Origin of the sequence: Hymenobacter antarcticus, assembly GCF_039539545.1 — a bacterium.
GTDB lineage: Bacteria > Bacteroidota > Bacteroidia > Cytophagales > Hymenobacteraceae > Hymenobacter > Hymenobacter antarcticus.
In genome coordinates this window covers 1-56,115 of the sequence record NZ_BAABDI010000031.1, presented here as the reverse complement: position 1 = coordinate 56,115, position 56,115 = coordinate 1, and the positions used below count along the sequence as shown (strand labels likewise).

Sequence of the window (56,115 nt, the reverse complement as noted above, 5' to 3'; positions counted from 1 at the left end):
AAAGCCCTGAGCAACTACACCAAAGCCCTGCTGGCCGCCGCCGGTGTGCCCGCCTACGTAGCCCTGGTGGGGGCCGGTCCCGACCGCCCCGACCTGCGCGCCGACTTCCCCAGCTCGCAGTTCAACCACGCCATTCTGTGCGCGCCGATGCAGCGGGATGGCAAACCCGACACCCTCTGGCTGGAGTGCACCAGCCAGACCGAAGCCTTTGGCTACATGGGCAGCTTCACCGGCAACCGCCATGCCCTGCTGCTCACGCCCCAGGGCGGAAAGCTGGTGGCCACCCCCCGCTACGGAGCCGCCGAAAACCGCCAGGAACGCCGCCTCGACCTCTTTCTGGATGCCACCGGCGGGGCTACGGCCACGGCCCGCACCGTGCGCACCGGCCAGGAGCAGGACCTCTACGCCTCGCTGCTGCACGAGCTGAGCCCGGCTGAGCAGAAAAAGTATGCCACCGACCACCTCAGGCTGCCCACGTTCACCCTCACGAAATACAACCTGGCCGCCGCGGCCGCCGGCGCTACTCCGACGGTAGTCGAAACCATGGCCCTGGCCCTGCCGGGCTTTGCCATGCCCAGCGGCAAGCGGGTGTTCGTGAGCCCCAACCTACTCAGCCGCCTGCCCGCATTGCCCACGCAGGTAGGCGAGCGCCAGACGGGCCTGTGGCTGCCCCGCGCCAGCCTGCAGGCCGATACCGTGCGCCTGCACTTCCCGGCCGGCTTCAAGCCCGAGAACCTGCCCGCACCGGTGCAGTTCAGCACCGCCTACGGCACCTACGCCAGCCAGTACACGGCCCTGCCCGATGGCACGGTGCAGTACATCCGCCGCCTCGAGCTAAAGCGCGGCTCCCTACCCAAAACCGCCTACGCCGGCTACCTGGATTTCCGCCGCAAAATCAGCATCGCCGACAAGGCCCAGGTGGTCCTGCTGAAAACGGAAAGTTAAACCGTCCTTGCGAGGCTAGAATTTCACCCGCAGCTGCGCTTTCACCTCGCTGCGCAACGCGCCCTGAATAGACTCCAGCCCCGACCCGACGATGTCCTGGTGGCGGTAGCGGGTTTCGGCATAGCGCAGCCAGAGGGTGAGGCTGCGGTTGAGGCGGATTTCGGCCAGGCCGTAGACGCGCGTGCCCTGGCCGTAGAGCGCGGGCACCGACACGGCCAGCAGCACGTCTTGCTCGAACACGTACTGCCGGGAGTCGTAGTCGTCGGCGTCGAACAGGGCGTAGCGGGCGGTTAGCTTCAGGGCGCGGTTTAGCTGGTAGCCCACGTCCTGCGACAGCACGTAGCCGCTGCGCCAGGGCCGGCCCAGGTCGTCGCGCAGGCGTGAGGCCTGCAGGCGGGTGCGCAGGTCCAGCTGGGGTGTAATAGCAGTGTTATAGTACAGCAGCAGGCTTTGGCGCAGCTGCTCGCCGGGCAGCGGCAGGGCCCGCCGGGGGGCATCGGCGGGCAGGTCGCGGGGCTTGAGGCGCTGGCGCAGCTGCACGTAGAGCAGGCTGGTTTTGGTGGGCGAGTAGGCCAGGCGCACCAGGGCATCGTGGCCGTCGGTGGGGGCGCCGGCGCGGTAGCGCAGCCACGGAAAGCGGAACTGGTCGTAATAGGCCGAGATTTCCCAGCGGGCCACGGGCCGCACTTTCAGGCCGATATACACGCCGGTTTCGTTGATGTTGCGGGTGTTTTCGCTGAACGCGTTGCCGTAGAGGGTGTGGAAATTGGGGTCGTAGTGCCGCACCAGCAGGGCCGCGTCCACGGTGGGACCCAGGCTGGCCAGCAGGCCATTCACGGTGCCCAGGCCGCCGCCGGTGGTGCGGGCCGTTTCGCCAAACAGCAGCAGGTTGCGCCACACGTAGCTGTAGTTCAGGCTCAGGGCCAGGTTTTGCTTACCGCTGAACTCGAACTTGTTGTAGGGCTCGGGGCGCTTGAGGATGGCCGTGCCGTAGTGCGTGAATACGCCGGTGGCCCCGATGGCCAGGTTGCCGTTGGCACTGGTGTAGGTGGCGTTGCCGCCGCCCACGGTTTCGGCCAGCCGGTGGCGATTGGCCAGCTCCGAGGCCGTGCGGTGGAAGCCGGTGTAGAGCAGGCCCGAGGTAAACTCACTGAACTGCGCCAGCGAATCGAGGCTTTGCTGGAGGTTGGCATCCACGTTTTTGTGCGATACGAAGGCCGTGGCCTGCACCTTCGGGGCAACCTGGTAGGTGAGCGCGCCACCGCGAAAAAACGTGTTTTCAAGCAGCGACGTGTACGCCCGGATGCCCACCGACGAGCGCCGCAGCGTGGTAATCGTTTCCGCGCCCTTGCCCACCCCAAAGCCCGACGACAGCAGCAGGCCCTGCCCAAACTGCAGCTGGTAGTCGCCCAGGGCCAACGCTTTCAGCCGTCCCCGCTCCTGCACCAGCAGGTGCGCCGACACGTAATCGGCCCCGAACTGGCCGTTGCCGGGGTTCCAAATCAGCTGCTCGCCGGCATCTTTTTCCAGCGAAAAGCCCACGCTGAAATCCTTGGTGTGGCTCACCCGGTAGCGAATCAGCATTTTATCGGCCGAGCCGAGGTAGCGCGTGGTGGGCTGCCCCTGGTAGATGGTGGGCGGCGTGTAGCCCTGGCGCTGTTGCAGCACCCGCTCGTAGCGCAGGTACAGGGCGTTGTTTTCTTCGCGGGCGATGCGCTGCCAGAGGCTGCCGCGGCTGGCGTTGGCGTTGCTGCTGAGCACGCTCACGAAGGGCAGAACGCGGTTAATCGTCCGCAGGTCGTAGCCTTCCATGCTTTGCAGCTCATACACGCTCAGCAGGTCGCCGTTGGCCTCGCGGTGGCGCAGCAGGGTGGTTATCTGGTTTTCGTTGAGCAGCAGCAGACCGCGCAGCTCTTCGCGGGTAGCCGTGTTCAGGTTAATGGGCGTTTGGTAGTATTGAAGCAGCGTTTCGTAGAGGTCTTCAAACGGCACATCGTCCGACTGAATCTCGGCGAATAATTCCTGCGTGAGCCGGTCGAGGTCGGGCGCCCGCCGCACGTAATCCTGGCCGGCGGCTGGATTAATTAAAAATTGAGAATTAAAAATTAAAAATAGCGCCAGGACTATTCTACGCCCAGGCCACCGTTTGCCAGGACGCAATTCGGCCAAGTTGTTGTTCCGGCATCTATTCAACACAAGGGGGTAATTAATCTTCATCGCGAATTTTTAATTTTTAATTCTCAATTTTTAATTAAGAATTAATTCCCCCAGGCTTTGCTAATGCTCAAATGCTGGCTGAACCCCAGCGCCTGCTGAAACGAGGCGGCATAATCAATCTGAAAACTCCCGGTCAACAGACCAAAGCCGGCGCTGGCCTGCTTGGTGAGGGTGGCCAGGCCCAGCCGCGCGGCCAAAATGGGCACCGGCCGGTATTCCAGCCCGGCCTTGAAATTGGCGTCGCGCTCCACGTCCTTTTCGGTTTCGACCAGCAGCGTGACCTGGCCGCTGGGCCGGTAGGCCAGGCCGGCCTTGAGCACGGTGGGCACCCGCTCGTCCTGGTAGCTGGCCAGCCGGGTCTGGCTGAGGTTGTAGAGCGACGCCCCGAAGCTGAGCCGCTGGGGCACTACTTCGATTTGGCCGCCCAGGGTACCCAGCAGCACGCGCCGGCTGCCCAGGCCCTCAATGCTCACTTGCAGCATATCGACCCGCCCGCCCAGGCTGATTTGCCCAAAGCGGTAGCCGTAGCCGGCCCCCACGCGGGTTTCGTTGTAGAGCTGCCCGCCGAAGCGCTGGGCTTCGAAGGCCACCACGCCGTTGCGGGCCCAGGTGCGGGCGGCGGCAGGAGCAGTCGTTGCCCCGTCGGCGGCACCCGCGCCTGGCTCCGCTGCCCGGCCCAGCGGCAGCGCCACCGTGAGCGAGCCCACGTTCAGGGCCGGGCTGAAATAGCGGTTTTCGGCGTAGAAGCCCACCGTTGGTCGTTGAATTTCGGCCAGGCCGGCCACGTTGTTACCCATGCTCCACACCTCGCCGGCCAGCGCCACCGAGGCATTGCCGAGCGCGGCGGCACGGGCTCCGCGCACGCCGGGCCCGTTGCCCTGCGCCCAGGCCGAGGCCGCCGACCCCAGACTCAAGACGACTATAAAAAACCCGGAAATAGAAAAATATCGAGGTAGACAGTGTTGCATGGCGGGAAGGTAGCGCCTTGACGGCAAATGCCTGAGTTGCGCGGCGAAATTATTTTACGGGCCTTTATGGTTAGGCATTCCGGCCCTCCTGCCGAACTTGCCGCCCTATGCCCCGCTCCTTCTCCGCCGCGCCCCGCCGCGAAACCCTCGCCTACCAGAATCAGTCGCTCAGCTACACCCTCGTGTTTCGGTCGCGGCGCACCATCGGCTTCGCCGTGCGGCCCGATGGCAGCGTGCACATTAGCGCGCCCGCCGGCACCTCAGCCGAATGGGTGGCCCAGCAGGTGCTGAAAAAAGCCGATTGGATTCTCAAGCATCAGCAGGCCTTTGCCAACCGCCCGGCCCCCGCGCCCAGCCGCTACTACGAGGCCGGCAGCACCCATTATTACCAAGGCCAGCCTTACCAATTGCGCTTTGCCGAAGCCCGCCGGCCCGCTGTCACCGTCGAGGCCGCCGCGCTGGTGCTGGCCACGCCTGCCCCCCTCGCTCCGGCCCACGCCGAGGCGCTGCTCTACGCCTGGTATGCTCACCAGGCCCGGTCGCTCTTCACTGAGTCGCTGGCGCGGGTGTGGCCACGCTTCGCCGAATTCAACCTGACCCGGCCCACGCTGGCCGTGCGCCAGATGCGCACCCGCTGGGGCAGCTGCACCCCGCGCACGGCCCGCATTCGCCTCAGCCCAGAGCTGGTGCGCGCCCGCCCCGAGTGCCTCGACTACGTGCTGCTACACGAGTGCTGCCACCTGCTGGTGGGCGACCATTCCAAGGCGTTCTATGACCTGCAGACCCGCCTCATGCCCGATTGGGAGCAGTGGAAAGCGGAGCTGAACGCACTGCCCAAATAAGGGTCATTCTAGCTACGGTGACTACCCTCTTACCTTCACCCCATGATATCCCGGCTGTTTCGCGCCTTCTTTCTCGGCCTGGTGTGGTTCTACCGCCACTTCATTTCGCCGCTCACCGCGCCCAGCTGCCGGTACACGCCCACCTGCTCGGCCTATGCCGCCCAGGCCATCGGCAAATACGGGCCGTGGCGCGGGGGGTGGCTGGCGGTGCGGCGCATTGCCAGCTGCAACCCCTGGGGCGGCCACGGCCACGACCCCGTACCGTAGGCGGCGGGCTCCGTATAGCAAGCCTTCACCCGTTTGCTCTACATAAATGCGCTTTATTCCGCTTTTGCCAACTGCGTTGGCGCTGCTGCTTACTACCGCCTGCTCGCAGGCTCAGTCCGAGTCCGACAACGCTGCTGCTACCGAAGCGTCCTCCGGCAAGTCAAAATCCAAAAAGAAAGGCAAGGACAAGAACGTCTCCCTCGAAAGCCGCATGATTGATGCCGCCGTGCCCGGCCTGCGCCGCGTAGGCAGCCTCGATGGCGTATCCGAAAGCTCCGGCCTGGCCCCCGGCCCGCAGCCCGATACCTATTATAGCTTCGGCGACAACGGCAACCCGCCCACGCTCTACCAGGTGGACGGCACCGGCCGCGTGACCAACGAAGTAAGTATCAATGCCAAAAACCGGGATTGGGAGAGCCTGAGCCGCGACCCGCAGGGCACCTACTTCATCGGCGACTGCGGCAACAACGTTTCCGACCGGCGCAACCTGCGCATCCTGCGCGTGAACCCGGCTAGCCCGCAGCAGGTGGGCACCATCGCCTTCACCTACCCCGACCAGTCGGAATTTCCACCCAAAAAGAAGGAGCGCAACTTCGATTGCGAGGCCTCGCTCTGGCACGATGGCAAGGTGTGGCTCTTCACCAAAGACCAGCAGGAGCGCGCCAGCAACGTGTACACCGTGCCCGACCTGCCGGGCACCTACACCGCCCAGCGAATCACCAGCCTCGCCATTCCCGGCCAGGTAACCGATGCCGCCCTTAGCCCCGATGGCCGCCAGCTCGTGCTGCTGGGCCGCGGCGAGCTGTTCATCCTCGCGGGTAATTCCTGGGCCGACATTCTCAAAGCCACGCCCCGGCGCATAGACCTTGCCGGCACGGGCCAGACCGAAGGCGTGGAATTCAAGACGCCGCAAACGCTGCTTATCAGCACCGAGCAAGGCGGGCTGTTTGAGTACACGCTGCCGCAGTAGGTTGTGTTTGGCGGAAGAAAAAACGTCATGCTGAGCTTGTCGAAGCCTCTCTACCACAGCAGTAAACCAAATTACTTGTGCAGTAGAGATGCTTTGACAAGCTCAGCATGACGTCCTTCTGTTCCCGACTGTCTCTGTGTTATTTATGCGGCTGATTCAGGCTGGGCCTGGCGTTGGCAACTGGCTGCGGGTCGCCTTCTTTGCCCAGGTCGCGCGGGGCGTAGCCGTGGGGGTTTTCGGGGTCTTTGCCCGCCCGCCACAGCACCCAGATACCGATAAATATCAGCGGGATGCTCAGTAGCTGACCCTGGTTGAACAGATTACCGTCTTCGAAGGACACCTGGTTTTCTTTCAGGTATTCGCCCAGAAAACGCTGGGTGAAAAGCAACACCACAAACAGCCCGAACAGCTGTCCACGCGGGGTGCGCTCCCGGGTGCGGTTCCACATCGAGTAGAGCAGGATGAGCAGGAAAATGCAGAACAGCGCCTCATAAATCTGGGTGGGGTGGCGCGGCACGGCCACGCCCTGAATCAGGTGTTCGGTATCACGCGGGAAGATGAAAGCCCACGGCACGTTGGTGGGTTTGCCCACAATCTCGGAGTTCATCAGGTTGCCGGTGCGGATACAGGCCCCGCCCAGCGCCACCACAATCACAATACGGTCGAGTACCCACAGGTAATCGAACTTGTTGTTGCGCGCAAACAGCCAGCAGGCAAATAGAATACCGATGGTGGCCCCGTGGCTGGCCAGGCCGCCCTGCCAGATTTTGAACACCACCAGCGGGTCGGCCATCAGGGCATCAAAATCATAAAACAGCATGTGGCCCAGCCGGGCTCCCACGATGGTGCCAATCAGCATATAAATCGTAATCACATCGACCCACTGCGGCGACACCCGCTCCGAGCGGTAGATGTGGGCGAGTACGAAAGTGCCCAGCACAAATGGCAGCATAAAGAACAGCCCGTACCAGCGCAGCGTGACCGGCCCGATGTGGGCGATGATGGGATTAACGTTCCAGTAAATGGCGGCGAGGAAAGGCAGCATTGCGGCGCAAAAATGATTGATGGTTTCAAAGGTACAGGTGCCCAGCCCCTCGGGCTGCTCCTGAGCGGTTGGTATAGCGCAGAAAAAGGGCGGTGCAAGTGGCTGGTGTCAGCGCTGGAGTGGCGGCAGTGGCTGGCCGCTGGGACAGGTTTCGCAGTGGTTTGCTTCCGCGGCCGGGCGCAGCGCCGCACCGTCTCCGCTCAGCGCCATCACCAGCGCTCCGAGTAGTACGGCGTAGGCCGGCCGGCGCAGCCACCCCGGCAGCAGCTGGCTTTTGGCCGCTGCACTGGCGGCAAGACGAGCCTGCACCCTGGTATAGAAGAAGGGACGTGGCCGAGCTTTGGGCTGGTCGCGCAGCTGGCGCATCAAGTCATCCCATTCTTCGTCGGGAGTGGAACGAATGGGCGAATCAGACATGGCAAGCGTGGGATTGAAGGTGTTTGCGGAGCGTTTGGCGGGCCCGGAACAGCAGCGACTCCACGGCGGGCACGGTGGTGTTGAGCACCGCCGCGATTTCCCCGTAGCTGAGTTCCTGCTCGTGGCGCAGGGTGAAAGCCACCTGCTGTTGGTCGGGTAAGCGGGCAATGTGGTCCAGTACCAGCCGCAGCTGCTGCTGCCCTTCGAGTAACGCCAGCGGATGGGCGTAGTCGGGCACTTCGTGCAGCACGTCATTGTCGAAACCCAGCAAGCTGGTGAAATAGGCGAAGCGCTTTTTAGCGCGAGCCTTCTGGCGGTTTTTCAGAGCCCGCGACGTAGCCAGCCGGTACAGCCAGGTGCTAAGGGCCGCATCGCCCCGAAACCGGCTAATGGTCTGATAAACTTCCACAAAGACCTCCTGAGCAACATCTTCCGCCTCTTCGGGAGACCGCAGCAAGGCCAGCACTGTCCGGTAGATACGGTCCTGGTAGCGCTCGACTAAGGTGCGAAAGGCGGCCTCGCTACCCGTTTGCAGCTGCATCACCAAATCGGCTTCAGCCGCGGTAGCACTAGTCAATCGAGCACAAACCGGAGGGTCGTCGGCCAGAAGCAGCGGAAGCGAGTAAGCCACAAGAACCAATACTGTAGAATTCGGGGAAATGTCCGCTTAGCCCCGGGCCTGCGCCGCGGCTACCAAGGTTGCGAAGGCTTAGGCACTATCTACTCAAAAAACTTGCGCTTCCTTTCCTGCTTGTTCTTCAACTACTTGATAATCATACTTATTTTATTCAAACCAAGTTGCTTCTACCAACCCTACCCCAGCACTCCAGTAGCTTCGGCTGAATATAACCTACTGTTATGCAGGGTCTTTGTTCAAGCGCCGCTGGAGGTGTAGCGCGGACTTTGTAGTCCGCGCCCCCGCGCCCTTACAACCACTAACCGGAGCAGACTCGCGGACTACAAAGTCCGCGCTACAACCTGCTGCGTAACAGTAGTTACAACGCAGCCAGCTCTTCTCCAAACCCACCGCTGAGAATGGGAAACCGCAGCCAGGAGCGCGGGTCCACGTTGTAGTCGTCGAGGTGAAAGCTGGGGGCGTAGCGCTCACGCTTCCACTGGTTGCGGCTCCAGAGGCTGTAGAAGCGGCGCACGAAGGCCTTGAGCTGCTCGTGGTCGAAGCCGGTTTCTTCGCCATCGAGCTTGGCCAGCACCTGGCTGGGGCTGAGGCGGTCGTAGAACGCCAGCCGTTCGATGCGGTTGAGCAGCACGTAAGGCATCAGGTCGCGCTCGTCGGTCTGCTTATCGGCCAGGGGGCGCAGCTCGGCGGTGGGCTGCAGGGCGTTCACGTGGCGTAGGGCCGGATAGCCGAGCGTGGTTTCGGCCCAGCGCAGCCACTTTTTCACGAAGTCCTTGTCGACGCCCGCGATGGGTGAGATGCTGCCGGCCGTGTCGCCGTCCATAGTGCAGTAGCCCACGCTGGCTTCCGAGCGGTTGGACGTGGTGATGAGCAGGCAGTTCTGCACGTTGGCCAGCAGCCAGATGCCGGGAGCCCGCACCCGCGCCTGGATGTTTTGCAGGGCCAAATCGTCGGTTTGCCAGGTCAAATCGCGGCCCAGCGCCCCCTGGATTTTACCCACGTAGCCCGCCACCTCCTCGTCAATGTCCCAGTTGTGAAACCGCGCGCCAATACTTTCGGCCAGTTCCTGGGCTGAGTTGTAGGTGTCATCGGAAGAATTGACCGTGCCCTGATAAGCGCAGGTGAGCAGCTGCCGCACCAGTTCTTGGTTTTCAGTTAAAAGTTGAGAGTTAAAAGTTAAAATTTCCGACAGTGCGGATGCTTCAGCATTGGCTTTTAACTCTTCACTTTTAACTTTCAACTCTTTTGCAAAGCAGCCGCTGCGCCGCTTGAATTCCTCCACGCCCAGCTCCGCCACGCCCAGCCGCACCATTTCGGCCACGCCCACGGCGCAGAAGCAGGAGTCGGCTCCACCGCTCAGGCTCAGCACGAAGCCCCGGCTGCGCGCTTTGCGCAGGTAGTCAAACAGCGCCAGACTCATAGCCTGGTTCAACTCCTGGTATTCATCAGGCGCGGGCAGCGGCACGATTTCCTCAGCCGGGACCTGCTCAGTGGTGAAATCCACGTCCACCCACTCCATGTCTACCTCTTTGAAGCTCAACAGCTGGTTGCGCAGCAGCAAATGGCCGTTGCGCGCCACCAGGAGCTCACCATCGAAGATGATGCGGCCCGCTTCGTTGCCCAGCAGATTGGCGTAGAGGTAGGTGCAGTTGAACGTGCGCGAGGCCTTCATTACCAGCTGGTAGCGCACGTCGGTTTTGCTCATCGCGAAGTGGCTGGCCGAGGGGTTCACAATCATATCCACTTTGCCCATGAGCCGGCAGGCGGGCCGCACATCATCGGCCCGCCAAGCATCCTCGCAAATCTCGAAGCCGAAGCGCACGCCCTGGTGCTCAAAAATGAGGTCACCCAGCGGCCACGTTTCCCCTTCGTAGCTCACGGTCGTGGTTTCGCCCGCCACCCAGGGCGCGAAGAAGCGCGTTTCGTAATGCACGCCATCATTGGCCAGGAACTGCTTGGCCGCGAAGCCCAGAATTTGGCCATCGCGCAGCACCGCCGCCGTATTATACGTCCGGCCCGGCAGGCGCACGGGCAGGCCCACCACCACGCAAATTCCGTGGGTCCACTCGCGCACCTGCTGCAAGTGCGCCAGCGCCGCCTCGGGCATCCAGTCGCTCAGAAAAAGGTCCTCACAACCGTAGCCAGTCAGGCACAGCTCGGGTAGGCACAGCAACTCCACGCCCGCGGCTTTGGCCTGCTCGATGGCGGTTTGAATGTTCCGCAGGTTGTTTTCCCAGTCGATGGGAATCTGGTTGAGGGCGGCTCCGGCGATACGCATTTGTCTGAATTAAAAATGATGAATTAAAAATTAAAAATCAGGGCATTTGTTGCGGCGCAGCACTAACGGCAACACTCCACTCTGGTTTGACAGCCACCCACCTCACAATTTTTAATTCATAATTTTTAATTCAACTAACGCCCAGCTCCGTTAGCGCGCGGTCGGCGGCCAGCTGTTCTGCCTGCTTCTTGCTCAGGCCCATGCCGGTAGCTACTACCTCCTCATCCAGCAGCACGGTGGCCGTGAATTCCATCATGCCGCCCGGCCGGGCTTCGCCGGTAATATCATAGCGCAGGACTTTGCCCTGGCGCTGGGCCCATTCCACCAGCTTGCTCTTGAAGTTGGCGGTGGTGGTGGTGATGGTATGAACGTCCACAAAACCCTTCACCAGGCGGGTGAGCACGAATTTCCGGGCCGATTTGTAGCCCAAGTCCAAATACACGGCCCCGACCAAAGCCTCCAGCGCATTCCCGTTTACGGAGCGCGAGCGGGCGGCGCGGCCCTGCGCGGCATCGAGCTGCACCAGGGCATCAAGACCGAGCTTGAGGGCGATGCCGTTGAGGCTTTCGCGGTTCACGATGCGCGAGCGCACCTCCGTCAGGAAGCCTTCCTGCTCGTAGGGGTACTTTTTAAACAGGTACTCGGCCACTACCGTGCCCAGCACGGCATCGCCGAGAAATTCCAGCCGCTCGTTGGTCTGGTGCCGGCCAATGGCCGGCTGCTGCCGCACCGCCGACGAGTGCGTGAACGCCAGCCGGTACAGCTTGGCATTCTTGGGCGTCTGGCCCGTGACGGTAGCCACCGCCTGCCGAAACGCTTTATCAGAAGCAAAAAATCGGGATACAAAACCGAGCAAAATGGTAGAATCTAAGGGGTGATTGGGTACTAAAAAAAGCGAGCAAACAAGAACGTCATGCTGAGCGCAGCCGAAGCATCTCTACCGCAATAGTAATTAGTTACTTACGCGGTAGAGATGCTTCGGCTGCGCTCAGCATGACGTTCTGCTTTAATCAGTGCTTGTGAACTACAGCTTCCGGAAAATAACCGACGTGTTGTGGCCGCCAAAACCGAACGTGTTGCTCATCGCCACCCGCACCTCGCGGGCCTGGGCCACGTTCGGCGTGAAGTTCAGCGCCTGGTTGATTTCCGGGTCGGGCGTATTCAGGTTGATGGTGGGCGGCACCAGGCTGTTTTGCATAGCCAGCAGGCAGGCCACGGCCTCAATGCCGCCGGCCCCGCCCAGCAGGTGGCCGGTCATACTCTTGGTCGAGGAGATGTTCAGCTTCTCGGCGTGCTCGCCAAAAACCTGCTCAATGGCTTTGATTTCGGCCCCGTCGCCGAGGGGCGTGCTGGTGCCGTGGGTGTTGATGTAGTCCACATCAGCCGTGGTAATGCCGGCATCGCGCAGGGCATTTTTCATCACCAGCACCACGCCGCTGCCGCTGGGGTCGGGCGCGGTGATGTGGTAGGCGTCCGAGGACATGCCGCCGCCAATCAGCTCGGCGTACATCTTCGCGCCGCGTGCCTTGGCATGCTCGTATTCTTCGAGCACCAGCGCGCCGGCGCCTTCGCCCAGCACGAAGCCGTCGCGGTCCTTATCGTAGGGCCGCGAGGCCGAGGCCGGGTCGTCGTTGCGCTCGCTCATGGCCTTGAGGGCGTTGAAGCCGCCCACGCCCGATTCGGTGATGGCCGCTTCGGAGCCGCCCGTAACCACCGCGTCGGCCAGGCCGAGGCGGATGTTGTTGAAGGCCGCGATGATGGCGTCGTTCGACGAGGCGCAGGCCGAAGTCGTGACGAAGTTGGGGCCGCGAAAGCCGTTTTTAATGCTGATGTTGCCCGACGAGGAGTCGGCAATCATGCGCGGGATGAAGAAGGGTGAGTAGCGCGGCGTGCCGTCGCCCCGCTCAAACTGGAAGCATTCTTCCTGCAATGATTTCAGGCCGCCGATGCCGGAGCCCCAAATTACGCCCACCCGGTCCTTGTCCACGCCGCTTTCGAGCAGGCCCGAATCGGCGATGGCCTCATCGGCCGCCACTACCGCGAACTGCGTGAACAGGTCCATTTTGCGGTGCTCCTTGCGGTCGAAAAAATTATCGGCTTCGTAGCCTTTCACTTCGCAGGCGAAGCGGGTTTTGAACTTGGCCGGGTCGAAGCGCGTGATGGTGGCCGCGCCGCTGGCACCCGTGCGCAGGCCTTCCCAATAAGCCGGGGCAGTATTGCCCAGCGGTGTGATGGCTCCAAGGCCGGTAACAACAACCCGTCGGATGGACGACATAAGCAAGCGCCAGGGGCGCGAAAGGTGAGGCGGGATTAAACAGCAAAACCGGCCGGCGGCGGGCCGGCCGGTACACAATCGGAACCGCGGATTTAAAAGATTTCAGGATTACGTAAGATGCTAATGGGCATGCGCCGGCGCGGCACTGCCGAACGTGGAGCGGACCACCAGCATCTTACGTAATCAGTAAATCTTTATCATCTGCGGTTACTACTTGGCGTGCTCTTCGAGGTAGCTGATGGCCTGACCCACGGTACCGATGTTCTCGGCCTGGTCGTCGGGGATGCTCACGTTGAACTCCTTTTCAAACTCCATGATGAGCTCAACGGTATCCAGCGAATCAGCACCCAGGTCGTTGGTGAAGCTGGCTTCGGGAGTAACCTCCGAGGCTTCAACGCCCAGTTTATCAATAATAATGGCCTTTACTTTTTCTGCGATTTCAGACATTTCCGTGGGGGTTTAGGGAAAACTACGGCGCAAAGTAACGAGAGATTTCCCAACTAACCCACCGCCGCGCTTCCGAATCGGGGGTACAAGATTATGGCGGCGGCCCTGGCGGCGGCCCGCCGGGAGCCGTAGCTTTGCCCTACCCGCTGGCTAAGGATGCTATTGGCGGCCACTATGAAGACTTTCACCCTGGACGTTGAGTACGAGTGCGACTTTGCCCTATTCGGGCTGGTGAGCAGCACCCGCGACTACACCCTGGCCTGGGCCCTGAACCGCGCCCTGCGCCTGCGCCTCGTGAAGCAGCCCGAGCTGCTGCTGAACCTGCTCAGCCACGGCCGGCTCGTGTTCACGCACTATTTATACGCCACCGAAACCCTTACGTTTCGCCTGCTGCGCAACCGCTCCATCGCGCCTTCCACGCTCAAAAAACCCTTTCTGGCCCCCGATATGAAGGAATACGACTACCTGCTGGCCGTGAGCAACGGCAGCGGCGCGCTGGCCGATGATGCCTTGCTGCAACAGCTGATGGCGCTGGACGTGGTGCAGTACGCCTGTCAGTTCGACCCCAATTCGCTGAAGTATAAGGAGAACTTTACTATATGAATTGGTGGGCACCGCGGTTTCCGCTTCAGTAGCCTTACCCAACGCGAAGACGAAACAAAAAGACCATACTGCCTAAGAATGGCTTTTCGCTAAAATTAAACGACTTTTGCAGGTAGCCGCACCGTTTGTCCGGCCTGCGCGCACCCTTCGGGCCATCGCCCTGGTTTCAGCTAAGCTGAAATTTCCCCTCCTGACCAAGGCGGGGAGTTTTTTTGTACTGACATTTCTAGTAATCCGCATGGAAGACCGCCACACATTCAACAAAACCAAAATCGTGGCCACTGTCGGCCCCGCTTCCAATACTTACGAGCGCCTGGGGGTCCTCATCCGCGAAGGAGTTGACGTATTTCGCCTCAACTTTTCGCACGGCTCCTACGAGGACCACCTGTCGGTCATCAACACGGTGCGGCGGCTGAACAAGGACATGCGCACCTCAGTGGGCCTGCTGCAGGATTTGCAGGGACCGAAAATCCGCCTGGGCGAGGTTGAAGGCGGCGGCGTTGAAATCAAGGCCGGCGACAAAATCAAGCTTGTCTGCGGCGAGAAGGAAATCAGCACGGCTACACGCCTGAGCACCATTTACATGGGGCTGGCCCGCGACGTAAAGGCCGGCGACATGATTCTGATTGACGACGGCAAGATTGAGTTGAAAGTGCTGGCTACCGACCGCGACCAGGAAGTGGACGTGGAAGTAGTATACGGCGGCCTCGTGAAGCCCCGTAAGGGCATCAACCTGCCCGATTCGGAAGTGTCGGCCCCGTCGATGACCGAGAAGGACATTGAAGACCTGAAATTTGGCCTGGAGCACGACGTGGACTGGGTGGCCCTGAGCTTCGCCCGCAAGGCCGACGACATTCTTTTCATCAAAAAGCTGATTGCCGATGCCGGCAAGAAAACCCGCGTAGTGGCCAAGATTGAGACGCCCGACGGCCTGCGCAACATCGACGAAATCATTGCCATCTCCGATGCCATCATGGTGGCCCGTGGCGACCTCGGCGTGGAAGTGAAGATGGAGGAGGTGCCCATGGCCCAGAAGATGATTATTGCCAAGTGCAACGCGGCCGGCAAGCCCGTCATCGTGGCCACTCAGATGATGGAGAGCATGATTACGGCCCCCCGCCCCACCCGCGCCGAAACCAGCGACGTGGCCAACGCCGTGCTCGACGGGGCCGATGCCGTGATGCTATCGGCCGAAACCGCCGTGGGGGCCTACCCCGCCGAGGTTATCCGCTCGATGGTGGGCACCATTCTGAGCGTGGAAGGCCGCAGTCCGCAGCTCTTCCACAAGTGGTGGCCCATCGACCCCGCCGGCCCCAACTTTATGGCCGACAGCGTACTATCCGCCGCCTGCCACCTGGCCAAAAATACCGGCGCCATGGCCCTCACCGGCATGACGCACCACGGCTACACGGCCTTCCAGCTGGCCAAGTACCGCCCTAAAGCCAACATCTTCATTTTCACCGACAGCCGGCCCCTGCTCACGGCCCTGAGCCTGGTGTGGGGCATCCGCAGCTTCTACTACGACCGCCTGGTGAGCACCGACAGCACCGTGGCCGACATCCGCTACGTCCTCACCACCACCGGCCACCTGGAAGCCGGGGACGTGTTCATCAACACCGGCTCGATGCCCATTCAGGACAAGGGCAAAGCCAACATGGTGAAGGTGAGCATTGCCTAGGGTTGAGTTAGGAGTTAAGGGTTAGGAGTTGAGAGTTAAGAGTTGAAAAGGCCCATCTGGATTACCGGACGGCCCTTTTTAACTCTTAACTCTTCACTTTTAACTCTCAACTCTTAACTCCCTTCAAAGCGGTAGCGCGCCCAGCGCCGCACCCACATTCACGCGGCCCCAGCCGAAGCTGCTGTTGCGGGCGTTGCGATTGGAGCTGGCCGCTACCAGCCGGCTCATGATTTGGGCGCGGGTTTCGGTGGGGTAGCGGGCCCACACCAGGGCCGTGAGGCCGGCCATGCTGCTGGTGGCTACCGACGAGCCGCCTACCGTGCTGGGAACATCGCCGCTCATGGCCAGCGTGAGGGGCCGGCGGTCGTTGCTGCTTTGCTGCATCACGACCGAAAACTCGACGTCGGCCCCTACGTGGCACTCATCGCAGCGGGTGCTGAGGTCACTTTTCAGGCCGGTCACGGCCACGGCTTCGGGCAAAGAAGCCGGGTAGATGACGCCCACCCAGCCGGCTGTCCAGTCGAACGAGGTACCGGCCGCGCAAAAAATGAGTTTGCCCCGGCCATAGGCGTAGCGGATGGCATCGGCCAGCTGCGACGAGCTGGTGAGCCGGCCCATGCTCATGCTGATGATGCGCACATCGGCGCGGTTGCCGGCCAGCACGTAAGCATCGGCAATGCCCTTCACCTCGCGGCTGGCATCGATGAACACGTCCTCGGCGGCGCGCACCGTAATCAGGTTGGCGTTGTAGGCCATGCCCACGGCCGCCCCGTCGGTACCGCGCGGGCCCGCCGCCGCGCCGGCCATGCTGGTGCCGTGGCCACAGCCATCGTTGGGCGTTTCGGCGCTGCCATACGGGATGCCCAGGAAGCTGTTGCGGGGCAGGGTCACGAGGCGTTCGATGCTGCGCCCGGTGCTCTGGCCCTGGTTGAAGGCGGTACCCAGGTTTTCCTGCGCATCGGAGGAGCCGGTGTCAATAACCAGGATTTTAATGCCCTGGCCGGTGCTTTGGTTCCAGCCGGCGCGCACGCCGTGGTATTGGTCGGCCTGGTTCCACGACGATTTGCTGCCGTTGGCGAGCACCGCATAGTCGGTACCGGCAGCGAGGCCGGCGGTGGCGGTGTTGTTGCCGCAGCCGCTGCTGCTCAGCGCGGCCTTCGTTTTGTTGGCAGCCGGGCGATTGGGCTCGTAGCCCATGGGCTCGGCATAGCGCACCAGCGGGTTGCCGCGCAGCGCCGCGATGGTACTCCGCTCGCGCACCGTCACATCAAGCACGGGCAGCACGTTTTCCTGGTAAGCAATGAGCTGCTCCAGGGTTAATTCGGGGTGGGCCTTGCGCTCTTCGGTCAGTATCAGCGCCAGAACTTCGGCGCGGGCGGCCTGCCAGGCGGGCGCGGTAGCGGCATCAGCCGGTAGCTCAGTGCCGGTGAAGCCGGCCGGCCGGTACCCAACCGACAGCACGTAATCAGACTGCACCAGGGCGCTCCAGACGACGTGCGCCGAGGCCTGGTTCCAGTCGAACGCCCCACTGCCGCGCAACCGCTCCATAATCTGAGTATCGAGCTGCTGGATGCTCAGCGCATCGATAGCGTCGGCCTTTGGCAGCGGCGTCAGCTGCTCATCGGCCTGGGGCTGGCAACCAGCCAATAGCAGCGCTAACAGCGCCGCGGAAGGTGTAGAAATTCGCATGCGGTTGTGGGTGTTTTAGGGTGAAAGAATGAAAGAAGTGCAATGTAATAATATAACTGAAATCATAAAAGATTGAAGCATTTTTGCAGCGTCGAAACAACCGCGCGCGCTACGCCACTACCGCGCAGTATCTGCCGGAAGCATCCTCCCAATTCAATGACGGCGCTTACTCGTGGTTCAGCTTCCAGGCGGCAGCAGTACCATCGGGGGCGCTCAGGTGCAGCAGGTAGAGGCCGGCGGGCTGGCCGGCCAGCGGCACGGCCAACGTGGTGGCTCCGGCCGGCAAAGCTGCCTGCCACACCGTGCGGCCCAGCGCATCGGTCAGGCGCAGGGTGTGGCCGGCGCGGGCGGGCTGGGCCAGCGTGAGCGTGGCCTGGTCGGGGGCCGGGTTTGGGTGCAGCGTGGCCAGGGCGGCTGCCTGCGCGGCGCGGGTAGGCAGCAGGTTAACAAAGCCCGCAAAGGAGCCGCAGGTGAGCGGCGTGCCCACGCTACGGCGGTAGTACACCAACTGAGAATCGAAGGTAGCAACTTCGCCCAATCCCAATCCTACCGAGAACTCCTGCCGCCAGCCAATATCAATTCCCGTGCTAAAGCTGCCCGGTGGGGCATTAAAGCCTGGGAAAACCCCAATAAAGCTTACGCTCAGCCCGCTCGGAATGCAGCCACTACCGGCAGCATTCATAATGAGGCCCCGGCCCACCAGCATTGGTACCCGAAAAGCCACCGACGATATGCTGGCGTATTCGCCCGTGAGCAGCGCCAGAGCTGGAAACTGCAGCGACTTACCCGTGCGCAGCGAAAAAGCCCAACGCCTCACCCACACCGGCGAAATTTGAAAACCAGCAGGCGGCCCACCCGGCGTACCGAAATGTTGAGTCCGCGTTTGCTCCTGGAAAGTGAACACCAGGCTATCTGCCGTTTGCTGGCGCGTCAGAATCCGGCGCAGCGTGTGGCTTTCCGGAGCCGGAAAAGGACTAATGGTAAATGGCTGCGTCAAATAGCCCATCTCGTCGCCCGGCAGCAGGCTGAATAGCCGCGTGGAATTGTAAGCCGACTGGGCCAAAGTCATGGGCAGCAGTGCCTGCGTCCATTGCGGAGCCGTGCTGGTGGCGGCCAGCCATTGGGGCGCTTCGAGCAGGCCGTATGTCCTACTCAGGCGCACTACCTGTCCGGAGCTGAGCGTGATGACGGCCACCGAGTCCAACATGGTGCCCACCTGCTGCCGCGTGCGGCTGGTGAGGGTGGCCGTGAGCGCGGGGCTCGTGCTGGCGGCCCAGGTGCTGCCCACCGCCGCCTGGGGCCGCAACTGCAGCACAACAGCTGCCTGCGCACTGCCTTCGGCCAGGTTTTCGAGGATGAATGCGGCGGGTGCATGCTGCCATGTGAGGCGGGCCCCAAACAAGTTGTTGCGGCTCTTCCGATAAATGCCGTATGGATTGATGCTCTGCTCACGGCCGTCGCTGGTTCTCACCAACCAATTAAAGGCCCACGCCGAGTCGCCGGCGGCCGTAGTATAGGCCGAGTCGAGGCGCAGGGTGTGCATACTCGCACTACCGGGGCCACTAAAAGCATAAATCAGCCCCGACCGAAACGGCCGCCACGGCTGCTGCGCCCGAGCTGAGGGTAGCGCGAACAGCGCGGCCAGGGCCAGCGCCGCACAGGTGTAGGCGTGTTTCATGCGGGTAGCTGAAAATGTGAACGGAGCCGGTAAGGTACAGCCTGTTATCCGAATCATTCAACTCCCGGCCAAACGCGAGAAGCCCTGCTCGTTTCCGGGCAGGGCTTCTGTGATGAGCGTAGAACCAGACCTTGGGGCGGCGCAGTCTGGCCCTACTAAACTCGCTACGCGCTAAAGCGCATTGACGAGTTTTGTCAGCTTGCTTTTGTTATTAGCAGCTTTGTTCTTGTGGATGATGTTCTTCTTGGCCAGACGGTCCAGCATCGACGACACCTTCTTCAGCAGCTCTTGAGCGGCCGATTTGTCAGTGGCCGCACGCAAACGCTTGATAGCGGTACGAGTGGATTTGTGCTGGTAACGGTTCAACACGCGCTTGGCTTCGTTGCTGCGGATGCGTTTGAGGGCCGACTTATGGTTTGCCATGAGTTGGAATATGTAGGAGCGTTATGCTTGAGTTCTGTGTTTGGGAGGGCAAAGGTACGAATCCGATGGGCAATATCAAACCATGTCGTAAAAATATTGAGCTCAAATCTTCTGCTTTCTGCGAAAATACGCTGTAATGACACCGAATACGCCATTCTAAAAGCTCTGATTGAATATTTTCAGGAAAGATGATTTTTGTTATTACTAATGTTACTATTTATATATTAAATTAAATATAGTTAAGAGCACGAACAACCATCCCCGAGGTTCTTGTTGCCAAAATTAGTATGCATGCCGATTATAGGCGAACTTTACGATGGCCTCACTGCTCATAGCGCTACCTCCCGCCCCCTTTCTTTCTGCGCCATGCCCCTCATCGCCGAATCCCACTATCAGCCGCCGTTTTACCTGTTCAACGGCCACTTACAGACCATCGTGCCCAGCCTGTGGCGCTCGGTGCCTGAAGTAGTGTACCAGCGCGAGCGCCTGGAGCTGCCCGACGGTGACTTCCTGAACCTGGACTGGAGCCGCCTGCCCGCAGCCCACCCCACCGACGGCCTCGTCATCGTGTCGCACGGTCTCGAAGGCGATGCCTCGCGGCCTTACATGCGCGGCATGGTGCGCGCCCTCAACCGCGCCGGCCTCGACGCGCTGGCGTGGAACTACCGCAGCTGCGGCGGCGAAATGAACCGCCTGCTCCGCTCCTATCACCTCGGCGATACTGATGACCTGCACCTGGTGTTGAGCCATGCGTTGGCCACCGGGCGCTACCGCCGGGCCTACCTGGTGGGCTTCAGCGCGGGCGGCAACGTGACGCTGAAGTACCTGGGCGAAGACGCGGACCGGCTGCCGGCCGAGGTGCAGCGGGCAGCCGTATTCTCCGTGCCCACCGACCTGGAAGCCAGCTCGGTGCATATTTCCAAACCCCAGAACCAGGTATATCTGCGCCGTTTTCTGAAATCGCTGCGCGAAAAAGTGCGGGCCAAAGCGGAGCTGCTACCGGGCCAGGTTGACTTGGATGGGATTGAGGAACTGCGCGATTTTCAGGAGTTCGACAGCCGTTACACGGCTCCCATGCACGGGTTCGACTCGGCGGCAGCTTATTACAAATCGGCCAGCTCGGGGCGCTACCTGAGCGGTATTCGGGTGCCCACGCTACTGGTGAATGCCCAGAATGACCCGTTTTTGCCCGAGTCGTGCTTCCCCCGGGAAGTGGCTTCCGCCTCGCCCTTTGTTTTTCTCGAAACCCCGCCGGAAGGGGGCCATGTGGGCTTCCCGGAGGGCACACCCGATGGCGAATACTACTCAGAACGGCGGGCCGTGGAATTTCTTACGGCCGAGGTTCCGGCGTAGGGGCTTGTCATTGCGAGCGCAGCGAAGCAATCGGTTCTGTCATAACCAGACGTATTTTTAAAGCGACAAGCCCTGTTACTGAGCAGTACCGGGGCTGGTCACGTTTGGGGGCTGGTCGTTTTGAGAGGACGGATTGCTTCGTCGTTCCTCCTCGCAATGACAGATGGCTATTTGGCGGGGACGAAAACGACCTTTTTAGTTTCGTAGAACTCTTCAGTGAAGAAGCTGCTCAGGTCGGTTACGGTGGCTTTCAGGCCCGATTCGGCGATTTCCTCGCTCAGGTCGCCGCCTTTGAGGTAGTAGAGGCCGGCGTTGGCGGAGGCTTTGGGCTTGAAGCGGTGGGCAATCCAGGGGTGGAAGGTGGCGAGGCGGGCCACGGCCCGGCTCACCACAAAATCGTACTTGGTGCGTAGGTTTTCAGCCCGAATTTGCTCAGCCGTGACGTTGTGCAGGCCCAGGGAAGCAGCCATAAATTGAACGGCCCGAATTTTCTTGCCGATGCTATCGACCAAGTGAAAATGCACGTCGGGAAACATGATGGCCAGCGGTAGGCCGGGCAAGCCCCCGCCGGTGCCCACATCGAGCACGGTGCTACCCGCCGGGAACTGTACCACCTTGGCAATGCCCAGCGAGTGCAGCAGGTGGCGCTCCGCGAAGTTATCCATGTCGGGGCGCGACACCAGGTTGATGGCTTCGTTGGTGGCCCGGAACTCCGTTTCCAGCTCCTGAAATAGTGAAAGCTGCTGCTTGGTAAGGGCGGGGAAATAGTGCTGCAAAAGGTTCATGCGGGCGAACTTAAAAAAAACGGTCATTCAGAAAGCAGCGCAACGAAACGAAGAATCTCTACTGAAGAGGTAATTAATTACTCTCGCGGTAGAGATTCTTCATTTCGCTGCGCTGCTTTCTGAATGACAAACGATAACCGAAACTTAAATAATCTGCTTGGTGTGCTTCACCATGTCATAGAGCAGCTCGCGGGCGCGGTGCAGCTGGGCTTTCACGGTGCCGAGCGGGGCTTTGAGCTCGGTGGCAATTTCCTCGTAGCTGAGCTCGTCGAAATAGCGCAGCGACACGAGGCGCTGGTACTTGTCGGGCAGGCGCGACACGACGTGGCGCATGATTTCGATTTTCTGATTGCGCACGGCGTGCTCGGCGGGGTTCAGGTCGTTGTCGCGGAAATCGATGGTGATTTCGTCGCCGTTATCGACCTTGATGGCCGAGTCAATCGACATGGTTTTGATTTTATTCTTGCGAATAAAATCGATGCAGTTGTTGGTGGCGATGCGGAACAGCCAGGTGCTGAATGCGTACTCGGGATTGAATTTGTGCAGGTTGCGAAACGCCTTGGCGAAGGCCTCGATGGTGAGGTCTTCGGCATCGTCCTGATTGCGCACCATCTTGAGTACCACGTGGTAAACGGGCTTCTTGTAGATGTGCATCAGCTCGGCATAGGCCTTCTCGTCGCCGTGGTCCACGGCGGCGCGAATCAGCGTAAAGTCGTGCTTGGCTTTGGCTGAAAACTGCTTTTGAATATCTTGGTTGTTTACTTCCATCGAAGGGTGCGGTTGAGGAACAGCGAGATTCCCAGGGCCAGGTATTGAACAAAATAAACCACGTCAAGCACCGGCAGTAGTCCGACGGGTACGGACTGGTCGAGACGCCGGCTGAGGCGGAAATATACACCACTCACGAATAAAGTCCGGAGAATATATACTAAGACCAAAGGTACCCAATTGTTTGGTGAAGGTAATAGTGCGAGAGTAGCCAAATAGAACAACATATTGGCGGCCAAGAATGTGCCAATCCGAAAACGGTCGGCCAACCGATAGGCGCGGCCGGCCGACAGATGCCGCCGTTTTTGCCGCCACCAGCCGCGCCAGGTAGTGGCGGGCTCGCTCAGGGTGTGGGCCGAAACATCGGCCACCACGGCCACGCGCTGGCGCTGTCGCACGGCATCCTGCACCATCAGGTCGTCATCGCCAGATAGTTGACGAATATGCGAAGCGAAACCTTTAGTGGCCGTGAAACAGCCGCGCGTGTAGGCCAGGTTGCGGCCCACGCCCATGTAGGGCCAGCCCCGCCAGGCAAAGCTGAGGTACTGAGCCGCCGTGAGCAGCGTTTCGTAGCGGATGAGCTGATTGAGGAACCCCGGCGCTTCGGCGTAGGCCGAGAAGCCGAGCACGAGGTCGGCCCCGTTGCCAGTTGAAAAGCCGCGCTGCATGAGGCGCAGCCACTGGTTGCTGGCCGGAATGCAGTCGGCATCGGTGAAGAGCAGGCGGGCGTGGCGGGTGGCCTTGATGCCCAGGGTGAGGGCGTATTTTTTGGGTGCAAAGCCATCGGGCGTGCGGTCGACGGTGACGAGGCGCACTTTATCGGGGTAATATTGGGCCAGCTGCTGGGCGTAGAGGTAGGTGTCGTCGTGGCTGCGGTCGTCGATGAGCACGATTTCGAAGCCGGCGGGGTAATCCTGCTGGAGCAGCAGGGGCAACAGCCGACGCAGATTTTCGAGCTCGTTGCGGGCGCACACCACGATGGACACCGGCTCGGTGTCGGAGCCAGGCGCAGCGGCCGGGGCTTCGGGCGCGCGGCGGGCAAAGGGCCAGAAGAAATAAGCCACGTAGAAGAGCTGGACCAGCACGCACGCCAACAAAAGCCAGAAAAACGGGGACGTGGGTACGGGTGGAAACAACAAGGGCGCGGGACGAATGAGCCCGCAAAAGTACGGGGCGCGGGGCGGGCGGGGTATCTTTGCGGGTAGCAGGGCAATAGCCCGTCATGCTCATCTAGCGTCCGCGGAGCCGAAGCATCTCACTCGGGATAGCAACTCAATTGTAAAGACGATTATAATTACTGCTGCACGCGAGATGCTTCGGCTGCGCTCAGCATGACGTTCTTTTAAAAATTCCGCCGCCTCCCCCTCCTACCCACATGACCTTCGACCTTCTCGCTCAAGACCCCACCACCAAGGCCCGCGCCGGCCGCCTCGAAACCGCCCATGGGACCATCGAAACGCCTATTTTCATGCCCGTGGGCACGGCCGGCACGGTGAAGGCGGTATCGCAGGCCACGCTGAAAGAGGATGTGAAAGCCCAGATTATCCTCGGCAATACCTACCATCTCTACCTGCGGCCGGGGCTGGAGGTGCTGCGGGCAGCCGGCGGCCTGCACAAGTTCAACGGCTGGGACCGGCCCATTCTCACCGACTCGGGCGGCTACCAAGTGTACTCGCTGAGCAATACCCGGAAAATTAAGGAGGAGGGCGTGAAATTCCGCTCGCACATTGACGGCAGTTCCCATTTGTTCTCGCCCGAAGGGGTGATGGACATTCAGCGTGTCATCGGGGCCGACATTATTATGGCCTTCGATGAGTGCACGCCCTGGCCCTGTGAGTACGACTACGCCGCCCGCTCGCTCGACATGACGCACCGCTGGCTGAAGCGCTGCATCGAGCGGTTTGACAGCACGGAGGGGCTGTATGGGTACCAGCAAACGCTATTTCCCATCGTGCAGGGCAGCACGTTTAAGGATTTGCGCATTAAGTCGGCCGAGTTTATTGCTGAGCAGGGGCGCGAGGGCAACGCCATCGGCGGCCTGAGCGTGGGCGAGCCGGCCGAGCTGATGTACGAAATGACCGAGCTGGTCTGCGACATTCTGCCCAAGGACAAGCCCCGCTACCTGATGGGCGTGGGCACGCCGGCTAATATTTTGGAGAACATTGCGCTGGGCGTGGACATGTTCGACTGCGTGATGCCGACCCGTAACGCCCGCAACGGCATGCTCTTCACCACGCAGGGCATCATGAACGTGACCAATAAGAAATGGTCGACCGACTTCTCGCCCATCGACCCGGTGCTGCCCGGCGCAGCCAGCTCGTTCTACTCGCGGGCTTATTTGCGCCACCTCTTTCAGTGCCAGGAGATGCTGGGGCCGCAAATTGCTTCGGCCCACAATCTGGCGTTTTATCTGTGGCTGGTGGGCGAGGCGCGCAAGGAAATCATCGCCGGCACGTTTGGCCCCTGGAAGGAGCGCATGGTGAAGCAGGTAATGACGCGCCTCTAGGCGAATTAAAAATTGAGAATTATAAATTAAAAATGCCGTATCAACCAGCACAGACATTTTTAATTCTTAATTTATAATTTTTAATTGAATCAAAATGAATATCCTCGACAAATACATTATCAAGAAATTTCTCGCCGCGTTTTTTTTCTCGGTGGTAATTCTCGTGTCGGTGATTTGCGTCATTGATTTCACCGAGAAAAACGACGATTTTATTCAGCATAATCTGTCGATGTCGAAAATTATTTTCGGCTATTACATTTATCTGTTTCCGTATTTCGCCAACCTGCTTTCGCCGATTACCATATTTATCGCCGTAGTTTTTGTAACGGCGCAGCTGGCGGCGCGCACCGAAATTGTGGCCATTCTGGCCAGTGGAGTCAGTTTTAAGCGCCTGATGCTGCCCTATGCCATGGGCGGCAGCGTGGTGGGGCTGCTCATCTTCGGACTGATTGGCTGGGTGCTGCCGGTGGGTAATAAATCGCGGGTAGCGTTTGAGCGGGATTACATCAAATTGCCGTACCGGTTTCAGGGGCGCAACGTGCACATCAAGATTGGGCCGCGCAGCTACGTGTACATGGAAAGCTATGATAACACGAGTAACATCGGCTTTCACTTCGCCCTCGAAACTGTGGATGGCACCACGCTGCGCCGCCGCATGACGGCCGACGCCATCACCTGGGATTCGACCAAGCGTGTGTGGCATTTGTCGCCGCAGCTTATCCGCACCTTTCGCGGCCCGCAGGATGAGGTGCTGCAAACCGTGCCGGCCCGCGATACCACGCTGAATCTGTTTCCGAAAGACTTTGCCAGCAACTACAAGGTTGCCGAAACCCTGACCCTGCCCGAGCTCAACGCCTATATCCGCACCAAGATTGAGCGCGGGGCCGACGACACGCAGCTATACCTGAGCGAGAAATACGAGCGGTACTCCTATCCCTTCGCCATCGTGGTGCTCACCCTGATTGGCGTCACGCTCAGCGCCCGCAAGTCGCGGGCCGGCGTGGGCGGGCAGATTGCGCTGGGGTTCGTGCTGGCCTTCGTGTTCATCATTTTCGTAATGCTGAGTCGCAACCTGGCGCAGGTGGGCAGTCTCTCGCCCCTGATAGCGGCCTGGATACCCACGGGGGTATTCTCCGTTATCGGGCTGGCGCTCTACCGGTTTGTACCGAAGTAACAATGAGTGAATGAGCGGATGAGCGGATGAGTGAATGCCATAGCTCCCCCTGCTTACTGCTTCATTTCCTCACTCATTCACTCATTCACTCATTCACTCATTCACTCATTGCTAAAAGACTACCTCAAGCTTCATTTCATCGTGCTCCTATGGGGCTTCACGGCCATATTAGGCAAGCTGCTGACGGTGCCGCCGGTGGAGCTGGTGTTCTGGCGCACGCTGCTGGCGGCGGGCGGCCTGGCCGTGCTGCTGGTGGCGCGGCGGCAGCAATGGCGCATTCCGGCGGGGCAGGCGCTGCGGCTGCTGGGCGTGGGCGCGCTGGTGGCGATACACTGGGTTACCTTTTTTCTGGCGGCCCGGCTGTCGTCGGTGAGCGTATGCCTGGCGGGCCTGGCCACGCTGGCGCTCTGGACGTCATTGCTGGAGCCGCTGTTACTGTGGCGGCGGGTGCGCGGCTACGAGGTGGGCCTAGGCCTGATTACGATGGTGGGCCTCTACCTGGTGAGCCAGGCCGAGCTGGACCAGCTGCTGGGCCTGGGCGTAGCGATAGTTTCGGCGGGGCTGTCGGCCCTGTTCAGCGTGCTCAATGCCAAGCTGATTAAGACGCACCCGCCGCTGCGCCTCACTTTCTACGAAATGCTGGGGGCTTGTTTGAGCATCGTGCTGTTCTTCCCGGTATACAGCCACTATTTCACGCAAGGCCGGGGCTTGCAGCTGGCCTGGCACGGCTACGACTGGCTGTGGCTGGGGCTACTGGCCGGCGTGTGCACGGTGTATGCGTTTTCGACTTCGGTGGAATTGATGAAGCGCCTCTCCCCATTCGCTGTCAACCTCACCATCAACCTGGAGCCGGTGTATGGTATTGGGCTGGCGGTGCTGGTATTTGGCAGCCAGGAGCGCATGGCGCCGGGTTTCTACTGGGGCACGCTGCTGATTGTATTCAGCGTGTTAATTCATCCGCTGGTGGCCCGGCTGATGAAAGATAAAGCAGCGGAGCCCATGCCGGTTTGAGGCAGTAGAACGAGTACCCCGAATTGGAAATTCGGCCGCCGGAACGAGTACCCCGAATTTCCAATTCGGCCGCCGGAACGACTTGCGCAGGCTTCGTTCACGCGGCCGAATTGGAAATTCGGGGTACTCGTTCTAGAGCACACCGGTCCACAACGTGTACTCCGGCGGCCAATCCATTGCTGCCGGCTCGCCACTTTCCCACAACCCGTACACGGCCGAGCCCGAGCCCGACAAACTCACATAAGTCGCGCCCGCCGCATACAGCTGCTGCTTAATCTCGGCCAGCGCCGGATACGTGGGCGTGAGGGCCGTTTCGAAATCATTGCTGACCGTGTCGCGCCAGGTGCTCATGGGCTGGGCCAGGGCTTCGCGGAGCAGATATTTCGGCGACTGCGGCGCGATGCGCGCATACGCTTCGGCGGTGCCGATGTGCAGGTTGGGGTACACTACCACGCAGCCGCTGCCGGTCAGATTCAGGTCGATTTCCTCAAATACGTCGCCGCGCTCCACGGCCAATACGGGCTTGTTGCGGATGAAAAACGCGCAGTCGGAGCCCAGGCGGCGGGCGTAGCTTTCCAGGATTTCGAGCGATAAATTCAGGCTGAATAAGTCATTGGCCGCCTTGAGCGCAAAGGCCGCATCGGCCGAGCCGCCACCCAGGCCCGCGCCGATGGGTACTATCTTATGCAAAAAGAGTTGCGCCGGCGGCAGATGCGGAAAATCGGCTTGGAGCAGCTCGTAGGCCCGCAGGCAGAGGTTGGTGGCCGGGTCGCCGGGAATGGGGCGGCCGGTGAGGGTGATGCTATTTTGCGGCTGGCCGGCCGGCGCGGGCAGCAGCTCCAGCGCATCGGTCCAGGGCAGGGGCACGAATACCGATTCGAGGGTGTGGAAGCCGTCGGGGCGGCGCTCGGTGACGTAGAGGCCGAGGTTGAGCTTGGCGTTGGGGAAGGTCAGCATATCAGGGTGTAATTTTGGGCTTTGGCGCAACCAGCGCGTAATCACGCGGGGGTTGTCGGTAGGTGGTCTGTCAGTCGGGCCCCGCGTGTTGGGCCATTCCCTTTCCTATGTCATTTTTAACCACTCTTTCTTTGGTGCCGCACCAGCCCCCGGCCGTGTTGGCCGCTGCGTTGCGGGCGGCGCTGGGCTCGGCAAAAGTAGTGTACCTGCGGGGCCTGGCCGCCTGGCTGCCCGCTGCCGAATGGCCCGCCTTTTATGAGCACCTGACCGAGGCAACCGGCCAGTGCCTGCGCCTCGACGAAGACTTTGCCCAGGGCAGTGCCCGCACCGGCCACAAGTGGATTGAGGTGCGCTACGATGCCGCCATCCCCGACGACGCGGCCTACCGCTTCAGCAAAAATGCCCAGCCGCTGCACACCGACGAATCGTACCTGAGCCAGCCGGCAGAGGTCATGTTCATGCACTGCCTGGTGCAGGCCCCGGCCGGCGGCGAAACCACTTTCGTAGATGCCGACGTGCTCTGGCAGCAGCTGCAAGCCCGGAACCCAGCCCTGGCCGCCCGCCTGCTCGACCAGCCCGTGCGCTTCGCCAAAGCCGGCGACTCGCGCCACCTGCCCATCATCGCCCGCACGCCGGCCGGCCTGCGCCTCAACTGGAACTACCACTGCGTGGACCCCGCCGAAAGCCCCGCCACCCACGCCCTGGCCCGGGATTTCCGCCAGTTTCTGCTCGACCACGTTGCCGACACACCCGCCGAAACGGCCATTCAGCTGGGCCCCGGCGAGGCGGTGGCCTGGTGGGACGACCAAGTGCTGCACGGCCGCCGCGCCTTCCGGGCCGCAGCGACCAACGACCGATTTCTCCTCAAAAGCGGCTTCCGCCTCAGCCCTGATGTATGAGGCCACCAAGCGCTTGTTCGACCTGACGGCCGCCGCCGCCGGCCTGGTGGTGCTGGCCCCGCTGCTGGCCCTGGTGGCCGGCGCGGCCGCGCTGGGCGGGCTGCGGCCGGTGCTGTTTCGGCAGCAGCGCACAGGCTACCGCGAGCAGCCGTTTTTCGTGCTCAAGCTCCGCACCATGACTCAGCGCCGCGACGCCGCCGGCCAGCTGCTGCCCGATGCCGAGCGCCTCACCGGCCTGGGCCGGCTGCTGCGCCGCCTCAGCCTCGATGAGCTGCCCCAGCTCTGGAACGTGCTGCGCGGCGAGCTGAGCCTGGTGGGGCCGCGGCCGTTTATTCACGAGTACCTGCCGCTGTATTCGGCGGAGCAGAAGCAGCGGTTCCGGGTGCGGCCGGGCATCACGGGCTGGGCACAGGTGCACGGACGCAACGCCCGCAGCTGGGACGAAAAATTCGCGCTCGATAACTGGTACGTCGCGCATCGGGGCTGGGCCCTGGACCTACGTATTCTCCTCCTCACCCTCACGCATCTGCTGGGCCACCGCCACTCCCCCGAAGCCGCTGCCCCCGCCCCGCGCTTCACCGGCTCGGCCCCAACTAACCTGCTCGCATGACCCAGCTCTTTTTTTCAGATTACGAAATTGAATCGGCCGCTGAGGCGCTGCCGCCGCTCGTCATTTTTGGGGCGGGCGGGCTGGGCCGGGAGGTTTTGCTGCTGCTCCAGCAGCTCAACGAAACTCAGCCGACCTGGCAGGTGCGCGGTTTCTACGACGACCAGGCCCCCGCCGCGCCCACCGTGGCCGGCCTCCCCTACCTCGGCACCAGCGCCGACCTCAACGCCGTGGCCGAGCCGCTGGCCGTGGCCGTGGCCGTGGGCAGCCCGGCCAGCCGGGCAGCCGTGGTGGCCCGGCTCACGTCGGCGCAGCTGAGCTTTCCGAGTATCGTGCATCCGGCCGTGGCCCTGCACCCGGCCCAGCGCATTGCGCTGGGGGCGGGCTGCATCATTCAGCAGGGCTGCATTCTGACTTGTGATATTGAGCTGGGCCGCTTCGTGCTGCTCAACCTGGGCTGCACCGTGGGCCACGATGCCGCGCTGGCCGATTTCTGCTCTCTCATGCCCCACGCCAACGTGAGCGGGGCCGCCCGACTGGGCCGGGGCGTGTACCTGGGCACCAATGCCACCGTTATCCAGGGCGTGCGGGTGGGCGAGAATACCGTAGTGGGGGCCGGGGCTGTAGTAGTGCGCGATTTGCCCGCCAACGTAACCGCAGTAGGCGTACCGGCTAGGGAATTAAGAATTAAGAATTAAGAATTATACACCAGTAGCGCCGCCGCCGTTTCGACACCTTAATTTTCAATTTTCAATTCTTAATTATTAATTCTTAATTAAGCGAAGCGTCATGCGTAGCCAGGATTACGACCGTCTCTACCTCTCCCCGCCCCACCTTGGGCGGCACGAGATAAACTATATCCAAAAGGCTATTGAGGATAACTGGGTGGCCCCGGCGGGCCCCAACCTGGCGGGCTTCGAGGCCGATATCTGCGCGGCGACGGGCGTACCATACTGCGTGGCCCTGAACTCGGGCACGGCGGCCATTCACCTGGGACTGATTTTACTGGGCGTGGGGCCGGGCGACGAGGTGCTGTGCCCCTCGTTCACGTTCGTGGCCACGGCCAACCCCATCGTGTACCTCGGGGCCACCCCGGTGTTCGTGGATAGCGAGCCCGACACCTGGAACATCTGCCCCAAGCGCCTGCGCGAAGCCATCCTCGACCGCATTGCCAGGGGCAAGAAGCCCCGCGCCCTGATACTGGTACACCTCTACGGCATGCCCGCCAAGCTGCCCGAAATAGTAGCCCTGGCCCAGGAATTCGACATTCCCATTCTCGAAGACGCGGCCGAGGCCCTGGGCTCGGAGTGGCAGCAGCAGCCGCTGGGCGGCTTCGGGCGGGTGGGCGTATTTTCCTTCAATGGCAACAAGATTCTGACCACCAGCGGCGGCGGGGCCCTGGTGACCCACGACCGCGCCCTGGCCGAAAAAGCCCGCTTCCTGGCCACCCAGGCCAAGGACGACGCGCCCCACTACCAGCACTCGGAGCTGGGCTACAACTACCGCTTGAGCAACATCCTGGCCGGCATCGGGCGGGGCCAGATGGGGCTGCTAACCGAGCGCGTGAAGCGCCGCCGCCAGCTATTCGACTGGTACCGCGAGCACCTCGCCCGCGTCCCCGGCCTCACCGTGGCGCTGGCCCCGGAGCCCGCCGGCAGCCGCTCGAACCGCTGGCTCACCACCATCCTGCTCGGCCCGCCCGACCCCGAGGCCGACGGGCCGGCCGCCCCCGCCGTCACGCCCGAAACCCTGCGCCTGCACCTCGAAACCCGCAACATCGAGAGCCGCCCGCTCTGGAAGCCGCTGCACCTCCAGCCCCTATTTGCCGCCGCGCCCATGTACGGCGGGGCCGTGTGCGAAGACCTGTTTGCCCGGGGCCTGTGCCTGCCCAGCGGCTCGGCGATGACCGACGGCGACCTGCGCCGCGTGAAGGAGGCCCTGACGGAGGCGCTGGAGTAACAGCACCAAGTAGAGATGCAATATTTTGCGTCTCGTCGTTGCTGATGTTGTTTAGTTGGCGCGGTATTGCGCAGTTCCGAACGTTCAACGCAAGTCGTTCAACGACGAGACTCCAAGCTGTTGCGTCTCTACCCCGTTCAGCCTAGTCCCGCTGGCGCGCGCCAGCAACGGCGTTCCCGAAACTCATCCCGACGGGCCATTTCGTAAACGAGGAATCGTAGACGCGTTTCTTAAACTCCTCCGAATCTGCAGTGGCTCCCTGACACTTGGTGCCGGGTAGCTGCCAGGAGTTCGTTGAAAGGAGGGAAAAGGTAGTCTGAAAAGAGACCTTACTCGACGAGAAGAACTGCATTCGCCATGGGGTTACCAACCGCCGGCCTTAATTGTCTTCCCGCTGAAAATCCAACACGCCCTGCTTGGCGCTGATGTTCATGCGGGTTGTGGTCAAGGTATGAACGCGCCACGCGAAGCGCATCGTCGTGGGACTGGTCATTCGCAAGCTGTCGTGGGCGACGACCAGGACGAACCTGTGGGGGGTCGTAAACACCTCCATGTCCAGCATCGCCGTCGAATCCCGGATATGCAACGTAACGGGTCCCCCGGCGTTGTCGGCCACCCACCGACCTTGTAGATTGGCCACAGTCACTGCGCGGTCTGATAAGCGCACCAGGCCGTACAGGGCCGACAGCCCCACAACGGTTACTATGCCCAACGCATACGCGCCGAACCGCAGGGAACGGCGGGCAATCAACCGCAGGGCGGCCAACCCGGCGAACATCCCCAGCATCATACCGAAAATGCTGCCAAAGAAGCCAAAAGCCTCCTTTCCGGCGAAATAGCAGCACATGGCCACCATCGAAAATACCGCATAGGCAACATTATCCTTCTTGCTCATCAGGGACAAAGTAAGCGCTTAAGCGATGTTTAGCGAAAGGGTAGTTTTATTTTTATTCGCTGCCTACCTAAATGTTGCTGGCACGCGGCTGCAATGCACCCCAGCAACACGGGCGTGTGGGCCACCTCCTGCTGGCGCGCACCAGCAACGGGCGTACTCACTGGCCACTTCCGTATCTGCAAAACCTAGCTGCGAGTACTCGCTGGCCCCTTCCATAGCGGCAAAACCCATCCGTAAGTATTCGCTGGCCTCTTTCGGCCCCTCAAAATCTGGGAGCGAGTACTCGTTGGGCTTTTTCTGAATATCAAAAGCTCCCGGCGAGTACTCGCCGGGAGCTTTTGTAAGTACTGAAGTGGGGAGCTAGTGCTGCCCCGGTAGTTAGACTTTTACCGCAGTATCGATGCCCTTCTTTTTGCTCTTGGGCAGCCGTGCCGCTGAGAAATCAAAGAAGCTGTACACCTTCTCGGGCTTTTCGAACGTGAGCTCGAGCTGGGCTTTGAGGCGGCGCTGGGCGCGGGCAATGGCGGCGCGGTCGTCGGCCAGGCCCAGGATGGCTTCGCTGATGGTGGCGTCCTGGGTGTCGCGGGTTTCGTCGGCGGCGGTCAGGGCCTGGTATTTCACCTTGGCCTCGGCTACCAGCGTGGGGTAAAGGGCGGCCTGGTGGTCGAGGTAGAGCTTGAGCAAGGCCTGGGCCTGGGTCAGCAGCTCGGGCTGCTTGAGGGCGGCCATTTTGCTCTTGCCAAACTTCTTGAAGTCGGCGTAGACGGGCAGCTTGCGCAGCTTGGGGGTGATGTAGTCCTTCATGGTATCGTCCACGAATTCCAGCCATTCGGTGCGGGCCAGGCGGAAGGCATCGGTGCCGCCGGCCGTGGACTGGTTGCGGTCGGTCAGGTTCTCGTCGAAGCCGGCGATGGCCGTTTCCAGCGCCGCCAGCAGCGGGGTGAAAGCCGCACCGAGGGCGGCTTCCGTCACGGCCCGATGGCTGTACTGGGCCTGGGCTTTGAAATCGGGCCGCGCCATGCGCAGGGTCAGAAACAGGTTGTCGAAATAGGTAGAATACGCGCCTTGCATGAGTGAAAAAGAGGGGAAAAGAGGGGAAAAGAGAAGAAAAAAGCCACTGACCAACCGGCCACCGACAGGCCGGTACCCGGCCCAGGCGTAAGAATACAACCAAATGGGACAATTCCGGACCAGGGTCGGCACTACTCCCGCGCCAGGCACTGGCAGAGGCCGGAACACCTTGCCATCGGGGGCCTGAAACATCCACGGGTAGAGCGGCAGGGCTTTCGGGGCTCCGTCCATTACCACCCAGTTGCCGTTTTGCCAGAGCTCGGGGAAGTACTGGTCAGGCACTACCCCGCAACGTCGAGCCGGGGCGTGATGGTGATGTCAATTTCGCTAATACTGGAAAACCCGGCTCCCAGCTCAATGCTATTAGTGGCTCGAAGCGGCTGTGCTTGTCCGCTCGTTGCAGAATACAAGTTGGCCGGCTGAGCGGGGCTGATGCGGGAGAACAAGAGCCCGCAACCAATAAGGAAAAGATGTTTCATTCGCTATTCGTTGATTACGTTCCTTATTCCACCACCAGCCGCTGGGCCTGCGTGCCGGCCCGCACCAGATAGAGGCCCGCCGGCAGCCCGGCCGGAAGCGCAAGCTGCAGCTCGCCCCGCGCGGGCACCGTGCCTGCCAGCAGCACCCGCCCCAACACATCGAGCACCTGCACCGTCTGGCCCGGGGGCAGGCCCGCCACGCTCACCGCCGTACGGGCCGGGTTGGGGTACACCGTGAAGGCTGACCCGGCTGCCCCCGGCCGCACGGCCAGCGGCCCGTTGGCCCCGAGCACGGCCGTGAAAAATGTCGACGACTGCGCGGGGCTAAACTGGGCCAGAGTGGAAGAACCCAACTGGGTTGCTGCGCCCGTGAACGCGCCCACGAGCACGCCCCGACCCTGCGCGTCGAGCCCACACAGGGCGGCGGATTCCGAAGCAGCTCCGCCAGCATGCCGGGCCCAGAGCCAGCGGCCGGTTGAGTCGAGCTGGGCCACAAGCAGGTCGCTGCCCCCCGCGCTGCGCAGCGTGGTGGTACCGAAGCGAGAGCCTGGCAAGCCCGAGGCCACTAGCTCCGCAAAGTTGCCCGCTACCAGTACGCGCCCAGCCCCGTCCACTCGTGGAGTAACCAAAAATTCGTCACCCGCTCCATAAGTTTGCACGGCCCAGCGCCAAGCCCCCGTAGCCGCGTCAAGCCGCGCTACGTACCCATCAAAGGTGCGGAGCACGTTGCCCGATGGCCCCGGTGGGCCCACCGACCCGGTATTAGTCAGCACCGTGTTGCCAATGATGAGCGTGTCCGCTGGCGAATTGGGTGCGCCACGACCAAAAGCACCCGCCACATACAGCCCCCGGGCTCCGTCGATGGCCACCGTCGACATGGAAACCGAGCGAGGGAAGCTAGGTATTGTCGGCGGCGGTGTCGGTCCGGTCCCGGTGGCCCATTGCCAAGTGCCAGACCCGTCAATCTTCGCCACGAAGGCTTCCGATATTCGGCTGGTGAGCGTAAACGGGCCAAAATTCGCGTACCCCCGGCCGTATACCCCGGTCATGTACACGTCCTGATTGGCATCAATCGCGAGGTTAACGCCCCCCAGGCCCATGTACTGCTGCCCTTTGGCCCAGACCCAGGTACCGGCCGCCGTCAGCTTACCCAAAAACGCGTTGTTAAAGCCCGGGAAAGGGTTAGCGACCTGCAGGCCCATGCCCGGCCCGAAAAAGGCCACTGAACTGTTGAAATAGCCTCCCACGTACACGTTGCCCAGCCCGTCCACGGCCACAGCGGTGGCCCCGTCGTCGCCGTTGATGCGCGTGCCCCCGCCCGCCCGGTTGGCCCACTCCCACGCCCGGGTGGTTCCGTTGAGCTTGGCCACGAATGCATCGGCTTCTTCAAATGACCCCGCAACTGCCGAGTTGACTAGCGTATGGCTGCCAAATATGGCTGTGGGTACGCTCTTGAAGTGGCCCGCCACGTACACGTTGCCGGCCGCGTCCACGGCCAGAGCTTGTCCCCGTTGCGCACCCGGCCCGCCGCCCGGCACGGCCCAGAGATAGGTGCCCGCCGCGTCGCGCTTGGCGACGAACACGTCGTCTCTGCTGTCGGCGCTGGTCAGCGAAAACGCTCCAAACTGGACCGCACCCCGGAAACTGCCCGCCAGGTAAGTGTTGCCCTGCCCGTCGGCCACGGCGGCCACGTCGAACAGGGTGGCATCGGGGGAGTTCGCCGTTACCACCACATTCGCCTGAGTAATGGCCAGTTGAGAGCTTTGGGCGCTTTGGGCCCGGGCTGGGCTGCCGAAGACCAGCAAGCCGAGCGCATACGCCACGACTGCCCACGAGCAATTGAAGAAGTAATTCATCGCACGAAAGAGAAAGAAAAATAAGTCCAACGCTACTTGCCGGCCGCTGGCGCGGCGGCCTGGTTCACCCGCGCTGTCAGGGCAGCTACTTCGGCCTGCAGGTGGGCGTTCTGTTTGCCCAACTCGATAACGTGCAGGGTTAACTCTTCGAGGCTTTGCAGCAGCCGGGCATCCATCGTGCCTAGGTCTATTCCGTTTTTCGCTACTTCGGCCGCCGAAGGAATGGCAGGCAGGTGCCGGTGTTGTTTCAGGTAGCCTTCGAGCTCGGGCAAAGAGCGAAGCGAGTAGGTCGGCTCAAATACAAAGTCGGCCCAGCTCGGCGTTTGCGTCACAAAGATGGATTTGGCCACCAGTTTGCCATCTACGGCCAGCCGGTAGTCCGTGTGGTTAGTGGGCGTAGCCACCCCAATCTGCACCTGGTTGGTAGGCTTTATCTTCAGCACCCGGTAAGCCAACACGTCGTTGGCAAAAAAATACTGCGCATTGGGAGCATTCACGCCGATGGTTCCGCCATTGCTGGGGAAGGCCGTGAAGTTCAGGGTTCCATCCAAATCAGCCCAGATGAGGGCACCTCCGTTTTTGCTGCCACTGGCCGCGCCCAAGCTGCTGGGCCGGCAGGCAAATGCCGCGTCGGTTTGCCGGGCCGCGTTGAACCCAATGCAGGCCCCGCCGCCCGCAATAAAGTTGTTGGCGGCCAGCCCCCCGTTGTAGCGCGCACTGCCCACGTCGTCGATGGACACATTGTTAGCGCCCAAACCCACGTTGAGCATGGAGCTGGGCCAATAGTCGGGCAGCCCGTTGCCAATGCCAACCCGGCCGGTATTCGTAATGCGCATCAGGCTTGGATAAACCCATCCCCCATTTCCATCGGGGCGGCGCAACATAAAATCGTGGGTGATGGCATCAGCCGGGCTAGCCGCTGCGGATACCAGGCGCACATCTGGCCTGCCTGGGCCTGCTTGCACGCTGCTCAACGCGGCCCCCTTGCCAGGTAGTATCCCCAGTAGGGCCGTTAACAATAGGGAGGAAAGGAAGGTATGTAGGTGTTTCATTCGGGTAGCTGGGGCATAGGAATGGAAAGGACCGAAGTGGAAAATGTTGCTGCCCTAAATGTATGAGGCATTGATGAATACCAACTACTTCACCACCACTAATATTTCTGCTCTTTACGCGCCGGGCACCGTAGCACGGTGTTTGCCGTTAGAGGCATATACTCCCCTTGCTCCCCATGAAAAATACCCCCCTCCTCGCCGCCCTGTTGCTGGCCTTGCCCCTGGCTGCCGCCGCCCAGACCACCCCACCCAAAACCACCACCCAACCAGCTGCCCCCACCAAAACCACCGCTGCCACCCAGCAGGTAACGGAGGTGACCGAAGAGCTGGACCCGGCCACCGGCAAGGTCATCCGGCGCACTACCCGCACCACCACGGTACCGGTGGGTACGCCCCTGCCCGGCGGCACGCCCACTACTACCACGCCCGCCAGCACCAGCACCAGCCTCAACGACGGCCCCGCCAGCGACAGCCAGGTGTCGGATTTCTTCCGCGAGCGCATCGTGGTGAGCAAGCTCAGCGCCCCGGCCCTGCTCGGCACCTACGGCCGCTTCATTGAGAAAGTGCGCAACGACCGCCAGAGCTGGACGCCCACCAACTGGGCCGCCGCCGCCGCCGTCATGAGCAGCCTAAACGCCCGCTACGAGCAGCTACGCAATGGCTACTCCCTCGACGATAAGTTGACCATTCGCTCGCAGCAGGCCGAGTTTCAGGCCCTGCGCACCGCCCGCCAGATATCTACTCAAGTATCGGACAAGCTGTAGCGGCAGGAGTCGTAAAACGAGTACCCCGAATTTCCAATTCGGCCGTCGGAACAACTCGTTCTCACGGCCGAATTGGAAATTCGGGGTACTCGTTTTAGGAACCCAGCGCGTGCGCCAGGTCGGCCAGCAGCTCTTCCACCGGCTCAATGCCCACGCTCAGCCGCACCAGGCCCACGGTAATACCCAGCTCGGCGCGCTGTGCATCGGTTAGGGCCCGGTGGGAGGTATAAAGCGGGTGCGAGCACGACGAATCGACGCCCGCCAGCGACGGGGCGAAGGGAAACCGCTGGCTGCGCTGCATGAAGGAGTTGACCACCGACGCGTCATCGGGCAGCCGGAACGAGAGCATCCCGCCAAAGCGGCCCGCGCCCTGCGTGGTAGCCAGCATGTGCTGCGGGTGCGTGGATAATCCGGGGTAATACACGGCCTGCACGGCCGGGTGCTCGTCCAGAAAACCGGCCACGGCCCAGGCGTTTTCGCTGTGGGCCGCCACCCGCAGGCGCATGGTTTTGAGGCCGCGCACGCTCAGCCAGCTTTCCATCGGGCTCAGCGTGAGTCCGAATACGGTGCCGATTTGGCGGAGCCGGGCCACGTCTTCGGGGGTGCGGGCCACCACGGCCCCGGCCGTCACGTCGGAGTGCCCGGCGAGGTATTTGGTCACGCTGTGCAGCACGAGGTCGGCCCCGTAGGCCAGCGGCCGGGTGAGTACGGGCGTGGCGAAGGTGTTATCCACGACCAGTTTCAGGCCGTGGCGGTGGCATTCATCGGCGGCGGCGCGTAGGTCCACCACGCGTAGCAGCGGGTTGCTCATGGTTTCGCAGAGCAGCAGCCGGGTGGTGGGCTGCACGTAGCCGGCCAGGTTATACAGGTTTTCAAACGGCACGTAGCTCACCGTGATACCCAGCCGCGCGAGCTCCAGGTTCAGCAGCGCCGCCGAGCCGCCGTAGATATCGGCCGCGCACAGCACGTGGTCGCCGGCCTGGCAGTAGGTGAGCAATGAGGCGAAAATGGCCGCCATGCCCGAGCCCGTAGCCACCGCGCCCGCCCCGCCCTCCCAGCGGGCCACGGCTCCCGCCAGCTCGTCGGAGTTGGGGTTGCCGTTGCGCGAGTACAGGTAGCGGCTGCCCGGCTCGTCGAAGTACTGCTGCACGGCGTCGAGGTCTTCAAACTTGAAAACCGACGTTTGGTAGATGGGGGTAATCTTGGGCTGGATGTTCGGGACGGGCATGAGTGGGAATGCGGGGCGTAAAGCGCAAAGGTCGGCACAGGACCGGCTTTACGGCTACGTGGGCTGGCCGGCCTTATGGGCCCGGTTTTCGCGCCGGAACACCTCCATCAACACCAGGAAATACGAAACCAGCAGCGGCCCCACCACCAGCCCGATGATGCCGAAAATCTCCACGCCCAGCACCAGCCCCACCAGCGTAATCAGCGGGTGAATATTGCCCATGCGCTTGGCCAGCACAATGCGCAACACGTTATCCACGTTAATAATCAATATAAAGCCCACCAGCAGAATCCCCAGCGCCTGCCCGTTGTGCCCCTGCGAAAACTGGTAGAGCGCCGCCGGCCCCCACACCAGCGGCGTGCCCAGCACCGGCAGAAACGCCGCGAAGAAGGCTACCACGCCCCAAAACAGCGGGTCGGGCACCCCGAAAAACCACAGCGTGAGGCCCGTCAGAATTCCCTGCACCACCGACACCAGCACCTGCCCCAGCACGTTGGCGTTCACGTTGTTTTTCAACGATTCGCCCAGCTCCTGAAGCGTTTCGTTGCGAAAGGGCAGGTAGCGGTGCAAGCCCAGCAGAAAGAACGTTTCCTGCATAAACATGTAGTACATCGTGAACAGCATCAGGCCCACAATCACCAGAAAATTGAGGGCGCTGCTGGCCAGCGTGGGCAGCCAGCTGCTCACCTTTTGGGCGCCTTGCAGCAGCACCTGGCGCACGTTCAGCTGCTCGGTCAGGGAGAAGCCGGTGGCGCTTTCCAGCTTATGAATCACGCCCATCAGCTGCTCTGGATTCCGGGCGAAGGCAATGAGCCGGTCGAGCAGCAGCGAAGTCAGGGCGTAGAATGGAATGACGAGCACCACCACCGTCACCAGCAGCAGGCCAATGGCCACCAGCTGCCGGTTCCAGCGTCGCCGGTGTACCAGCGCCACCCACCACGGCCGAAATACCACGAACAGGATGCCCGCCGCCAGAAAAGCCGTGAGGTACTGCGCCAACCCAAACACCATAAGCGCCGCCAGGCCCACCAGCGAGGCCATCAGCAGCACATACCGCTGGCGCGGCGTGTAAATATTCTCGACGGCCATGAACGGGTCGGACGATTTCATATAGGTACGGGCAAGTAAGTCAGCCCCAAATAACGGGGTCGCAAGCCGGTACTTCGGACCATCGGCCCAAAAAAAAGCCGCTCCTGCCAGGCAGGAGCGGCTTTCAGCCAATCGAAAATTTCGCCGCCGATTAGACCGCGGCACCTTCGGCCAGCACAATCACATTGTTGCGCAGCACTTCCACCACGCCGCCTTCGATGCGGATGACCTCGCGGCCACTCGCGCCGGTCAGCGTCACATCGCCGCCCTTTAGGGCCGCAATCAGCGGGGCGTGGTTGTTCAGCACTTCAAACGAGCCATCGGCCCCCGGAAACTGGGCTGCCGTCACTTCGCCTTCGAACACCTTGCGGTCGGGGGTGATGATTTCTAAATGCATATTTTTTTTTGGAGCTTGGAGCTTGGTGCTTAGTGCTTGGCATTTGGTACCGTAATAACGGCCCAAGCACCAAGCACTAAGCTCCAAGCACTAGATTACTTGGCTTCGGCAATCAGGCGCTCGCCTTTGGCCACGGCATCCTCGATGTTACCTACGAGGTTGAAAGCCGCTTCGGGCAGGTGGTCGTGCTTGCCGTCGATGATTTCGTTGAAGCCGCGGATGGTATCCTTGATGTCAACGAGTACACCTTTGAGGCCGGTGAACTGCTCAGCCACGAAGAAGGGCTGCGACAGGAAACGCTGCACCCGGCGGGCGCGGTTTACTACCTGCTTATCCTCTTCGCTCAACTCGTCCATCCCCAGGATGGCGATGATGTCCTGCAATTCCTTGTAGCGCTGGAGCAGCTCTTTCACCCGCTGGGAGGTGTTGTAGTGCTCATCGCCGAGGATGTCAGCCGACAGGATGCGCGAGGTCGAGTCCAGCGGGTCAACGGCCGGGTAGATGCCCAGCTCGGCGATTTTGCGGCTCAGTACCGTCGTGGCATCCAGGTGGGCAAAGGTGTTGGCCGGGGCCGGGTCAGTCAAGTCATCGGCCGGCACATACACGGCCTGCACCGAGGTAATCGAGCCGCGCTTGGTCGAGGTGATGCGCTCCTGCATGGCACCCATTTCGGTGGCCAGCGTGGGCTGGTAGCCCACGGCCGAAGGCATCCGGCCCAGCAGAGCCGAAACTTCCGAACCTGCCTGCGTGAAGCGGAAAATGTTGTCGATGAAGAACAGGATGTCGCGGCCGGCACCGGTGCCGTCGCCATCGCGGAAGCTCTCGGCAATCGTCAGACCCGACAGGGCCACGCGGGCACGGGCTCCGGGAGGCTCGTTCATCTGGCCGAACACGAGGGTAGCCTGCGATTTCTCCATCGCCTCCATATCCACCTTGCTCAGGTCCCAGCCACCTTCTTCCATCGAATGCTTGAAGGCATCGCCGTACAGAATGATGTTGGATTCGATGAATTCGCGCAGCAAGTCGTTGCCCTCACGGGTGCGCTCGCCCACGCCGGCAAACACCGACAGACCTTCGTAGGCCTTGGCCACGTTGTTGATAAGCTCCTGAATCAGTACGGTTTTGCCTACGCCGGCACCACCGAACAAACCAATCTTACCGCCCTTTACATAAGGAGCCAGCAAGTCGATAACCTTGATGCCGGTGAAGAATACTTCCGACGAAGTTGCCAATTCCTCAAACGCCGGGGCGTTGCGGTGAATAGGCAAACGCACGCCGCTCTTGGGCTGCGGAATGCCGTCAATTGCCTGACCAATAACGTTGAACAGGCGGCCTTTCACACCGTCGCCGGTCGGCATCGAAATCGGAGCGCCCAGCGAGCGAACCTCGGCTCCGCGGGCCAGGCCCTCGGTCGAGTCCATGGCAATGGTCCGGACCCGGTCCTCGCCCAGGTGCTGCTGGCATTCCAGCACCACCACCTGGCCGTTCTCTTTCGTGACTTCGAGCGCGTCGAGGATGTTGGGCAGCTTCGTGTTCTCGCCCGCGAAGCTTACGTCCACGACGGGGCCGATGACCTGGGTGATTTTACCGGTATTCGCCATTGCGTTGTATTATAATGAAGTGATGCGTTTTCAGGCCGCAAAATTACGGCAGAAGCGCGGCATATCCAACTCCATGCCTTCAAGACCAAGCCGATGGGATTGTTTTTTTCTGGCACGCATTAGGACATGATAATCAGGGCACAATGCCGCACAGATGCGGTTATACCCCCTGTCGGCCGCCTTTTCTTCAGAAAATTTTTACAAAAAGACTTGCCTCGAATTTTTCCGGTAGTACATTTGCAGTCCCAAACGGCACGTAGCCCGCCGGGAAATTGTCCGATGGTGTAACTGGCAACACGCTTGATTTTGATTCAAGAAAGTCCAGGTTCGAGCCCTGGTCGGACAACGACAATGCTCGACTAAACAAAAAGGCGCTGGCTTCTCCAATTTCCGGAGTAGTCAGCGCCTTTCGCTTTTTCCACTTGCGCGGTACGCTTCGGCGGGCCGTACCGAGCCCCGACTTCGTCTTAATCCCAACCGGCAAGCAAAAGCTTACCACGCCCACAAAATCAGCACCTTCCCCAATGAAACAGGTCAAAATATTTGCCGGCAGCGCATCCAAGGCCCTGGCCGAAAGCATTGCCGCCGCCTACGGCACCACGCTCGGCGACCTCAGCCTCCAGCGTTTCGCCGATAATGAGATGGGCCCGAGCTTCAACGAGAGCATCCGGGGCTGCGAGGTGTTTCTGGTGCAAAGCACCTTCCCGCCCGCCGAGCACCTCATGGAGCTTATGCTGATGGTGGACGCCGCCAAGCGCGCCTCGGCCCACAAAGTCGTCATCGTGATGCCCTACATGGGCTACGCCCGGCAAGACCGCAAGGACAAGCCCCGCGTGAGCATCGGAGCCAAAGTGGTGGCCAACATCATCCAGAGCGTGGGCACCGACCGCCTGATGACCGTCGACCTGCACGCCGGCCAAATCCAGGGCTTCTTCGACATTCCCGTCGACCATCTCGACGGCGCTACCGTGCTGGCTCCCTACATCAAATCCCTGAACCTCGAAAACCTGATTTTCGCCTCGCCCGACGTGGGCGGCGTGGTGCGCACCCGCGCCTTCGCCAAGAAATTCGGGGCCGAAATCGTGGTGTGCGACAAGATGCGCCTGCGGGCCAATGAAATTGCCTCCATGCAGGTGATTGGCGACGTCAAAGGCATGGACGTGGTGTTTGTAGATGACATGGTGGATACCGCCGGCACCATCTGCAAAGCCGCCGAGCTGGTGATGGAGCGCGGCGCCCGCTCGGTGCGCGCCGTGGTCACGCACCCCCTGCTCAGCGGCCCGGCCCACGACCGCATCCGGGCCTCAGCCCTCACCGAGCTGATTACGACCGACACCATTCCGCAACACCAGGAAAACGATAAAATCCGGGTTATTTCGCTGGCTCCGCTCTTTGCGGCGGCTATTCGCAATGTGGTGACGCACGAAAGCATCAGCTCGCTATTCGTGTAATCGTCTGTCATTGCGAGCGGAACGCAGTGGAGCGCGGCACCCGAAGGACAGCGTAGCTAATCCGTCCTGTCAAAACCAGACATTCTCTTTTATCAGAAAGCCCCGGCGCATAGCAGCGCCGGGGCTTTCTGTTGTCGAAAACACCTTCACCATATTTCAGGGCTGGTCGCATTGACAGGACGGAGTGCCGCGCTCCACTGCGTTCCACTCGCAATGAAAGGCAAACTTTGGCACAATTTTTTAGAAAGACTTTCCCAACTGGAACTTTTTTCTGCAAACGTGATGAACAAGCTTTACTCTTCTGCCCTCACCCTTTTAGTCGCGCTGCTGCTGAGTGCCTGCGCGTCGTCGGTCCACATTCGGGCGCTGGCCCCGGCGGCGGTGCCCATGCCGGCCAACCTGCAAAGTGTGGCCACCGCCAACCGCATTGTTCCCGAGTCGCGCCGCGACAAATTTTTTGATGTGCTGGAAGGCGCTTTCACGGGCGAAGGCCTCGGGGTGGACCGCGCCGGGGCCGATGAGTGCGTGAACGTGGTAGGCCAGGCGCTGGCCAATAACAGCTACCGCTTCCGGGTGACGCAGGCGCAGCTTCAGCTACTGGGCCGCAGCCGTGAGTTTTTTCTGCCGCCGCTGGCCCCGCGCTACGTGCAGGACTTATGCCGCCGCACGCAGGTCGATGGGTTGGTGGTACTCGAAGCCTTCGACTCCGACATGCTATTGACCCACACCAACGGCACTCGCACCGTGAAAGACAAGGAAGGCAAGGAATACCAGGTACCCACCGTGCACGTCGAAATGGTGATGAAGATTGTGACCGGTTTCCGCACCTATGGCGCGGCACAGGGCTTCGTGCTCGACCAGGCCCGGCAGGAAGACAAGCTGGTATTCACCGGCAACGGCGATAGTTACCCGGCCGCCCTGCGCCAGCTGCCCCCACCCGAGGAGTGCATCCGCCGGGTGGCCCAGCGGGCTGGCGATGGCTACGCCCGCCGCATTGCCCCCTCCTACATCGACCTGAACCGCGACTATTTCACTGCGGCCAAGAAAGATGCCCTGATGAAGCAAGCGGCCGTGCGCGCCGATGCCGCCGACTGGCAAGGGGCCGCAACGCTCTGGCAACAGGCCGCCAAAAACCTCAATCCCAAAATTGCCGGGCGGGCATTCTACAATCTGGCCGTGGCCAGCGAGGTGCGCGGCGACCTGCCTGGCGCCATCGACTGGGCCAAAAAATCGGCTTACACCTGCAATAATGGTCAGGCCAAAAACTACCTACGCATCCTCAACAACCGGCTGCGGGCGCAGGAACTGGTGCAGGAACAGCTCAAAAGCGTAACCGGAACGAACTGACGCTGGGGCATTTCTTCGTAACAGCCTGGTTTTTCAGCCGAATTCGCCCTACCTTTGCGGCCCGTTTGCCTTCAACGTTGAAGGCAAACGGGCCATTTTTCATCCCCAAAAACCACTTTTATGAAAAGCCTCGAGATTGTAGGGTTTAAAAGAGCGAATCTCGGTAAAACGGACGCCAAGGCATTGCGCCTCGACGCTCAAGTACCGTGCGTATTGTATGGCGGCAAGGACACCGTGCACTTCTCCGTGCCCGCTATCCTGTTCCGCGAATTGTTGTACACGCCGGAGGCACACATCGTGGACCTGAACGTGGAAGGCACTCTGTACAAGGCTATTGTGCAGGACGCCCAGTTCCACCCCGTAAACGAAATGCTCCTCCACGTTGACTTCTTGGAGCTGGAAGACGGCAAAGAGGTTAAAATGGATATCCCCGTGAAGTACATCGGCGTATCGCCGGGCGTATTGGCCGGTGGCAAGCTGGCCAGCAAGCTGCGCAAAGTGCGCGTGCGCGCTACCATGGAGAATCTGCCCGACTACGTGGAAGTAGACATCAGCACCATGGAGCTTGGCAAATCCATCAAGGTAGGTGCCGTAGTTCCCAAAGGCTACACCGTCCTGACCAGCGCCGATGCTCCCATCGCGACCATCACCATCCCGCGTGCGCTGAAAGGCGAGCTGGCCGCTGGCAAATAAATCACGGATTACGCGGATTGAAACGGATTTCACGGATTTTGTGGACGATGTTATTTCCGTTTGCTTTGCACAAAGAAAGCCGCTCCTATTCGGGGCGGTTTTTTTGTGCAAAGTCATTTCGACCTGCTTGCTGACCTTTGTAAATCGTCCACAAAATCCGTGAAATCCGTTTCAATCCGCGTAATCCGTGATTTATGAAGTTTCTAATTCTTTGCCTGGGCAATATTGGGCCTGAATACGCCGATACGCGGCACAACATCGGGTTTATGGTGGCCGATTACCTGGCCGCTAAATTTGAAGCCCCGCGCTTCGAAATCGGCCGCCACGCCTTCACTACCGAGTTTAAGCACAAAGGCCACACCTACGTGCTGGTGAAGCCCACCACCTATATGAACCTGAGCGGCAAAGCCGCCGCGCACTGGCTGGCTACCCTGAAAATCACGCCCGAAAACATGCTGGTTGTCACCGATGACCTGGCCCTGCCCTTCGGCAAGCTGCGGCTGAAGGGCCAGGGCTCGGCCGGCGGGCACAATGGGCTGAAGGACGTTCAGGCCACGCTGGGCAGTGATGTGTATGCGCGCCTACGCTTTGGCGTGGACGCTAATTTCCCCAAAGGCCGGCAGGTAGATTATGTATTGAACCCGTTTTCAGCCGATGAATTAATTGAATTGCCCACGCGCGTTGAGAAGGCCGGCGAAGCCATACTGGCATTCGGGGCAATGGGCCTGGAGCGCGCCATGAACGTGGTGAACGTGAAATAAAGAACTGTCATTGCGAGGACGAAGGACATTCCGCGCATCAAGCGGCGTCAATCCGTCCTGCTCTCAGCGACCAGCGCCGAAATTTAGCAACGCTTTTTTACAAGGCGATTCAATGCAAACGCCCCGTCACTGCGCAGTGACGGGGCGTTTCACGTTATCAGGTTGGTCGCTGAGAACAGAACGGATTAGCTACGCTGACCTTCGGTTGCCGCGCTGCACTCGCCATGACACGCGTTTAGGTTACACCACGCCGCTGCCGTTGCGCACCGGTTTACTGGGCTGCATCAGCGCCAGGGTTCCGTCGGCATTCTCGGCCATGAGCAGCATACCCTGGCTCTGGATGCCTTTGATTTCGCGCGGGGCGAGGTTGAGCAGCACCTGCACCTGCTGACCGATAAGGGCTTCGGGAATAAAATGCTCGGCGATGCCGCTCACGATGACGCGCTGCTCAAGGCCCAGGTCGACGGTGAGCTTGAGAAGCTTTTTAGTCTTGGCTACTTTCTCGGCCGTCAGGATGGTGCCGATACGTAGGTCCATCCGGCCAAAGTCATCGAAGGAAATATCTTCTTTGGCCGGCGCAACGGGCGTATTCGCCAGTTGATTTTCCTTTTTAGTATCGAGTAGCTTTTGCACCTGCGCCTCCACGGTAGCATCCTCAATTTTGGCGAATAGCAACGCTGCCTCGCGCAATTCGTGACCCGCAGCCAACGTATCGGCACGGCCGGCACTGGCCCAGTTGCCCAGTTCCAGATTGAGCATAGTGGCCAGCTTTTGGGCCGAATCGGGCAGGAAAGGTTCGAGCACGGGAGCCAATGCCGCCGCTATTTGCAACGCTACGTGCAGCACCGTACCGGTGCGGGCCACATCCGTTTTAATGAGGTGCCAGGGCTGGGTTTCGGCCAGGTATTTATTGCCGAGACGCGCCAGATTCAATACTTCGGCCAAGGCATCGCGGAAGCGGTAATTTTCAATCAGCTCACCAATTTTAGCGGGAAATTCGGCGGCCTGCGCCAGTGTAACCCTATCGATATCCTGCAGCTCACTTACGGCCGGCACTTTGCCTTCGAAAAACTTGTGCGTGAGCACGGCCGCGCGGTTCACGAAATTACCCAGCGTAGCAACTAGCTCGTTGTTGTTACGAGCCTGAAAGTCCTTCCAGGTGAAGTCGTTATCCTTATTTTCGGGGGCATTGGCGCACAGCACATAGCGCAATACATCGCCTTGGCCGGGAAAATCGGCCAGGTATTCGTGCAGCCACACGGCCCAGTTGCGCGAGGTACTGATTTTGTCGCCTTCCAGATTCAAAAATTCGTTGGCAGGCACATTATCCGGCAGAATAAATTCGCCGTGCGCTTTCAGCATTACCGGGAAAATAATGCAGTGGAATACGATATTATCCTTGCCAATAAAATGCACCAGCTTGGAATCCTTGTCCTTCCAATACAATTCCCACTCGTCGGGGAAGGCTTCTTTGGTAGCCGAAATGTAGCCAATAGGCGCGTCAAACCACACGTAGAGCACTTTTCCATCGGCCCCGGCCACGGGCACGGGCACGCCCCAGTCGAGGTCGCGCGTGACGGCGCGGGGGTGCAGGCCCTGGTCAATCCAGGATTTGCACTGGCCGTACACGTTGGTTTTCCAGTCGTTTTTGTGGCCTTCGATTATCCATTCGCGCAGCCAGGGTTCGTACTGGTCAAGCGGTAGGAACCAGTGCTTGGTATCGCGCAGTATCGGATGCGCGCCGCTGAGCATACTGCGCGGATTAATTAGCTCCGTGGGGCTGAGCGACGTGCCGCAACGCTCGCACTGGTCGCCGTAGGCATTGTCGTTGCCGCAATTGGGGCAGGTGCCCACAATGTAGCGGTCGGCGAGAAACTGCTGGGCCTTCTCGTCGAAATACTGCTGCGTGGTTTGCTCGATAAATTTGCCCTCGTTGTTCAGCTTGGTAAAAAAGCCGCTGGAAACCTCGGCGTGCGTGGCCGATGAGGTACGTGAATACACATCGAACGACACGTTGAAATCCTTGAATGAATCACGAATCAGCACGTGGTATTTATCCACTACTTGCTGGGGCGTCACCCCTTCTTTCTGGGCCCGAATGGTAATTGGCACGCCGTGCTCGTCGGAACCACAAATAAATTTCACATCGCGGCCCACCGAACGCAGATAACGCACATAGATATCAGCGGGCAAATAAACCCCCGCCAAATGGCCGATATGCACCGGGCCGTTGGCGTAGGGCAATGCAGCGGTAACAGTGTAACGCTTAGGAAGAAGTGACATAATAACGGGAAGTAAAAAAAGATGCGAACAGGCGCTTATTTAGCAGCGAAAAACTGAAATAATTACCATGCGGCACAAAGGAACAACAAAAAAAAACGCAGAATTAAATCAACAAAAAAACTGTGCGAACCGTTTGACACTTAATTCATTTTATATTTGAGCGGCTGAATACTCAGCACTGTTCAACTACGCATCACCAGCCCCTTTTCTTACTCTTCACCAATCATTTTTTTTCAGATGAAAAAACCTGCTTCACCTAACCAAACCGCAAAGCGCGCAAAACGCACGCCGGAAGAAAAGTCAGCCCAGAAATCGGCTAAAAAAGCTAGCCGCGCCACGGCCGGCCTGAGCGATGACCGCGCCGATAAAAAGGCCAGCCAGAAAAAGTCGCTCAAATCGGCTGCCAAGCAACTGCAAAAGGAGTTGAACGGCCGCATGAACGAAGTAGTGGCTCGCATCCGCAAAGAAACGAAAGCCAAGCTGAAGGAAGTGGTGAAGGAAGCAACGCGCCGCCTCGATGGCGACACGGAGCGCATGTTTGAGCAGGCCCTGCACACCATTGTGCGTCACTACGATTCCGTATCGGGCAGTGCAACCGGTACTGCCGCCGTCGTTGGTGCCAACGATGGTAGCAGCCCAGCCAAATCGACACGCGGCCAGAAAAAGGGCCAGACCCTGAATAAAGATGGCAGCCCCCGCAAGGCCCGCGCTTCCAGCGCCGAACCCGGAACCACGGAAGCCCCGAAAGCCAGCGGCCGCAAAACCAGCACCGCTAGCGCCAAACCTGCCGCAGCCGGTGCCCGCCGTGGTCCCAAGCCTGCTGCCGCTACGGCCGGCACCACGGCTGCCAGCCGCCGCGGTCCCAAGCCCGGTACGCCCGTAACCGGGGCCAAGCGTGGGCCCAAGCCCCGCGTGCAGGCGGCTCCCGCTCCCGAAACTACCGACGTAATGAACTCGGCCGACAGCGCCAGCACCGGCGAGGTAAGCGCATAGCTCACTCGGCCCGACTGGCCGTTGTCATTATTAGCCAAACAGCCCGCCTCGGTTCACCGAGGCGGGCTGTTTGGTTACTGCGGCTATTCCGATGCCTGGCGCTAGGGGCGGCGCAGGGTATCGGCCGGCGAGTCGTAGCCGAGACGGCGGAGGCGGGTTTCCGGCGTCGTGTTATTGGGGTCGTTGGTGTTCGTATTTTCGATGCGCTTCTGCCGGTTTATGTCGGCGGCCTGCTCGCCCAGGCGCATGCGGTTGGGCGTGGCATCGGGCACGGCCGACCGGCTGCCACTGCCGTTGCTGTTGTAGATGGCGCGGCGGTCGGCATCGGTCCGGACTTCGCTGGGCACTGCCGATGGGCTGGCCGTTTCGGCCGACTGCTCGGAAGCCGTACACGCGGCTAGCAGTGCTCCGCAAAGCAGCGTCTGACACCGGATTAAGATACGAGAAGGAACCATTGCCACTAGTCAATAAGTAAGTCAGCCAAATTCAGCCGCTTGCTTCAAACGTAGGCAACGAGGCCGTGGTTCGGGATTATACCAGCGTGCGGCGGGCTTTGCCGGGCATGATGCCATCCCAGAGCACCATGCGGGCCTCCAGGCAGCGAATAGTCACCTGCTGGCAGTCCAGCCACCGTTCGGGGTCGTCGGCACACAGCTCACGCACCATTTGCTGGGCCATGGGAGCGTGAACTTCCTCGTCGAGCTGAATGTGGCGGTCTAGGTAGTAAGTAAACGTATCGAGCTGGCCCGGAAACCGGTCGCGCAGGTCGCCTACCAGCTGGCGAAACATGTCGGGAATGAGGTCTTCGCGGCCGAACGTGAAGGCTGCTGCCACCGAATACGGCTTGCCCGACCGAATGATGCTAAACGTATTTTCGACGAAGTGCCGCACCGAATCGGGCACCTGAGCCGCGTCCAGCGCCTGCGTCACGCTGCGGCCAGCCCCGATAGCAGCCACCAGCCGATTGATGGGTCCGGTATCGGCCCCGCATTCCTGCATGGCACGCAGGTAAAGCTCGAAATGGCTGGCCGGCTGGCCCTGCAAGTCCACATCGGACTCTTCCTCCAGCACAATTTCGTTGATGAGCCGCCGCGTGGCCGCGTTGGCCGTGGGCACCCAAGGCACCTGCACGCAGGTCAAATCCCGCTGCAATGTCTTCAGCAGCGACATAAAATCCCACACGGCAAAGACGTGGTGCTCCATAAACCGGCGTAGCTCAAGTAGGCTTTGCAGCCGGCCATACAGTCCGTTTTCTAATAGCAGCTGGCGGGTAGCGCCTATTTCAGCCTGCAAATAGTCAATGGGGTCGGTAATTGTGTGGGTGAACATTGTAATTAAAATTATAACTATTTTCTTACGTATCGCAATCAAGCCTTACAACTTTGCCACGCCACAAAAGTTTCTGTATCGATGGCAATCGGCCAGGCTAGCGCTTGTAAACACCAACGTAAAAGCCCCCTGACATGGATTGCCAAGGGGCTTCGTTTTGTGAATTTTCCCAGAATAAGCCAGGGCGTTCTATTTTTTCTTCTCAAACACCAGCGCATTACCGTCCATGCAGTAGCGCTGACCGGTGGGCTTGGGACCGTCGTCGAAAACGTGACCGAGGTGACCGCCGCACTTGGCGCACACTATTTCGTCGCGGCTCATGCCAAAGGTGTTGTCGGAGGCCACTTTCAAGCTGGCATTGGTAGCGGGGGCGTAAAAGCTGGGCCAGCCGGTGCCCGACTCGAACTTGGTATCGGAGGTAAAGAGCAGGTTGCGGTCGGCGGCGCAGTAATAGTTGCCGGCGGCGTGGTTATCGTGGTATTTGCCGGTAAAAGGCCGCTCGGTACCCTGCTCCCGCAAAATATAATATTGGTCGGGCGTGAGCTGCTTCTTCCACTCAGCATCGGTTTTGCGCACCGGAAATTCATCGGGCTTGCCGGTCACGGCCTGGGCTTGGTAATAGGTTTTGCCGGCCACGGTGCGGGGCGGGCGGGGAGTATTGGCGGCCACCTCGCGCTTCTGCGAGCAGGCCGAGTTAAGGGTAAGCGCCGTAACAACAAGAAATAACAGAGGAAAACGCATGGCGATACAGGGGTTGAATGATGGGTGACCAACATACGGCACTGGGCCATGGTTCGGTCGGCGGGACAGACGCGAAAACGCCGGGAACCTTACGCCCCAGCTAACCGATTTAGGACGACAGGCTTGGCTGCGCGGCGGGGTGCGGCAGCGGGGCTTGGGTTAAGAGTTGAGTATCACAAGGCTTTACGCGTTTTTCTCTGTACCTTTGCACCCGCAAAAACAACCCATATGGCCAACAATATTCGGAACATTGCCATCATCGCTCACGTTGACCACGGCAAGACTACTCTGGTGGATAAGATTATCCACGCATCCAAGATTTTCGACGCGCATCAGCACTTCGATGACCTGATTCTCGACGACAACCCCCTGGAGCGCGAGCGCGGCATTACCATCGTTTCCAAAAACGTATCGGTACGCTACAACGGCACCAAAATCAACATTATCGACACCCCTGGTCACGCCGACTTCGGCGGCGAGGTAGAGCGCGTGTTGAAGCTGGCCGACGGCGTGCTACTGCTCGTGGATGCCTTTGAAGGCGCCATGCCGCAGACCCGCTTCGTGCTCGGTAAAGCCATTGCCCTGGGCCTGAAACCCATTGTGGTGGTGAACAAAGTGGACAAGGAAAACTGCCGCCCCGACGAGGTGCACGAGCAGGTTTTCGACCTCATGTTCAACCTCGGCGCTAGCGAAGACCAGCTTGATTTCGTGACCTTGTACGGCTCCTCGAAGCAGGGCTGGATGAGCACCGACTGGAAGCAGAAGACTGATAACCTGATTCCGTTGCTCGACGCGGTTATCGCTTCGATTCCACCCGCGCCGACCCTGGACGGCACGCCTCAGATGCAGATTACCTCGCTCGACTACTCGTCGTTCGTGGGTCGTATCGCCATCGGCCGCGTGCACCGCGGTACGCTGAAAGAAGGCTCGAATATGAGTCTGATGAAGGCGGATGGCAGCGTCAAGAAAGTAAAAATCCGCGAGCTGCACGTATTTGAAGGCCTCGGCCGCGTGAAAGTGGACGAAGTGAGCAGCGGCGAAATCTGCGCCGTGTCGGGCATCGAAGGCTTCGACATTGGCGACACGCTGGCTGACGCCGACAACCCCGAGCAATTGGAGCGCATCAGCATCGACGAGCCGACGATGAACATGCTGTTCACCATCAACAACTCGCCGTTCTTCGGCAAGGAGGGCAAGTTTGTGACCTCGCGTCACCTGCGTGACCGTCTGTTTAAGGAAACCGAGAAAAACCTCGCCCTGCGCGTGGAAGCCACCGACAAAGAGGATACCTTCCTCGTGTTCGGTCGCGGCATTCTTCACTTGTCGGTACTCATCGAGACGATGCGCCGCGAAGGCTACGAGCTGCAGGTGGGCCAGCCCCAGGTGTTGTTCAAGGAAGACGATAACGGCAAGCGCACCGAGCCCATCGAGCTGCTGGTGGTGGACGTGCCCGAGGAATCGGCCGGCAAGGTAATCGAGCTGGTGAGCATGCGCAAAGGCGAAATGACCATCATGGAGCCTAAGGGCGACTTGCAGCATTTGGAGTTCACCATTCCGTCGCGCGGCCTGATTGGCCTGCGTAACAACGTGCTGACCGCCACCGGCGGCGAGGCCATCATGAACCACCGCTTTGTGGATTATGAGGAGCACAAAGGCCCCATCCCCGGCCGTATTGCTGGTTCGCTGATTTCGCTGGAAACCGGTGCCGGCACCGCCTACACCATCGATAAGCTGCAGGACCGTGGTTCGTTCTTTGTGGACCCAGGCGAGGAAGTGTACGGCGGCCAGGTTATCGGCGAACACACCCGCCCCAATGACCTGACGGTGAACATCCAGAAAGGCAAGAAGCTGACCAACATGCGTGCTTCGGGTACGGATGACAACGCCAAGATTACCCCCAAGCGCCAGTTCTCGCTGGAAGAAGCCATGGAATACATCCAGAAGGATGAGTACCTGGAGGTGACGCCGAAGTCGATTCGGATGCGCAAGATTCTGCTCGACGAGAACGAGCGTCTGCGCTACGCCAAGCAGGCTGACTAAATCACGGATTTTCGCGGATTAACCGTGATTTCGCTGATTGTTTTTTTGGAGAAGGGCGCGGCTTTGGTCGCGCCCTTTTTCTTTGGTTGAACGTTACTTTTATTTTTTTATGAGTCAAGAGAATCTGAGCCGCTTCGTGCAGCTTTTCACCCTGAATGATGCGGAGGCTACCCAGCGCGTGCGTGAGCGGCTGGCGCTGGTGCTGCGCGACCCAATAGCTTATCAGGAACAAGACCTTTATGCTGATGAGTTGGAACAGCGTGATATCGTGACTGAACTGCCCGCACAGGAATTGCGCGATATTGCCCTAATCGACGCGCTATCGAGTGAAGGCTTGGCTTGGGAAAGCAGTATGCGGGAGCCAACCGACATGCTAGTGGAGGGCCTCAACGAGACATTGACTATCCAGAAGCGCACAGAAGTAGATAAATCGGCGTTTGCTGGCCGCCGTAATACTGGCCCCGAAATCCTCGATTATTTGCAGGATGCGCTGGAAGCCCAGAGTCTGGCGCTGGTGCTATTTACGCTCGACAGCGACTCGTACCCGCTGAGCGTGGTGGCCGATGCGCAGGCCGAGGAGGCCCGCCAGCTGGCGAAGGAGCTGGGTTTTGGGGTGACGGTGTACTGAGCAGCCACCGCGTAATACCGTTGGTACCTAACGCGGGTGAATTTCACCGTTTGCGCGTTATTGTTTTCTGAGCCTATTCGGGTCCGTTCCATGCGCTATCTGCTGCTGCTTTTCACCGTTACTGTTTTGCTGGCAGCGCTTTATCTGGCCGGACTCTATGCGTTTACACCGTACGCAACTATGCGGGCCGAGCTGGAAGCCGCTAACCGGCAGGGTTGGGCGGCTATTGCTCCGTTCGCCTTGCCCCGGTTGGCGCATACGGCGGCGCGCTACGCGGTATTGCGGGGCACTATCGGGGTAGCGCTGGGCGGGGCGATAGTGAGTTTGGTGGCGCTGGGCCGGCGTCGTATCCGGCGGGAGGCCCGATGCCTTGGACGGGATATTAAGCTGGTGGCCCTGGCGTTGAGCAGTTTCTGGGGCCGCCTCGGCCGGGGTGAGCAATGGACTGCCGGAGTTGTGCTATTACTCATCCTGGGGGTCCGCTGCTGGTTTCAGGCCCATAGCGCATTTAATACCGATGAGGCGGTGAGCTGCGACTATTTCGTATGGCCGGGTGCGCGCGTCACGGCCAGTTTCTACACGCTGCCCAACAACCACATTCTGTACAACTTACTCGGGGGCAGCCTGCTGCGGCTGGCCCCCACCGCTGCCAATCCGGAGCTGCTGCTCCGGCTGCCTTCGCTGCTGCTCGGCTTCGTGGGCACGGGCATCGCCTACGCGGTGCTGGCGCGCCTCACCTCGTTTCGGGTCGCCACTTTTTCGCTGGCCTTTATGGAGCTGGCCCCGGAGACGGTGGTGTACAACATTTCCGCCCGCGGCTACGGCTTGCAGACGGCCTGCGTGTACGCCCTGTTTCTGGCAGTGCTGGTGTTGCGGCGGGGCCCGGCCCTCCACCGGCTGGCCTGGACGGTGGCCGTAGCCGCGAGCGTAGCGGGATTCTACCTCATTCCTACCTTCATCTACCCCTTTCTGGGTCTGGGCCTCGGCCTGCTGGCGGGGGTGACCGGCCAGCCCCAGGGCAAGCTGCGGGCGGCGCATACGCTGGTGGGCGGCGGCGCAATCCTGCTCGTGACCGGGCTCTTGTACCTGCCCGTGGGCTTACTTTCGGGCTGGCCGGCCCTGTTCACGAACCCCTACGTGGGGCGGCTGACGGCCACCCACTTCTGGGAATATTTCGGGCCGTATTACCTCTGGGGCACGGTGGGGGTGCTGCTCGGCAGCCAGCTGGTGATGGTACCCGCCTTCTTATTGCTCGTCAGCGGCGGCTTATGGCTGATTCGCCGCTGGGCCCCGGCCGCCTGGTGGCCCGCAGCCGCCCTGGCCTGGACGACAACACTGGCGCCGTTACCCCTGATGATACTCCAGCAGGTATTCGCCCCGCCGCGCACACTGCACTACGTCGTCTTTTTTGTGCTGCTGCTCGCCATGCTGCTTTTTGAAGCAGTAGTGCGCCGTATGCGCCTCGCCGGGCGGCGGGCCTGGCTGGGGCTGGTACTGTTGCTGATGGCCTATGCCGGCTATCGGCTGCCTGGCCAGGCCCGCACGCTGGTGGCTGACCGGGCATTCCGAACCCAGGCCCTGCACGTCGACCAGTGGCTGCGGGCGCAGCGCCCCCGCCGGATACTCACCGGGTCGAACGGCTACAATCTGTACCTACGGCATCTGGCCATTGTCCGTCGGCAACCGCTGCTGCCAGTGTGGCTGGTGGGCGAAAACCCGGCAACGTCCCCTTCCGACTACTTCATGCTGATGCGCGGCCGCACCCTCCCGGCCTGGGTGCGCCCTTCGGCCCGGCTGGCTTACGAACACGATTACCTGCTTATCTACAGCCTTGCTCCATCCGCTGACAAACAAGGCCTCAAGACGGCAGCTAATAAGAGGTAAACAAGAGTCACTCTACCCTGCCATTTTTCCAGGTATTTGATAACAAGCGACTTGCGAAATAAGCCAGTTCAGTAAGGCCATCACTTGTCGGGCCAGTGCGTCGGTGCTGGCCGTGGCTGGGCGGGTGATTTGGCG

51 protein-coding genes and 1 tRNA gene (1 of these 52 only partly in view) are annotated in these 56,115 nt (G+C 60.7%); 24 read left to right on the top strand and 28 right to left on the bottom strand.

What is annotated here, in order from left to right; translation table 11 throughout:
• Positions 1-945: the 3' portion of a DUF3857 domain-containing protein gene (locus ABD819_RS17855; protein WP_345126455.1), read on the top strand. Its footprint begins 1,005 nt before the window's first position; the window shows 945 of its 1,950 coding nt (coding positions 1,006-1,950); its start codon lies off the left edge, out of view; the stop codon is at positions 943-945.
• 15 nt (positions 946-960) lie between these two features.
• On the opposite strand, the gene ABD819_RS17850 is transcribed toward ABD819_RS17855, so the two are convergent.
• Both ABD819_RS17850 and ABD819_RS17845 read right to left on the bottom strand, forming a co-directional pair.
• Entirely contained in the window at positions 961-3,003 is a 2,043-nt protein-coding gene (locus ABD819_RS17850) for a ComEA family DNA-binding protein (RefSeq protein WP_345126453.1), read from the bottom strand.
• 200 nt (positions 3,004-3,203) lie between these two features.
• Positions 3,204-4,076, bottom strand: a complete 873-nt coding sequence (locus ABD819_RS17845; RefSeq protein ID WP_345126452.1) for a PorV/PorQ family protein — start codon at positions 4,074-4,076, stop codon at positions 3,204-3,206.
• A 161-nt stretch (positions 4,077-4,237) separates the two neighbouring features.
• Here ABD819_RS17845 and ABD819_RS17840 point away from each other — a divergent pair, with 161 nt between their 5' ends.
• The 3 genes from ABD819_RS17840 to ABD819_RS17830 are packed head-to-tail and all read left to right on the top strand — an operon-like array spanning position 4,238 to position 6,209.
• A complete protein-coding gene (locus ABD819_RS17840) occupies positions 4,238-4,972 on the top strand; it encodes a M48 family metallopeptidase (RefSeq protein ID WP_345126451.1) in 735 nt (244 codons plus the stop codon).
• A 42-nt stretch (positions 4,973-5,014) separates the two neighbouring features.
• Entirely contained in the window at positions 5,015-5,239 is a 225-nt protein-coding gene (yidD, locus tag ABD819_RS17835; RefSeq protein ID WP_345126448.1) for a membrane protein insertion efficiency factor YidD, read from the top strand.
• 46 nt (positions 5,240-5,285) lie between these two features.
• On the top strand, positions 5,286-6,209 hold the full coding sequence (locus ABD819_RS17830) for an SdiA-regulated/phytase-like domain-containing protein (protein WP_345126447.1): 924 nt from the start codon (positions 5,286-5,288) through the stop codon (positions 6,207-6,209).
• A 139-nt stretch (positions 6,210-6,348) separates the two neighbouring features.
• Here the strand turns inward: ABD819_RS17830 and lgt are convergent, their stop codons facing one another.
• The 7 genes from lgt to ABD819_RS17795 form a co-directional block, all read right to left on the bottom strand.
• Complete coding sequence (lgt, locus tag ABD819_RS17825; protein ID WP_345126446.1) at positions 6,349-7,254, bottom strand: prolipoprotein diacylglyceryl transferase; 906 nt, start codon at positions 7,252-7,254, stop codon at positions 6,349-6,351.
• A 108-nt stretch (positions 7,255-7,362) separates the two neighbouring features.
• On the bottom strand, positions 7,363-7,671 hold the full coding sequence (locus ABD819_RS17820) for a hypothetical protein (RefSeq protein ID WP_345126444.1): 309 nt from the start codon (positions 7,669-7,671) through the stop codon (positions 7,363-7,365).
• Entirely contained in the window at positions 7,664-8,248 is a 585-nt protein-coding gene (locus tag ABD819_RS17815) for an RNA polymerase sigma factor (RefSeq protein WP_345126443.1), read from the bottom strand. Before ABD819_RS17815 ends, ABD819_RS17820 begins: the two co-directional genes overlap by 8 nt.
• Positions 8,249-8,666: 418 nt before the next feature.
• On the bottom strand, positions 8,667-10,586 hold the full coding sequence (gene nadE / locus ABD819_RS17810; protein ID WP_345126441.1) for an NAD(+) synthase: 1,920 nt from the start codon (positions 10,584-10,586) through the stop codon (positions 8,667-8,669).
• Between the two features lie 130 nt (positions 10,587-10,716).
• Positions 10,717-11,442, bottom strand: a complete 726-nt coding sequence (gene rnc / locus ABD819_RS17805) for a ribonuclease III (RefSeq protein ID WP_345126439.1) — start codon at positions 11,440-11,442, stop codon at positions 10,717-10,719.
• A 168-nt stretch (positions 11,443-11,610) separates the two neighbouring features.
• The gene (gene fabF / locus ABD819_RS17800) at positions 11,611-12,861 is read right to left on the bottom strand and encodes a beta-ketoacyl-ACP synthase II (protein WP_345126438.1); all 1,251 of its coding nucleotides are present in this window, start codon (positions 12,859-12,861) and stop codon (positions 11,611-11,613) included.
• Positions 12,862-13,071: 210 nt separating this feature from the next.
• Positions 13,072-13,308, bottom strand: coding sequence for an acyl carrier protein (locus ABD819_RS17795; protein ID WP_019948606.1), 237 nt, complete (start codon positions 13,306-13,308; stop codon positions 13,072-13,074).
• 174 nt (positions 13,309-13,482) lie between these two features.
• On the opposite strand from ABD819_RS17795, the gene ABD819_RS17790 reads away from it, so the two are divergent.
• Complete coding sequence (locus tag ABD819_RS17790) at positions 13,483-13,911, top strand: IPExxxVDY family protein (protein WP_345126436.1); 429 nt, start codon at positions 13,483-13,485, stop codon at positions 13,909-13,911.
• 238 nt (positions 13,912-14,149) lie between these two features.
• Positions 14,150-15,589: a pyruvate kinase gene (gene pyk / locus ABD819_RS17785; protein WP_345126435.1), complete on the top strand. Its 1,440-nt coding sequence runs from the start codon at positions 14,150-14,152 to the stop codon at positions 15,587-15,589.
• Positions 15,590-15,712: 123 nt separating this feature from the next.
• Here pyk and ABD819_RS17780 read toward each other — a convergent pair whose 3' ends face one another.
• From ABD819_RS17780 to rpsT, 3 genes are all read right to left on the bottom strand, one after another.
• Positions 15,713-17,278, bottom strand: a complete 1,566-nt coding sequence (locus tag ABD819_RS17780; protein ID WP_345126433.1) for a S8 family peptidase — start codon at positions 17,276-17,278, stop codon at positions 15,713-15,715.
• A 166-nt stretch (positions 17,279-17,444) separates the two neighbouring features.
• Positions 17,445-18,956 (bottom strand): T9SS type A sorting domain-containing protein, encoded by a 1,512-nt coding sequence (locus tag ABD819_RS17775; protein ID WP_345126432.1) that lies wholly within the window; start codon positions 18,954-18,956, stop codon positions 17,445-17,447.
• Between the two features lie 171 nt (positions 18,957-19,127).
• Complete coding sequence (gene rpsT, locus ABD819_RS17770; RefSeq protein ID WP_345126431.1) at positions 19,128-19,379, bottom strand: 30S ribosomal protein S20; 252 nt, start codon at positions 19,377-19,379, stop codon at positions 19,128-19,130.
• Between the two features lie 366 nt (positions 19,380-19,745).
• Here rpsT and ABD819_RS17765 point away from each other — a divergent pair, with 366 nt between their 5' ends.
• Positions 19,746-20,732 carry a YheT family hydrolase gene (locus ABD819_RS17765; RefSeq protein ID WP_345126428.1) on the top strand — a complete coding sequence of 329 codons (987 nt, stop codon included), beginning with the start codon at positions 19,746-19,748 and terminating at the stop codon, positions 20,730-20,732.
• A 167-nt stretch (positions 20,733-20,899) separates the two neighbouring features.
• Here the strand turns inward: ABD819_RS17765 and rsmG are convergent, their stop codons facing one another.
• From rsmG to ABD819_RS17750, 3 genes are all read right to left on the bottom strand, one after another.
• Positions 20,900-21,517, bottom strand: a complete 618-nt coding sequence (gene rsmG / locus ABD819_RS17760; protein ID WP_345126464.1) for a 16S rRNA (guanine(527)-N(7))-methyltransferase RsmG — start codon at positions 21,515-21,517, stop codon at positions 20,900-20,902.
• Between the two features lie 144 nt (positions 21,518-21,661).
• A complete protein-coding gene (locus tag ABD819_RS17755; protein ID WP_345126426.1) occupies positions 21,662-22,285 on the bottom strand; it encodes an RNA polymerase sigma factor in 624 nt (207 codons plus the stop codon).
• On the bottom strand, positions 22,276-23,370 hold the full coding sequence (locus ABD819_RS17750; RefSeq protein WP_345126425.1) for a glycosyltransferase: 1,095 nt from the start codon (positions 23,368-23,370) through the stop codon (positions 22,276-22,278). Before ABD819_RS17750 ends, ABD819_RS17755 begins: the two co-directional genes overlap by 10 nt.
• A gap of 290 nt (positions 23,371-23,660) precedes the next feature.
• On the opposite strand from ABD819_RS17750, the gene tgt reads away from it, so the two are divergent.
• From tgt to ABD819_RS17735, 3 genes are all read left to right on the top strand, one after another.
• A complete protein-coding gene (tgt, locus tag ABD819_RS17745) occupies positions 23,661-24,791 on the top strand; it encodes a tRNA guanosine(34) transglycosylase Tgt (RefSeq protein ID WP_345126423.1) in 1,131 nt (376 codons plus the stop codon).
• Positions 24,792-24,885: 94 nt separating this feature from the next.
• Positions 24,886-25,965 carry an LptF/LptG family permease gene (locus ABD819_RS17740; protein WP_345126421.1) on the top strand — a complete coding sequence of 360 codons (1,080 nt, stop codon included), beginning with the start codon at positions 24,886-24,888 and terminating at the stop codon, positions 25,963-25,965.
• 108 nt (positions 25,966-26,073) lie between these two features.
• Positions 26,074-26,976: a DMT family transporter gene (locus ABD819_RS17735; RefSeq protein ID WP_345126420.1), complete on the top strand. Its 903-nt coding sequence runs from the start codon at positions 26,074-26,076 to the stop codon at positions 26,974-26,976.
• 132 nt (positions 26,977-27,108) lie between these two features.
• On the opposite strand, the gene ispE is transcribed toward ABD819_RS17735, so the two are convergent.
• Positions 27,109-27,933: a 4-(cytidine 5'-diphospho)-2-C-methyl-D-erythritol kinase gene (gene ispE, locus ABD819_RS17730; protein WP_345126417.1), complete on the bottom strand. Its 825-nt coding sequence runs from the start codon at positions 27,931-27,933 to the stop codon at positions 27,109-27,111.
• 107 nt (positions 27,934-28,040) lie between these two features.
• On the opposite strand from ispE, the gene ABD819_RS17725 reads away from it, so the two are divergent.
• The 4 genes from ABD819_RS17725 (at position 28,041) to ABD819_RS17710 (ending at position 31,398) form a co-directional block, all read left to right on the top strand.
• Complete coding sequence (locus ABD819_RS17725) at positions 28,041-28,832, top strand: TauD/TfdA family dioxygenase (RefSeq protein WP_345126415.1); 792 nt, start codon at positions 28,041-28,043, stop codon at positions 28,830-28,832.
• Complete coding sequence (locus ABD819_RS17720; RefSeq protein WP_345126414.1) at positions 28,825-29,442, top strand: sugar transferase; 618 nt, start codon at positions 28,825-28,827, stop codon at positions 29,440-29,442. The genes ABD819_RS17725 and ABD819_RS17720 overlap by 8 nt, the downstream gene beginning before the upstream one ends.
• On the top strand, positions 29,439-30,137 hold the full coding sequence (locus ABD819_RS17715) for a NeuD/PglB/VioB family sugar acetyltransferase (RefSeq protein WP_345126412.1): 699 nt from the start codon (positions 29,439-29,441) through the stop codon (positions 30,135-30,137). Before ABD819_RS17720 ends, ABD819_RS17715 begins: the two co-directional genes overlap by 4 nt.
• 91 nt (positions 30,138-30,228) lie before the next feature.
• On the top strand, positions 30,229-31,398 hold the full coding sequence (locus ABD819_RS17710; RefSeq protein ID WP_345126411.1) for a DegT/DnrJ/EryC1/StrS family aminotransferase: 1,170 nt from the start codon (positions 30,229-30,231) through the stop codon (positions 31,396-31,398).
• Between the two features lie 379 nt (positions 31,399-31,777).
• On the opposite strand, the gene ABD819_RS17705 is transcribed toward ABD819_RS17710, so the two are convergent.
• From ABD819_RS17705 to ABD819_RS17690, 4 genes are all read right to left on the bottom strand, one after another.
• Complete coding sequence (locus ABD819_RS17705; RefSeq protein WP_345126409.1) at positions 31,778-32,293, bottom strand: hypothetical protein; 516 nt, start codon at positions 32,291-32,293, stop codon at positions 31,778-31,780.
• Positions 32,294-32,671: 378 nt separating this feature from the next.
• Positions 32,672-33,364, bottom strand: a complete 693-nt coding sequence (locus tag ABD819_RS17700; protein WP_345126408.1) for a hypothetical protein — start codon at positions 33,362-33,364, stop codon at positions 32,672-32,674.
• Between the two features lie 502 nt (positions 33,365-33,866).
• Entirely contained in the window at positions 33,867-35,699 is a 1,833-nt protein-coding gene (locus tag ABD819_RS17695) for a T9SS type A sorting domain-containing protein (RefSeq protein ID WP_345126406.1), read from the bottom strand.
• A gap of 32 nt (positions 35,700-35,731) precedes the next feature.
• Positions 35,732-36,535, bottom strand: a complete 804-nt coding sequence (locus ABD819_RS17690) for a hypothetical protein (protein WP_345126404.1) — start codon at positions 36,533-36,535, stop codon at positions 35,732-35,734.
• A 392-nt stretch (positions 36,536-36,927) separates the two neighbouring features.
• On the opposite strand from ABD819_RS17690, the gene ABD819_RS17685 reads away from it, so the two are divergent.
• Complete coding sequence (locus ABD819_RS17685) at positions 36,928-37,515, top strand: hypothetical protein (protein WP_345126402.1); 588 nt, start codon at positions 36,928-36,930, stop codon at positions 37,513-37,515.
• Between the two features lie 94 nt (positions 37,516-37,609).
• Here the strand turns inward: ABD819_RS17685 and ABD819_RS17680 are convergent, their stop codons facing one another.
• The 4 genes from ABD819_RS17680 to atpD all read right to left on the bottom strand — a co-directional run bounded on the left by ABD819_RS17680 (position 37,610) and on the right by atpD (position 41,830).
• Positions 37,610-38,743, bottom strand: coding sequence for a trans-sulfuration enzyme family protein (locus ABD819_RS17680; protein WP_345126400.1), 1,134 nt, complete (start codon positions 38,741-38,743; stop codon positions 37,610-37,612).
• A gap of 54 nt (positions 38,744-38,797) precedes the next feature.
• Positions 38,798-39,853, bottom strand: coding sequence for an AI-2E family transporter (locus ABD819_RS17675; protein ID WP_345126399.1), 1,056 nt, complete (start codon positions 39,851-39,853; stop codon positions 38,798-38,800).
• Between the two features lie 130 nt (positions 39,854-39,983).
• Positions 39,984-40,229: an ATP synthase F1 subunit epsilon gene (gene atpC, locus ABD819_RS17670; RefSeq protein ID WP_345126398.1), complete on the bottom strand. Its 246-nt coding sequence runs from the start codon at positions 40,227-40,229 to the stop codon at positions 39,984-39,986.
• Between the two features lie 95 nt (positions 40,230-40,324).
• Positions 40,325-41,830, bottom strand: a complete 1,506-nt coding sequence (atpD, locus tag ABD819_RS17665) for a F0F1 ATP synthase subunit beta (protein ID WP_345126396.1) — start codon at positions 41,828-41,830, stop codon at positions 40,325-40,327.
• A gap of 273 nt (positions 41,831-42,103) precedes the next feature.
• Here atpD and ABD819_RS17660 point away from each other — a divergent pair.
• The 5 genes from ABD819_RS17660 (at position 42,104) to pth (ending at position 46,082) form a co-directional block, all read left to right on the top strand.
• Positions 42,104-42,176, top strand: a tRNA-Gln gene (locus ABD819_RS17660).
• A 178-nt stretch (positions 42,177-42,354) separates the two neighbouring features.
• Entirely contained in the window at positions 42,355-43,281 is a 927-nt protein-coding gene (locus tag ABD819_RS17655) for a ribose-phosphate pyrophosphokinase (RefSeq protein ID WP_345126395.1), read from the top strand.
• Positions 43,282-43,563: 282 nt separating this feature from the next.
• Positions 43,564-44,628 (top strand): DUF6340 family protein, encoded by a 1,065-nt coding sequence (locus ABD819_RS17650; RefSeq protein ID WP_345126393.1) that lies wholly within the window; start codon positions 43,564-43,566, stop codon positions 44,626-44,628.
• A 120-nt stretch (positions 44,629-44,748) separates the two neighbouring features.
• Positions 44,749-45,321 carry a 50S ribosomal protein L25/general stress protein Ctc gene (locus ABD819_RS17645; RefSeq protein WP_345126392.1) on the top strand — a complete coding sequence of 191 codons (573 nt, stop codon included), beginning with the start codon at positions 44,749-44,751 and terminating at the stop codon, positions 45,319-45,321.
• Positions 45,322-45,515: 194 nt separating this feature from the next.
• Positions 45,516-46,082, top strand: a complete 567-nt coding sequence (gene pth, locus ABD819_RS17640) for an aminoacyl-tRNA hydrolase (RefSeq protein ID WP_345126390.1) — start codon at positions 45,516-45,518, stop codon at positions 46,080-46,082.
• Positions 46,083-46,322: 240 nt separating this feature from the next.
• Here the strand turns inward: pth and metG are convergent, their stop codons facing one another.
• Positions 46,323-48,365 (bottom strand): methionine--tRNA ligase, encoded by a 2,043-nt coding sequence (gene metG, locus ABD819_RS17635; RefSeq protein WP_345126389.1) that lies wholly within the window; start codon positions 48,363-48,365, stop codon positions 46,323-46,325.
• Positions 48,366-48,602: 237 nt separating this feature from the next.
• On the opposite strand from metG, the gene ABD819_RS17630 reads away from it, so the two are divergent.
• Positions 48,603-49,358, top strand: a complete 756-nt coding sequence (locus tag ABD819_RS17630) for an OmpH family outer membrane protein (RefSeq protein WP_345126388.1) — start codon at positions 48,603-48,605, stop codon at positions 49,356-49,358.
• 101 nt (positions 49,359-49,459) lie between these two features.
• On the opposite strand, the gene ABD819_RS17625 is transcribed toward ABD819_RS17630, so the two are convergent.
• The 3 genes from ABD819_RS17625 to msrB all read right to left on the bottom strand — a co-directional run bounded on the left by ABD819_RS17625 (position 49,460) and on the right by msrB (position 51,428).
• Complete coding sequence (locus ABD819_RS17625; protein ID WP_345126385.1) at positions 49,460-49,813, bottom strand: hypothetical protein; 354 nt, start codon at positions 49,811-49,813, stop codon at positions 49,460-49,462.
• Positions 49,814-49,889: 76 nt separating this feature from the next.
• The gene (locus ABD819_RS17620) at positions 49,890-50,687 is read right to left on the bottom strand and encodes a DUF3050 domain-containing protein (protein ID WP_345126383.1); all 798 of its coding nucleotides are present in this window, start codon (positions 50,685-50,687) and stop codon (positions 49,890-49,892) included.
• A gap of 189 nt (positions 50,688-50,876) precedes the next feature.
• Positions 50,877-51,428 (bottom strand): peptide-methionine (R)-S-oxide reductase MsrB, encoded by a 552-nt coding sequence (msrB, locus tag ABD819_RS17615; protein ID WP_345126381.1) that lies wholly within the window; start codon positions 51,426-51,428, stop codon positions 50,877-50,879.
• Between the two features lie 228 nt (positions 51,429-51,656).
• Here msrB and typA point away from each other — a divergent pair, with 228 nt between their 5' ends.
• The 3 genes from typA to ABD819_RS17600 all read left to right on the top strand — a co-directional run bounded on the left by typA (position 51,657) and on the right by ABD819_RS17600 (position 55,980).
• Complete coding sequence (typA, locus tag ABD819_RS17610) at positions 51,657-53,468, top strand: translational GTPase TypA (protein WP_345126379.1); 1,812 nt, start codon at positions 51,657-51,659, stop codon at positions 53,466-53,468.
• 109 nt (positions 53,469-53,577) lie between these two features.
• Positions 53,578-54,096, top strand: coding sequence for a DUF6630 family protein (locus ABD819_RS17605; protein WP_345126378.1), 519 nt, complete (start codon positions 53,578-53,580; stop codon positions 54,094-54,096).
• Positions 54,097-54,186: 90 nt separating this feature from the next.
• Positions 54,187-55,980 carry a hypothetical protein gene (locus ABD819_RS17600; RefSeq protein WP_345126375.1) on the top strand — a complete coding sequence of 598 codons (1,794 nt, stop codon included), beginning with the start codon at positions 54,187-54,189 and terminating at the stop codon, positions 55,978-55,980.
• Positions 55,981-56,115: the final 135 nt, after the last annotated feature.

What these genes read in the sequence shown, in the direction of transcription:
- ABD819_RS17840 (WP_345126451.1), top strand. Translation starts at nt 4,238, where the DNA reads ATGCCCCGCTCCTTCTCCGCCGCGCCCCGCCGCGAAACCCTCGCCTAC.
- yidD (WP_345126448.1), top strand. Translation starts at nt 5,015, where the DNA reads ATGATATCCCGGCTGTTTCGCGCCTTCTTTCTCGGCCTGGTGTGGTTC.
- ABD819_RS17830 (WP_345126447.1), top strand. Translation starts at nt 5,286, where the DNA reads ATGCGCTTTATTCCGCTTTTGCCAACTGCGTTGGCGCTGCTGCTTACT.
- lgt (WP_345126446.1), bottom strand. Translation starts at nt 7,254, where the DNA reads ATGCTGCCTTTCCTCGCCGCCATTTACTGGAACGTTAATCCCATCATC.
- ABD819_RS17820 (WP_345126444.1), bottom strand. Translation starts at nt 7,671, where the DNA reads ATGTCTGATTCGCCCATTCGTTCCACTCCCGACGAAGAATGGGATGAC.
- nadE (WP_345126441.1), bottom strand. Translation starts at nt 10,586, where the DNA reads ATGCGTATCGCCGGAGCCGCCCTCAACCAGATTCCCATCGACTGGGAA.
- fabF (WP_345126438.1), bottom strand. Translation starts at nt 12,861, where the DNA reads ATGTCGTCCATCCGACGGGTTGTTGTTACCGGCCTTGGAGCCATCACA.
- ABD819_RS17795 (WP_019948606.1), bottom strand. Translation starts at nt 13,308, where the DNA reads ATGTCTGAAATCGCAGAAAAAGTAAAGGCCATTATTATTGATAAACTG.
- ABD819_RS17790 (WP_345126436.1), top strand. Translation starts at nt 13,483, where the DNA reads ATGAAGACTTTCACCCTGGACGTTGAGTACGAGTGCGACTTTGCCCTA.
- pyk (WP_345126435.1), top strand. Translation starts at nt 14,150, where the DNA reads ATGGAAGACCGCCACACATTCAACAAAACCAAAATCGTGGCCACTGTC.
- ABD819_RS17780 (WP_345126433.1), bottom strand. Translation starts at nt 17,278, where the DNA reads ATGCGAATTTCTACACCTTCCGCGGCGCTGTTAGCGCTGCTATTGGCT.
- ABD819_RS17775 (WP_345126432.1), bottom strand. Translation starts at nt 18,956, where the DNA reads ATGAAACACGCCTACACCTGTGCGGCGCTGGCCCTGGCCGCGCTGTTC.
- rpsT (WP_345126431.1), bottom strand. Translation starts at nt 19,379, where the DNA reads ATGGCAAACCATAAGTCGGCCCTCAAACGCATCCGCAGCAACGAAGCC.
- ABD819_RS17765 (WP_345126428.1), top strand. Translation starts at nt 19,746, where the DNA reads ATGCCCCTCATCGCCGAATCCCACTATCAGCCGCCGTTTTACCTGTTC.
- rsmG (WP_345126464.1), bottom strand. Translation starts at nt 21,517, where the DNA reads ATGAACCTTTTGCAGCACTATTTCCCCGCCCTTACCAAGCAGCAGCTT.
- ABD819_RS17755 (WP_345126426.1), bottom strand. Translation starts at nt 22,285, where the DNA reads ATGGAAGTAAACAACCAAGATATTCAAAAGCAGTTTTCAGCCAAAGCC.
- tgt (WP_345126423.1), top strand. Translation starts at nt 23,661, where the DNA reads ATGACCTTCGACCTTCTCGCTCAAGACCCCACCACCAAGGCCCGCGCC.
- ABD819_RS17740 (WP_345126421.1), top strand. Translation starts at nt 24,886, where the DNA reads ATGAATATCCTCGACAAATACATTATCAAGAAATTTCTCGCCGCGTTT.
- ispE (WP_345126417.1), bottom strand. Translation starts at nt 27,933, where the DNA reads ATGCTGACCTTCCCCAACGCCAAGCTCAACCTCGGCCTCTACGTCACC.
- ABD819_RS17725 (WP_345126415.1), top strand. Translation starts at nt 28,041, where the DNA reads ATGTCATTTTTAACCACTCTTTCTTTGGTGCCGCACCAGCCCCCGGCC.
- ABD819_RS17720 (WP_345126414.1), top strand. Translation starts at nt 28,825, where the DNA reads ATGTATGAGGCCACCAAGCGCTTGTTCGACCTGACGGCCGCCGCCGCC.
- ABD819_RS17715 (WP_345126412.1), top strand. Translation starts at nt 29,439, where the DNA reads ATGACCCAGCTCTTTTTTTCAGATTACGAAATTGAATCGGCCGCTGAG.
- ABD819_RS17710 (WP_345126411.1), top strand. Translation starts at nt 30,229, where the DNA reads ATGCGTAGCCAGGATTACGACCGTCTCTACCTCTCCCCGCCCCACCTT.
- ABD819_RS17705 (WP_345126409.1), bottom strand. Translation starts at nt 32,293, where the DNA reads ATGAGCAAGAAGGATAATGTTGCCTATGCGGTATTTTCGATGGTGGCC.
- ABD819_RS17700 (WP_345126408.1), bottom strand. Translation starts at nt 33,364, where the DNA reads ATGCAAGGCGCGTATTCTACCTATTTCGACAACCTGTTTCTGACCCTG.
- ABD819_RS17695 (WP_345126406.1), bottom strand. Translation starts at nt 35,699, where the DNA reads ATGAATTACTTCTTCAATTGCTCGTGGGCAGTCGTGGCGTATGCGCTC.
- ABD819_RS17690 (WP_345126404.1), bottom strand. Translation starts at nt 36,535, where the DNA reads ATGCGCATTACGAATACCGGCCGGGTTGGCATTGGCAACGGGCTGCCC.
- ABD819_RS17685 (WP_345126402.1), top strand. Translation starts at nt 36,928, where the DNA reads ATGAAAAATACCCCCCTCCTCGCCGCCCTGTTGCTGGCCTTGCCCCTG.
- ABD819_RS17680 (WP_345126400.1), bottom strand. Translation starts at nt 38,743, where the DNA reads ATGCCCGTCCCGAACATCCAGCCCAAGATTACCCCCATCTACCAAACG.
- ABD819_RS17675 (WP_345126399.1), bottom strand. Translation starts at nt 39,853, where the DNA reads ATGAAATCGTCCGACCCGTTCATGGCCGTCGAGAATATTTACACGCCG.
- atpC (WP_345126398.1), bottom strand. Translation starts at nt 40,229, where the DNA reads ATGCATTTAGAAATCATCACCCCCGACCGCAAGGTGTTCGAAGGCGAA.
- atpD (WP_345126396.1), bottom strand. Translation starts at nt 41,830, where the DNA reads ATGGCGAATACCGGTAAAATCACCCAGGTCATCGGCCCCGTCGTGGAC.
- ABD819_RS17655 (WP_345126395.1), top strand. Translation starts at nt 42,355, where the DNA reads ATGAAACAGGTCAAAATATTTGCCGGCAGCGCATCCAAGGCCCTGGCC.
- ABD819_RS17650 (WP_345126393.1), top strand. Translation starts at nt 43,564, where the DNA reads ATGAACAAGCTTTACTCTTCTGCCCTCACCCTTTTAGTCGCGCTGCTG.
- ABD819_RS17645 (WP_345126392.1), top strand. Translation starts at nt 44,749, where the DNA reads ATGAAAAGCCTCGAGATTGTAGGGTTTAAAAGAGCGAATCTCGGTAAA.
- pth (WP_345126390.1), top strand. Translation starts at nt 45,516, where the DNA reads ATGAAGTTTCTAATTCTTTGCCTGGGCAATATTGGGCCTGAATACGCC.
- metG (WP_345126389.1), bottom strand. Translation starts at nt 48,365, where the DNA reads ATGTCACTTCTTCCTAAGCGTTACACTGTTACCGCTGCATTGCCCTAC.
- ABD819_RS17630 (WP_345126388.1), top strand. Translation starts at nt 48,603, where the DNA reads ATGAAAAAACCTGCTTCACCTAACCAAACCGCAAAGCGCGCAAAACGC.
- ABD819_RS17625 (WP_345126385.1), bottom strand. Translation starts at nt 49,813, where the DNA reads ATGGTTCCTTCTCGTATCTTAATCCGGTGTCAGACGCTGCTTTGCGGA.
- ABD819_RS17620 (WP_345126383.1), bottom strand. Translation starts at nt 50,687, where the DNA reads ATGTTCACCCACACAATTACCGACCCCATTGACTATTTGCAGGCTGAA.
- msrB (WP_345126381.1), bottom strand. Translation starts at nt 51,428, where the DNA reads ATGCGTTTTCCTCTGTTATTTCTTGTTGTTACGGCGCTTACCCTTAAC.
- typA (WP_345126379.1), top strand. Translation starts at nt 51,657, where the DNA reads ATGGCCAACAATATTCGGAACATTGCCATCATCGCTCACGTTGACCAC.
- ABD819_RS17605 (WP_345126378.1), top strand. Translation starts at nt 53,578, where the DNA reads ATGAGTCAAGAGAATCTGAGCCGCTTCGTGCAGCTTTTCACCCTGAAT.
- ABD819_RS17600 (WP_345126375.1), top strand. Translation starts at nt 54,187, where the DNA reads ATGCGCTATCTGCTGCTGCTTTTCACCGTTACTGTTTTGCTGGCAGCG.